The organism is Bacillus sp. CH_48 (genome assembly GCF_038008465.1).
In the GTDB taxonomy this organism is placed as follows: Bacteria; Bacillota; Bacilli; order Bacillales; family Bacillaceae_G; genus Bacillus_A; species Bacillus_A thuringiensis_S.
The window spans coordinates 2,339,815-2,397,485 of record NZ_JBBOZF010000001.1; the positions used below are offsets into that span (position 1 = coordinate 2,339,815).

The following is a 57,671-nucleotide window of genomic DNA, read 5'->3' on the forward strand; positions in this document are numbered from 1 at the left end:
AAGAAAAATTTGAAGAACTTTTCTAAAACCATAAATTACCATATCTAAAACGTGTATGAAGTCATGTTGTTTATCACACTCTATACTCACAAGGAGGTGATACAACATGTCACGTAGCACAAATAAATTAGCGGTTCCTGGTGCTGAATCAGCATTAGACCAAATGAAATACGAAATCGCTCAAGAGTTTGGTGTTCAACTTGGAGCTGATGCAACAGCTCGCGCTAACGGTTCTGTTGGTGGTGAAATCACTAAACGTCTAGTTTCACTAGCTGAGCAACAATTAGGCGGTTACCAAAAATAATCCCATATGATGGCTTAGAAAGAGCGGGTTCTCTCGCTCTTTCTTTTTGTTGTTCATATTAGTATAAATTCATTTCGACAAAAGCATAAAAAAATTGTCAAAAGAAGAGGGTTCAAAATTTACTGAAAATTCTTTATTATATAAGGGAGGCATAAAGAAAAAGGAGGATGTTTATGAAGAGAGAGGAATTGTTGGCACCACCATCTTATAATTTAGTTTCAGAAATAGAGAAATATACAGACGATAAAGAGAAGCTTGCTTTAATTTGGCAAGATGATAAAGGGAATAGACGAGAAGTTACATATTTTGAATTAATGCAAGGTGCAAATAAAATTGGAAACGCTTTTATAAAAAGTGGCTTACAAAAAGGGGACAAGCTCCTTATTATGATGCCGCGTTTAATTGAAGCGTACATGACGTATATCGCTGCGATTAAAGCAGGATTTGTCGTAATTCCAAGTTCGGAAATGTTGCGTAAAAAAGATATCGAATATCGAATTGGACATGGCGAAGTAAAAGCGATAGTAAGCTATGAGCCGTACATTGGACAGTTTGATGATATAGAAGCAATGGAATCTCTTCAAAAATTCGTCCTGAGCGAGCAGTCAGTAGACGGATGGATCAATTTAAAAACAGCATTAGAAACAGAAAGTGACATGTTAGAAATGGCGAAAACAGATAAAGAAGATATGGTCTTTTTATCTTACACGTCAGGGACGACAGGAAACCCGAAAGGTGTCGTTCATACTCACGCGTGGGCATACGCTCATTTACGTACAAGCGCCCCGAATTGGCTCGGAATTGAAGAGAATGATGTTGTATGGGCAACGGCTAGTCCAGGGTGGCAAAAGTGGATTTGGAGCCCGTTTTTAGCAACTCTCGGTTCAGGGGCAACAGGATTTGTGTACAACGGCAAGTTTGAACCGAAAACGTATTTAAATTTATTAGACGATAATAAGGTGAATGTGCTTTGTTGTACACCGACTGAGTATAGATTAATGGCAAAGGTAGAAGATTTAAGCCAGTACAATTTAGAGGCGTTACATAGCGCTGTATCCGCAGGTGAGCCGTTAAATAGAGAAGTTATTGGAACGTTCCAAAAGCACTTTGATATTACAGTAAGAGACGGCTATGGGCAAACGGAAAATACACTACTTGTTGGTGTAATGAAAGGGATGGATATTAGACCAGGATCAATGGGGAAACCAACGCCAGGTAACCACGTCGATATCGTAAATGAGGAAGGTATCCCAGTTAAAGTAGGCGAAGTTGGTGATATTGCAGTTCACATTGAAACGCCGGCACTCTTTAAACAATATTATAAAGACGATGAGCGTACAGCGATGCAATTCCGCGGTGATTATTATATTACAGGTGATAAAGCGAAGAAAGATGAAGATGGCTACTTCTGGTTTGAAGGGCGTGGTGATGATATCATTATTAGCTCTGGTTATACAATCGGGCCGTTTGAAGTAGAGGATGCGCTTGTAAAACATCCTTACGTAAGAGAATGTGCGGTTGTCGCAAGTCCTGATGAAATTCGCGGAAGTGTCGTGAAGGCATTTATCGTATTAAGAGAGAATATAGAAAAGAACGAAGAAACATTAATTCCAACACTCCAACAACACGTCAAAGAACTCACTGCACCATATAAATACCCTCGCAAAATTGAATTTGTAGATGAACTACCAAAAACGATTTCTGGAAAAATTCGCCGTATTGAACTTAGAAAACAAGAGATGGAGATTCCGTCAAAATAATTTTGAAAACAGTGAAGTAAATAGTTGAATGAAATGCAAAACAATGATAATATAAAAACGAACACAAGTTCGATTTTATAAACTTAAAAAAGAGGTGTCCGTATGATTTTAGGTATTAATCCGTACTTAGTTTTAGATGGTAGTGGGCAAGAAGCTGTACAGTTTTATAAAGAGGTTTTAGATGCAAAAGTAGAAGTCATGCAAACTTTTGGTGACATGCCTGAAAATCCAGAATACCCGATTCCAGCTGAAGCGAAAGAGCGCGTTTTACACGCTACTTTAAAAGTTGGTAATACGGATCTTATGATTTCTGATACATTCCCAGGTCAAGGGCATGCAATCGGATCTCAAGTAACAATCGCAATTCAAATTAGTAATGCAGAAAAAGCAAAAGAAGTATTCGATAAGTTACAAGAAGGTGGAGAGGTTATCATGCCACTTCAAGAAACATTCTGGAGCCCAGCATACGGACAAGTAAAAGATAAATTTAATATTGAATGGCAAGTTACAACGTCTACTACTGAACAAAAGTAATTTTTAGAAAAGCACCATGTTTTGAAATGGTGCTTTTTTTTATACAATAAAATAAAGGAGATGGGATATATGAGAGAAATTTGGTATGGCGGCACCATTTACACAATGCGAGAAAAGAATGAAAAAGTAGAAGCTATTTATGTTGAAAATGGCATAATCGTTGATGCTGGGAGTAAGGAAGAATTAGAAAGTAGATATTCAAACGTTAAGTTGCAGGACCTAAAAGGAAAAACAATGATTCCGGGTCTCGTTGATAGCCATATGCATCTTATTGGGCATGGGGAGAGATTACTCCGTCTAGATTTATCAAATTGTACATCTTATGGTGAAGTGCTTACTCTTGTTCAGAAGCGAGTGGAAGAAGCACCAAAGGGATCTTGGGTTATTGGAGAAGGATGGAATGAAAATAACTTTACAGATACGAAAGATGTTCATGCGCGTGATTTAGATGAAATTTCGAAAGAACATCCCATTTTATTAAAGCGAGTTTGTCGTCACGTTACATGGGTGAATTCATACATATTGCAAGAAGCGAACATAACAGAAGCGACGCAAAATCCAAAAGGCGGGAAAATTGGCAGGGATTCATCAAATAAGTTAACAGGACTTTTATATGAACAAGGGCAAGAATTAATTAAACACGTTCAGCCAGAAATTGATGAAGCTTATTTACAAAGAGCTCTGCAAACAGCGATTAAAGATTGTTGGCAATATGGACTTGTTGGCGGGCATACGGAAGATTTAAATTACTATGGTGGCTTTAGAAAAACGCATAATGCGTTTTCTCACGTTATAAAAGAAATGCCATTTAAAGCACATTTGCTCGTTCATCATGAAGTAGCACAAGAACGAAAAGAATATGAAAATGAACATTATATTGAATTTGGGGCAATGAAAATTTTTTCTGACGGTTCTTTTGGCGGAAGAACAGCATTATTAAGTGAACCGTATGAAGATGCGAAGGAAACGAATGGGGTTGCAATTTTCTCACGTGAAGAACTTGCAGAATTAGTGAAGAAAGCACGAGACTTACATATGCCAGTTGCGATTCATACTATCGGTGACTTATCGCTTGAATATGTCATTAATGCACTCGAATTATATCCACCAGCAAAAGGGTTACGTGACCGTATTATTCATTGTCAGCTTGCTCGTGAAGAGTTGATTGAAAGAATGAAAAACTTGTCGGCTATTATCGATATACAGCCGGTCTTTCTTTCCTCAGATTTCCCGTCAGTCATTGAAAAACTAGGCGAGCGTCGTCTTCGTTATGCATACGCTTGGAAGACGTTACTGGAAGCAGGATTACGCTGCAACGGTGGGTCTGACGCACCAATTGAACAAGTGAATCCATTTTTAGGCATATATAGCGCTGTTACACGTAGAAGTTTTATTGACGATGTATGCTATATGCCTGAGGAAAGATTAACGGTATATGAGGCTGTTTCTCTATTTACAACAGGAAGTGCCTATGCAATCGGAAAAGAAGCGAAGCGAGGGCAAATTATAAAAGGATATGAAGCAGACTTTACGATATTAGACCGTAATATTTTTGAAATTGAGGCAGAAGAAATGAAAGAAGTACAAGCAGAAATGACCGTAATAGATGGCCAAGTTGTCTATAGAAAAGGTATGTAAAAATATATGAGCGATTATTGAAATATATCGACTTACCGACAAAAATAGCAACTAATAGTTAGAGAAATAAACAACCGCAGAATTATGGAATTCCATAATTCTGCGGTTATTTTAATTCTATAAAAACGTTCTTTGTACTTTTTCCCAGAAAGAGTTGTTTTTTAATTTAACTGTTTTAATTTGTTTATCGCTTAAGCGTACAACAGCTTTTTCCACTTGTTTAATGCTAAGCGCTTCGTTATCCATGCCGATAACAGGATAATCGTTACCGTCTGGTCTTAGTTTTAAAGTTAATGTACGTTCGTGATTTAAAATGAACGGTGAACCGAGCGTACGGTAAGTGTTGTTGTTTAAAGATGCTAGTTCGCTTACTTGGAAACATGGAATAAGTGGGTCAACAACTGCACCATGCAATGATTTATTGTAAGCTGTACTTCCTGTTGGGGTAGAAACTACTAAACCGTCCCCTCTAAATGTTTCGAAGTATAAATCATCAACGTGAACATCTACAACGAATGTTTTAATAATGCTAGAACGTAATGAGAACTCATTTAAACAATAGAAAGATGTACCATGATCTACATCTACCTGAATTGTTGGATATTTGCGCACTTCAATTTCATTTTTTGTAATTTCTTGAAGGGCTGTATCAATGTGATCAATGTGAAAATCGCAGTAGAACGAAGTTTCATCTTTCGTAGAAATCCCTGCGTATAAGCAATCTTCTCTAAAACCAGTTTTACGAACGGCTTGTAAGAAGGTTGCATCATCTCCAACACTGACGATAGCGTTTGCATTTTTTGGATGATCTAATATGGTAAATCCATTCTCTTCTAAAATACGATAGATTGGTTTCATTTTTTCAACGAGCGTTGCTTTGTCATCACCATAAAAGAAAAATAAATTGCGACGATCTGCCATTATGTATCCCTCCACTGCAGTTAAATTTTCTGTTTTTCGTGCTGCATATCATTAGAGTCCGTTCCCTGATGATATGTTCAAATAATATATTTCGATATAAATTGTCAAAATACCTTTTTATTTTTAGAAAAATTTTTATATTCAATCTTATAAAATTCTGTTTAACGATGAATAAACTTGTCGATAATGGGTATGGAGTGAAAGGATGATACGTATGAAGTGGCTCGTAATTGGAATAATAATTCTTCTCCTTTTTATTTTGCTTATACTATTGTCGAAAATATCGCTTAAGGTGACATTTTTATATTCAGAAATGGAAAAGCAATGTTTATTTCAAGTGAAAATATGGATGATTCGATATACATTTGATGTGTTGGAAAGAATTGAAAAACAGCAGAAAAAGACAGGACAGAAAATCGAAAAAGCTGAAGAGGACGGCGGACTAGATAATAAAATTATGGCGCAACTTGACAGTATTGGGGAACTGATAAAAAGGCTTCAAAAAGTTCATACTATCGTTAAAGATTTTCTCAAACGAGTGAAAATCAATGGTTGGAAATGGCATACGCAAATTGGAGCAGGCGACGCAGCTAGTACTGGAATTGTCACTGGATATGCATGGGGGACAAAAGGTATGGCTGCTGGAGTTGTCGGACAATATATGCATATTGTCGATGTACCAGAATTTGAAATTACTCCTGTTTTTCAAGGGAAGGGATTTGCATCAAGATGCGAGTTAACAGCATCTTTTCGTATATTCCGCACTATAAAAACAGCGATGAAATTGCTCATATTTATGAGGCAGCAAAAATCTGGTATGACAGAAAAATCTGTTCAAGCATAGGGGGGATATAGAATGGACCATCCAATTCAAGGTTTAATGACAACAGCAATGCAGCATTTAAAACAAATGACTGATGTAAATACAATTGTTGGTGACCCAATTAAAGCGGCAGATGGAAGTGTAATTCTTACTGTTTCGAAAGTAAGTTTCGGATTTGCTGCTGGTGGAAGTGAATTTGGTAGAGTAGAACATTCAGGCCGTCATCCATTTGGCGGGGGAAGTGGTGGAGGAGTTTCTATTAATCCTGTTGCCTTTCTTGTTATAAACGGAGATGGTGTGAAAGTATTGCACTTAGATAAACAAACACACGTCATCGATAAAATAATTGAATTAGCGCCACAAGCTGTTGATAAAGTGAAAGAAATGATGGATAAACGAAAAGAAGATGATCCTGAATTTCAAATTTAACGAATAAAGAAGCTAATCAATAGGTTAGCTTCTTTTATTTTTTTGTAAATAAAGCGATTTTATTTGCATTATCGATAGGGACAAACTATCATTTACATTGTACATATTTTGTTTAAATAAGGGAGGATTTTCAAGTGGCAAACGTAACTTTTAAAGGTAATCCAATGACTTTAGTTGGAACAGAAGTTAAAGTTGGCGATCAAGCGCCAAACTTCCAAGTATTAGCAAACGACTTATCTCCAGTAAGTTTAGAAACATACAAAGGCGAAGTAAAATTAATTAGTGTTGTACCTTCAATCGACACAGGTGTGTGTGATGCACAAACACGTCGTTTTAACCAAGATGCAGCAGGTATTGAAAACGCGAGAGTATTAACAATTAGCGCTGATTTACCATTCGCTCAAAAACGCTGGTGTGCAGCAAACGGTTTAGAAAATGTTGTAACACTTTCTGACCACCGTGACCTTTCATTCGGTGAAGCTTACGGCTTAGTAATGAAAGAACTTCGTTTACTTGCTCGTGCAGTATTCGTAGTAGATAGCAATGACAAAGTAGTTTACGTAGAATACGTAGGCGAAGGTACAAGCCATCCAAACTATGAAGCAGCATTAGAAGCAGCTAAATCTGCAAAGTAATGTGAAGGAAATGACCTCTTATAAAGAGGTCGTTTTTTCTCATATATCGCTGCGTAATGTTGCCGATATATGAGAAAAAACGTTATATCATATATAACTTGAGAGGGAGCTCTTTACAGGAGGTCGCTTTTTCTTTTTGGAAAAAATCACTTTGTGGTATGATATAAGTTATGTGTAAAAGAGAGAAGGAGGAATGTACGTGAGTCAGACAGTGGAAACATTATTTTCTATTTTTGATTCTTCTGCGGTAGTTTTACGTAAAGAATTAGATGTGACATATTTAGAGGCGCTTGTAGAAACAGGTGATAACTTGTTTGAGGGAGCGATTTTACAAGAGGAATTATCCGAATCGGCAATTGAAAGGCTGAATCGTGAATATAGTACGTTTAATGAAGAAACATATAAAGGTGAAGAAATTCGTAAAGCATTTCAGTTAGCCATCTTAAAAGGAATGAAAGAAGGCGTACAAGCGAATCATGAAATGACGCCTGATGCAGTTGGGATGTTCATGAGTTACTTATTCCATAAATTTATGCAAGGTCAAAACGAAATTACAGTTTTAGATCCTGCAATTGGAACAGGAAATTTAATGACTACAGTGTTTAATAGCGCCAAAGAAGGACTAACAATGAGTGGATTTGGTGTAGAAGTGGATGAAGTGCTAATTAAACTTGCTTTAGTAAATGCAAATTTACAGAAGCATGCAATCGAATTCTTCCATCAAGATGGACTAGCACCACTTTATATCGATCCAGTTGATGCAGTCGTTTCAGACTTACCGATTGGTTACTATCCAAACGAAATCGGTGCCAGTGAATATAAATTAAAAGCAGATGAAGGAATGTCGTATGCTCATCACTTATTTATTGAACAAAGTGTGAAACATACGAAAGAGGGCGGGTACTTATTCTTCTTAGTACCAAACTTCATTTTTGAAAGTGACCAGGCACCAAAATTACATGCATTTATTAAAGAAACATGCTTTATTCAAGGGTTATTGCAGCTTCCTGTTTCCATGTTTAAAAACGAGAAAAATGCAAAAAGTATATTTGTTCTCCAAAAGAAAGGCTCTAATGTAACAATGCCAAAACAGGCGTTATTAGTGGAGTTGCCTAAATTCTCTAACATGAAGGCGATGGAGAACATTATGGATCAATTAAATACTTGGTTTGCAACACATAAATAAAGCTGGGTATATGTAACAGAGTTAGTGATTCATGTAGTACAGTTTTATATAATATGTCATATTTTTTAATATATACTAGATTTAACTGAATTTTTTTGAAATCTGTAATATATATTTTTTCTTGGTGTTACAATTTTTTCACTTGAAATATATGTCGGACGATGTTTAAATTAAAATCGTGAGTATAAAATTTGCTAATGATGAAACGTTTTCATATTTAGTAAATTTGATTAGATAAAATCGAGCGGTTTGTGGAAACATCCACACAACTACCAAGAGAAAAAGGGGCGAAAGACTAGATGTCAAAAATCATCGCGATTAACGCAGGAAGCTCTTCCTTAAAATTCCAATTATTTGAAATGCCAAGTGAAACAGTATTAACAAAAGGTTTAGTAGAACGTATCGGTTTAGAAGATAGTATCTTCACTATTACTGTAGATGGCGAAAAACAAAAAGAAATTACAAACATCCCAGATCACGCAGTAGCAGTTAATATGCTTCTTAAAAAATTAACTGAAAACGGAATCGTTAAATCTCTAGATGAGATTGGCGGTATCGGTCACCGTGTTGTTCACGGCGGCGAAAAATTTGCTGACTCTGTTTTAATTACTGATGAAGTATTAGCTGATATCGAAGAATTAAGCGATTTAGCACCACTTCATAACCCAGCAAACGTTGTTGGTATTAAAGCATTCCGAGAAGTATTACCAAACGTACCAGCAGTAGCAGTATTCGATACAGCATTCCACCAAACAATGCCGGAATCTGCATTCCTATACAGCTTACCATATGAGTACTATGAAAAATTCGGCATCCGTAAATACGGTTTCCACGGAACTTCTCATAAATATGTAACTGAGCGTGCGGCTGAATTATTAGGTCGTCCAATTGAAAGCTTAAGCTTACTTTCTTGTCACTTAGGTAACGGTGCAAGTATCGCAGCAGTAGAAGGCGGTAAATCTATCGATACTTCTATGGGCTTCACTCCACTTGCTGGTGTAACAATGGGTACACGTTCTGGTAACCTTGACCCTGCGTTAATTCCATACATCATGGAAAAAACAGGCCAAACAGTAGAAGAAGTAGTTAACGTATTAAACAAGAAGAGTGGTATGTTAGGTCTTACTGGTTACTCTAGTGACCTACGTGACATCATTGCGAAAGAAGAAGAAGGCGACCACCGTGCGAAAGTAGCACTTGATGTATTCGTAAGCCGTATCCACAAATACATCGGTTCTTACACAGCTCGTATGAAAGGTGTAGACGCAATCATCTTTACAGCTGGTGTAGGTGAAAACAGTGCGATTATTCGTGAGCGCGTATTAGAAGGCCTTGAGTACATGGGCGTATACTTCGATGTAAAACGTAATAACGTATTCGGTGAAGAAGCATTCATCAGCTTCCCACACTCTCCAGTAAAAATTATCGTAATTCCAACTGACGAAGAAGTTATGATTGCTCGTGACGTACTACGTCTTGGAGATATTGGTTAATATATAAAAAGAAAGACGAGATCCTATAGGATTTCGTCTTTTTTCTTTTGGATGTATTTTAAAATTCCATCCGGATATAATACTTTTTCTTTCTGAATGAATGCCTTAATAGGAATCCATTTCGCATACGTTACTGCTTGCTCATCTTGTATATTTAATATTTCCATTTCATATAGTGAGGTGTCTAATAAACGCAAAGAATATAGTTGAATGATTTCATGACCAATGCCCCCATCTAGATGAAAGACATTTTCTAAGCAACCTAAATAATTGGTGATTTCTATCTCTGTATGAAGCTCTTCTTTAAACTCCCGAATAACAGTATGTGCTGATTTTTCACCAAGTTCAATGGAACCGCCAAGAGGACGATAATATGTTTCGCCTTCTGTATAATATTCTTGTACGAGAAGGCGATCTTGATGTACAGCAAGACCGAAAGCTTTTGCACGTGGATACATAATAGAATCACTCCTTATTTGTTTTGTATAAGGAAGATTATAATGTATGGTGTGATAAAAGTATTCTGTATTTAAGTGTGCGGTCTAACTGTAATTCCATCAAATAAGTCTTTCCAAAATGCTTCATTGTATTGGTATACATCCATAATCGGGCATTTCATAACGCAAGTATGTTGTAATCCCCAATCTTCTTGAGTGATAGTTGGTATATCGGCAGGAATTAGTAACAGGACAGAGAATGTATGTGTAATTATTTGAGATGAAATTTGTTCTAGGGAACATGCTTCTTCGTATGTTCCTCCAGTTCGAATAAATAATATGGATTCTGCCGTTTCAATTGTAGTTAGAAAACGATTAGTTCGATGTTCGTAGTTTAACTTAATTTCTGTATAAGAAGGCCAAGTAGTTGGTGTGTTTACATCTGTTTTAAAGTCATGACAGGAGTCAATTTCATAAAGGTTGTCCCTTCATCTTAATTTTGCATCATCATCCCAAAATGAGATGAAGGATAAATTTTCTTAATTTAAAAAGCGGTCAAATCGATTTTGGAATAATAAATTTACTTTCGCTAATGAAGGACTTAGCATAAAATCAATAACACCAAAAAATGGTGATAATTCTAATTGATATAATGCCCAAGTAGGCCAGCAGTTTTTTCCTAAGCTGAATTCTGCGTTATAATTTTGTTTTAGATTGGATAGATTCATGTGAAGCATCTCATCCTTTTTGCTATTATTTTATGTCGCTTATAAAGGGTATGTGAAAAGAGATATACAAGCATATTTGTAAAGAATAAGCAGAAATATGTTACAATAGAAAAAAATCGAACGAGGTGGTTGTTACGATGCGATCGAAGCGAGAACAAGCCATTTTAGACAATATAAAAGAATGGGAAGCGCAATTAGTTGAGCAAGAAGCGACCGATTTTCAAAAAGTGTTTGATAAATGGTTACATACTACAGTTGCGAAATTACCTGAGAAAAAGCGAAAAGAATTCTTCACGAAAGCAGATGGATGGCTCTTTCATTTGCATGCATTTATTCAAAGTTCACAAGCACAGTTAGATGCACGTAATCGGATTTTAGGAACATCAAGATTATTTGATGAATCGATTGAACAGCTTGAAGATTTGAAAGCATTATCTATTGATCAATTAACATACATAGCAGAGCAGCAAACAGCACGTCATCGTCTATATTCATTTGTACAAGGCGGGGCAACAGGTGCTGGAGGTTTATTATTATTAACGGCGGATTTTCCGGTTATGATCGCGTTAAATGTGAAGGCAGTCCAACTTATTGCCACATCATTTGGACATGATGTGAACAAGCCGTATGAAATGATGCTTGCGTTAAAGGTGTTTCATGCGTCATTACTACCAGGAAGACTTCAGCAATACGCATGGTACAATTTATTGCAAGAGCTGGAACAAGAAGATTCGTTCTTCTACGAAGGAGACGAAGCAGTGTTGCAAACAGCTTCTACTGAGGTTGTGTTAAAACAAATTTTGAAGACATTTTCGATTTATGCTCTTCGTCGTAAATTATTCCAAGGTATACCGGTAATTGGAATGGCAATTGGATCTACAGTGAATTATCGTTTAACAAGAAACGTTACTGAATTTGCAAATAGATTTTATCAAGTGCGCCATATAGTGGAGAAAGAAAAAAGAGCATAAAAAAAGCGAGAGGCCGAAGCCTTTCGCTTTTTTAATTTGTTGCATGTTTTTTGGACATTGGAACAGATACTGGCTGCTTTTCTGCTGTTTTTTCTGTTTTTGGATAATAAATTAAATCCAATGTTTTTGCCTGTACGGCAATCGAAAGAATAGTAAAAGCAATTTCTGTCCAACTTAAATAATATAATGAAAGCGCAAGAACAATCGCGTCAAAGACGAAGAAAATTTGCCCAATTGTAAAACGAGTTCGTTTACTTAATACAATTGTTAAAATATCGTCTCCACCGGTTGCACCGCCAAATCGCAATATAAAACCGAGTCCAATACCAGCTAACGCACCGCCAACTATTGCAGCTATAAATAAATTATTTGATAAATCTACCGTAAATGGAGAATAATTTTCCATTAAGGAATAAAATAATCCGAATGAAATAGAACCTAAGAATGAATAGCCAACCATTTTTCTACCCAAAAATGAAGCACACAGTAAAATAATTGGGATATCCATTAATACAGTTGAAATAGATGGTGAAATATCATAAAAGTTTTGAATGAATAGTGCAATTCCGACAAAGCCACCTTCTGTTAAGTGGTTTTGGAAGTGAATGTGATATAGCGCTGCTGCTAAAATAAATGAACCGATTAAAACCATAAAAATTTCTTTAATAATTTGCCGACTTTGGATGTTCCTCATCGTTATTCCTTCTTTCCGTAGTTAGTAGTCCTTTTTGTGTTGTAAACTAACTACGAGCTCACATGTAGCTTTCAGTTAGTTTACGAAAAAACTAACTACGCTATATGTCGCTGAAGAAATAACGAATAATCCTCTCGTCCATCAATTCTCCCTACCTTCGTTTTAGTTTAAGTCTTAAAACGACTAAACAAAACGTGGAGTAGGATTCGTCATTTAGCAATCCTGCTCTTCTTTGTTTTGTTTAGTTAGTAACAATTAAGTCCTAAACAAAACGCTATGTGTAAGAAGAGTCTTTTTTTTGCCAAATTATCCTTCGGGCAATCATAATTTCCCCACTCTCGTATTTTTTTCGCTAGACTAAAGTATCTGAGCTGAAAAATACGCTACGTGTATGATTCGTCAATACGATGCCACATGCTCCTTCGAGCGATCATGATATCAAAATCCCTTCCTTCAAGATTTATACTATTATATCATACTTTTAAAAAATGTATGCGGATGGAAACCGACAATAAACGGAGGGAATCTACAAAAAATGTTATGTTTAAATATTTTTGTAGCAAAGCCTAAGTTATTTCAGAGGATTGGACAGTTTGTAACGGTTTGTCCAATAAGTAAGAAAAAAAGGGTTTTATTCCGTTGTGTTCTTTTCATCACTTTTATCTTTAAAAAATGCATCCCAACTAATTACACTTAAAAAAGTTAAAGCGATAATAACGAAAGCACGCATAAGCTTTAGACCTCCTTTTGTACATAGTATATGAATCATTCGATTCGAAATGTGTCATTTTTTTACAACTCTTAACTATTATGAGAGAATATTAATATAGATAGATGAAGGGGAGAGTGAAGATATGCTAAAAGACATGTTCAAAAGAAAAGAATTAATATGCGTTTCATGTCAGAAAAAAATTCAATATGAAGAAGAACTTGTTGCTTTTGTAAAGTTGCCGAAAGAAAGAAGTATATTAGTTGGTCCATTTGATGTGTGTTTGGCGAAAACAGCACAAGAGATATATTGTAAATCATGTTACGACAAAAAAGCATGACCCAAAGTAATTGAGGGGCATGCTTTTTTCATTGGTGTGCTTTCCCCTCAGATACATTTTGAGTGAGTCGATACCAAAGCCAAAGGTCATTAATGATGGAAGCAAGATCGGCAATTTCTGAATTTAGTTTACAAGAAACTTCGAAGTCTTCTTCGTTATTTAAATGATGTTGTTTTGTATTAATATAGTGCTCAAGTTCTTTTATACGATCAGGAATTTTCCCGCGAATTTGTTCCCATTTTAGTAAAATAGCATGCTGCATTTTTTCGGGGATATCTTCCCAATCTTCTTGTAAATGCGGAATTTCAATTCCTAGATGATTATCGTATAAGAAATACTTTTCCATAAGTTCACCCCCGTTTTCCTGCTTATATTGTACAGAAAAACAGAAAGAAGTTCGACGAAATTGTTTGAAAAAATTTGAAAATGACTCTTGATACATTTTGTAAAAGGTGTTAAAGTTTGAATTATTATAAAAGAAAATGAATATTTATTCTTTAGGGGGATGCAAAATGGAGAAGAAAAAAGTTGTATTAGCATATTCCGGAGGTCTTGATACTTCCGTTGCAATTAAATGGTTACAAGAGAAGAATTATGATGTTATCGCACTTTGTTTAGATTTAGGGGAAGGAAAAGACTTAGGGTTTGTGAAAGAAAAGGCACTTTCAGTTGGTGCAATTAAATCATATATGGTGGATGTCCAAGAAGAATTTGCGAATGAATATGCATTGATGGCGATGCAAGCACACACATTATACGAAGGGAAATACCCTCTTGTCTCTGCATTATCTCGTCCGCTTATTGCGAAGAAATTAGTAGAAATCGCAGAACAAGAAGGTGCAACTGCAGTTGCACATGGATGTACAGGAAAGGGAAATGACCAAGTTCGTTTTGAAGTTTCTATCCAAGCATTAAATCCTTACTTAGAAGTGATTGCGCCTGTACGTGAATGGAAGTGGTCACGTGAAGAAGAAATTGCATATGCAAAAGAAAACGATGTACCAATTCCGATTCATTTAGATAGCCCGTTTTCAATCGATCAAAACTTATGGGGACGCAGCAACGAATGTGGAATTTTAGAAGATCCATGGGCAGCACCACCAGAAGAGGCATATGAGATGACATTAGCATTAGAAGATACACCGAATAAACCAGAGTTTGTAGAAATCGGATTTGAAGCAGGTGTACCGACGACTTTGAATGGTACTGCATATTCACTTGCAGAATTAATTAAAACGTTAAATGCACTTGCTGGAAAACATGGCGTTGGACGTATCGATCACGTAGAAAATCGTCTTGTCGGTATTAAATCTCGTGAAGTATACGAATGCCCAGCAGCAATGACGTTAATCACTGCACATAAAGAGTTGGAAGATTTAACACACGTAAAAGAAGTAGCACATTTTAAACCAGTGATTGAACAGAAAATAACAGAACTTATTTATAACGGTTTATGGTTCTCTCCTTTAAAACAAGCGCTTCATGCATTTTTACAAGAAACGCAAAAGAATGTAACAGGTACAGTGCGTGTAAAATTATTTAAAGGTCATGCGATTGTAGAAGGACGTAAATCTGAATACTCTTTATACGATGAAAAATTAGCAACATATACTGCTCAAGATGAATTTAATCATGATGCAGCAGTTGGATTTATTTCATTATTTGGTTTACCGACGAAAGTATACAGCCAAGTGAATCAAAAGAAGGTGGAAGCGTGAGCAAACTTTGGGGCGGACGTTTTACGGAAGAAGCGGAAGCGTGGGTTGAAGAGTTTGGAGCATCCATCTCCTTCGATCAACAATTAGTAAATCAAGATATAAAGGGAAGTATTGCACACGTAACGATGCTAGCAAAGCAAGGCATCGTTACGAAAGAAGAAGCCGAGAAAATCGAGGTAGGTCTTCAATATTTATTAGAAGAAGCGAAGCAAAATAAATTGCATTTTTCGGTCGAAGCGGAAGATATTCATTTAAACATTGAAAAAATGTTAATTGAACAAATCGGTGAAGTAGGAGGGAAACTTCATACAGGACGAAGCCGTAATGATCAAGTAGCGACTGATATGCATTTATATTTGAAAGAAAAAGTAGAACATATTATAAAAGCTACAAAACAATTGCAAACTGTTCTTGTTCATCAAGCAGAAAATAATATTGAAACCATTATGCCTGGTTATACGCATTTGCAGCGTGCGCAGCCAATTTCATTTGCTCATCATATTCTCGCTTACTTTTGGATGTTAGAGCGTGATGTGAATCGTTATGAAGATTCATTAAAGCGCATTAACATTTCACCATTAGGAGCAGGAGCATTAGCTGGGACAACATTCCCGATTGACCGAGAATATAGTGCGGAGCTTCTTGGATTTAATGGAATCTATGAAAATAGTTTAGATGCAGTAAGCGATCGTGATTTCATACTGGAGTTCCTAAGTAACTCATCTATGCTCATGATGCACTTATCACGCTTTTGCGAAGAACTTATTTTATGGAGTAGCCAAGAGTTTCAATTTATTGAAATGAGCGATCAATACGCAACGGGAAGCAGCATTATGCCACAAAAGAAAAATCCGGATATGGCGGAATTAATTCGTGGTAAAACAGGCAGAGTGTACGGTAATTTATTTAGTTTACTTACAGTCATGAAAGGATTACCGCTCGCTTACAATAAAGACTTACAAGAAGATAAAGAAGGAATGTTTGATACAGTAAAAACAGTAGAAGGATGCCTTCATATTATGGCGGGCATGCTTGAAACGATGACTGTAAACAAAGAAAAAATGGGGCAAGCTGTGACGCAAGATTTCTCAAACGCAACAGAAATTGCCGACTACTTAGCAAACAAAGGACTACCATTCCGTCAAGCTCATGAAATTGTTGGGAAGTTAGTGCTACATTGCACACAAAAAGGAATTTATTTATTAGATGTCCCGCTTGAAACATATCAAGAAATGAGCTCTTTATTTGAAGAAGATTTGTATGAAGTTCTTTCACCATATGCGGCTGTAAAGCGTCGTAATAGTGCTGGTGGGACAGGGTTTGAACAAATCAAAAACGCTTTGGAAAAGGCGAAGGGGTTAACGAAAGAAGTTATTAAGAATTGAGTTGGGAAGTACGCCAGTCTAGTAAAGTCTGGCGTACTTTATTTTTTACTAGCATTTAAGTTACAATGTAGTAAAAAATAACAATTTAGGGGAAGTCTATGAAAAAAATAGTGTTTATCATTGTACTGGTAATTAGTTTAATTGCAAATGCTAAAGTGTTTCTTTTGGACAAATATATGTATGTTGGTGAAAAAGAAAAGCGAGAAGAAGCGATTATCGCAACGATGTGGCATTTGCAAGATAAAGGATATAAAGAAAGTGATATTGCATACATAAAACCGGCCTTTTATAGCAAAATGGATTCGTATGGAATGAATGTGCAGTTTAAAGATGAACCAAATGAATCATATACATATAGAGTTTTAAAAGATGCGAAAACAAATAAACTAACTGTACACCAAGATAGCAATGAGCAAGGTGGTATGGGCGAGAAGCATCAAGAGCTTAAATAAAGAAAGAAAACGACTGATGGCATTCGCCTGCAGTCGTTTTTCTTTTAATCATACTTATGTCGATCTTCTGTAATTCGAATATACTCAATATCCATCAAATCACGAAGTAATGCACCATTACTTAGTTCAACGCCATGTTTTTCTTTAAAATGAGTGCGAATCTTATCTAGCATTTCAATTTCTTTGCCGTTCACGTCTAAAATAATGCGTTCAGAATCATCCATATAGCATCCTCCTTTTTTACACATATATATTTTGTCCGTCTATTTCTAAAAAATGTATGTTAACGTAATGTTAGGAAATAAGAAAGGGATGGAAAATGAGACGTATTTATCCCGCATTAACGGGCAGTAAGACCCCCACCTCAAAATTTAGCGAGAGCAAAGAAGTTAGGTGGGGATCAACTGCCCGTAAAAGCCCGATTGGTTCAACTAATAATCAGTGGGGGATGAACAAAACCCCCCACTGATTAAAGTTTCACTTTATTTTATAGGGCTAATTTTGTACACGCTAATTGTATTGTATGTTGCATTCCAAAACGTATTTTCATTTGGAAATGTAGAAACAGTACACGTTGCGATATTTATTTTTTCTCTATTTGTAGTAGATTGCTGTATTTCAATATGGCTTTCGAAAAGAAAACATGTACAAGATAAAAAAGAAATGGAACGGAAAAAGAGAAAACGTTCATTTTGGATGATGACGTACTGTTTGTCTTTAGTGCTTACTGCTGCTTTTTTTAGTGAGCATATTCCATTAGAAAGATTAAATATTGGGTTTGGAGCGTTCGTATTCGCATACTATTTTTTTATGCACTTTCTTCCTTATATGAAAGAAAAGCGAGGAGAAGAGGAAGACCCGCTTGTAGAAGAGGAAGACCCGCTTGTAGAAGAGGCGAGAGAACAAGAGCATAAGAGAATAGAAGGGGATATAAAGAAACTTGGAGAACAAAAATGGTATTTAAAATCAAAAATCATATATGTTCTTTGCTTCATTACGCCGCCAATTGGCTATTTGTACGTCTTCTTACTTCGTAAAAAAATGACAGAAGATGCAAAGTAAGCATACTTAACGGTTGCGACGATTATGATGGCATTATGGTCTTTGAAGTTTCTTCCTCCCTATGTATTAGCAATTACTGTTGTTATTGTGGCTTGTCTTGTATTTATAGTGAAATATGTGAAATGAAAAACACCAAGCCCATGTGGACTTGGTGTTTTATCTATAAATTAAAGATCACCTTGCTCCTCATCACCACGAACAACAAGGACATCGCATTTCGCATAGCGAATAATATGTTCAGAGACGCTACCGATTAGGAAGCGTTCAACAGCATTTAAACCAGTCGCACCACACATAATTAAATCTACTTTATGGTTTGGAGCGATTTCTTTTGAAATTTTAGATTTAGGGTTACCAAATTCTAATACAGTTTCAATTTTTTCAAGACCAGCTTCAAGCGCAGTTTTTTTGTAGTCTTCTAATAAGTCTTCTGCAAATAGATTTGCACGTTCAGCAATTGCACGGCTATAAGCCTCTACTGCTGAGTACGCTTTTACATCAACGATATGAGCGATTGTTAATGTTGCATTGTTGCGCTTTGCGACTTGAATTGCTTTTTTAAAAGCTTTTTCTGCTTCTTTAGAACCATCCACCGCGATTAAAATATTTGTATATGTATTATTCATAGTAAATTCCTCCCAATCTGTTTTATAACTGTTTACAACTTAATTATAAAACAAATTTTGGTAACGTGCTTGCCAGAAACGTTACAGAATTTTGAAAACTCTGTTTCAATTCATTTTAGTTGTAATTGGAGCGAGAACTTGTTACATATGAAGTATAGCAATTTAAAAGGAGGCATGTTTGTGAGACACGCGCTCATTACAGCCGGTACGAAAGGTTTAGGAAAGCAAGTAACAGAAAAGTTATTGGCTAAAGGATATTCAGTAACAGTAACGTATCATAGCGATATCACGGCTATGGAAAAGTTGAAAGAAACATATAAAAATATGGAAGAGCGTCTACAATTCGTGCAAGCGGATGTCACGAAAAAGGAAGATTTACATAAAATGGTAGAAGAAGCGATAAGCCGTTTTGGCAAAATTGATTTCTTAATTAATAATGCTGGTCCATATGTATTTGAACGAAAAAAGTTAGTTGATTATGAAGAAGATGAATGGAATGAAATGATTCAGGGAAATTTAACAGCGGTATTTCATTTATTAAAACTTGTCGTTCCGGTCATGAGAAAACAGAGCTTTGGCCGTATTATTAATTACGGATTTCAAGGGGCGGATAGTGCACCGGGATGGATTTATCGTTCAGCTTTTGCAGCGGCCAAAGTAGGACTTGTTTCATTAACGAAAACAGTTGCTTATGAAGAAGCGGAGTATGGTATTACTGCGAACATGGTATGTCCTGGTGATATTATAGGCGATATGAAAGAGGCAACTATTCAAGAAGCACGTCAGCTGAAAGAGCATAACACACCGATTGGTAGATCTGGAACAGGTGAAGATATTGCAAGAACCATTTCGTTTTTATGTGAGGACGATTCCGATATGATTACCGGTACAATTATTGAAGTGACTGGTGCAGTGGATGTTATTCATAGACATCGATAGAATAAAATAAGATGAAGTTTCAAATAATTGGACAGTTTATCCAGTGTGCTGAGAGGTGCGGATAATACTGTCTTTTAATATAAAATTAAATCTATCGGAAAACTTGTATTATTTTTTGTCAAATATTGAGATATTATGTTAAAATATAAGAGCGTAGAAAGCGCTTTAAAAAATGATTCAGGGGTCATTTCATAACTCAAGGGGGAACTAATCATGCGTATCGGTATTCCAACAGAAATTAAAAACAATGAAAACCGTGTGGCAATGACGCCAGCGGGAGCAGTACATTTAGTACAAAATGGTCATGAAGTTTTTGTTCAAAAAGGAGCAGGTTTAGGATCTGGTTTTACGGATGAAGAATACGTACAAGCTGGTGCGAAACTTGTAGAAACTGCTGAAGAAGCATGGAATCAAGATATGGTTATGAAGGTAAAAGAGCCAGTAGCAAGTGAATACGGCTATTTCCGTGAAGGTTTAATTTTATTCACATACTTACACTTAGCTCCAGAACCAGAATTAACGAAAGCATTAATCGATAACAAAGTTGCATCAATCGCATACGAAACAGTACAATTAGACAATCGTTCTTTACCATTACTTGCACCTATGAGTGAAGTAGCTGGTCGTATGTCCGCACAAATCGGTGCACAATTCCTTGAGAAAAACAAAGGCGGTAAAGGTATTTTACTTGCAGGCGTTCCAGGGGTAAAACGCGGCAAAGTAACAATCATCGGCGGTGGTCAAGCTGGTACAAACGCAGCTAAGATTGCAGTAGGTTTAGGTGCGGATGTAACAATCATCGACTTAAGTGCAGAACGTCTTCGTCAACTAGATGACATTTTCGGTAACCAAGTAAAAACGTTAATGTCTAATCCATACAACATTGCAGAAGCTGTTAAAGAATCTGACCTTGTTATTGGAGCAGTATTAATTCCAGGTGCAAAAGCGCCAAAACTTGTAACTGAAGAAATGATTCAATCAATGGAACCAGGTTCTGTCGTTGTAGATATTGCGATTGACCAAGGTGGTATTTTCGAAACAACTGATCGTATTACAACTCATGACAACCCAACTTACGAAAAACATGGCGTTGTTCATTATGCAGTTGCTAATATGCCAGGTGCGGTTCCACGTACGTCAACTCTTGCATTAACAAACGTAACAGTACCATATGCAGTACAAATTGCTAACAAAGGCTATAAAGATGCTTGCCTAGGCAACTCTGCATTATTAAAAGGTATTAACACATTAGATGGATATGTAACATTCGAAGCAGTTGCAGAAGCTCACGGCTTACAATACGCTGATGCGAAAGAGCTACTTGAAAAAGCTCCTGCTTTATCATAATAGAAATACATTTGAGACCTTCCTTTTCATAAGGAGGGTCTTTTTTATATGGGGAAATAACATGTGAATAATTGTTATTTATCCCGCATTAACGGGCAGTAAGACCCCCACCCAAAAATTCAGCGGAAGCAAAGAAGTTAGGTGGGGGATGAATAAAACCCCCACTGATCAAAGTTTCACTTTATTGGTGTAAATCGATTTTTATTATGATAATTTAGAATTATATAATAAAAGAGGGGATTCAATGGGGAGTAAAAAAAGGAAGCAAAAGCAAGCTAAAAGACAAAAGTACATAAAGAAAAAACAGGAACAGAACATACCTTTTTCACAGAAAGTAGTCATTACGATAGAGAAATCATTTCGGTATATTTGTATGGCTCTGTATGTAATTTTGTGTATGTATTCATTTGGAGTGTTTTACAGTTTTGAGATAACTCCTAATATTATTGAGAGTATTTTAGTATTTATCCTTGTTGCAATAGAATTAGTCTTATTCGTTATATTTTTTGATACAGTATGGCCTAGTCATGAAAGTAAAAAAGATAGAAAAAGAAGCAAAAAATCTTCATACACTTCAAGCACATCAAGTGGATTCGGTCACTACAGTAGTAGTGATTGTAGTAGCTCAAGTGATGGTGGAGATTAAGTTAATTTTTCAGAAGAACGACTAACGAAAGGATGGGATGAAATATGGAAACTGTGAACTTAATAGAATTAACAAAAGACATTCAAGATCAACATAAAAACTTCGTCGTTTCAAATATAAACAGTCATTGTTTACGAATCGCTGTATTTACTGGTGAATATGATTGGCACTATCATTCTAATTCGGATGAATTATTTATTGTGCTAGAGGGAGAATTACTTATTGATTTTGAAGATGGAGAAACAGCGGTTTTAAAGCCAAATAATTCTATTTTAATTCCAGCATGTACGATTCATAGAACAAGAGCATTAAAGAGAACGGTAAATCTTTGTTTTGAACATATAGAGGCTGATACGATTAAAGTGGAGCAATTATGAAAAAATTATCTGTAGCCGATTATAGAAAAGTTCTTCCGGTTTTAGAAGGTAATACAAGAACGACGACGTTTGCTTATGCGGTATGTGATCAAATGATAGATGGTGAGGTTTTTATAAACGGGCAATTAACAGCAGGATTAATTATTACAGCTAATGGTATCTATTATTTATTTGGTGATACGGATGATCAAAATTATAACGAAGAGTTATTTTCATATTTAAAAACGGCTATTGAAAAAACAGAGAAGAGATTTACACTGTTCACTTCGAGTGAAGAGTGGGAAATGATGATAGAAGAGCGTTTTAGTAATGTACTTCGGAACATCCCGCGAATGAAATTTCAAAGCGTAACCTTTGAAGAGAGTCAACGAGATTTTAACAAAAATACATATGAAGTGAAGCGTATTGATAGAAGAGATATAGAGCGCAGCAGTGAATTTAAAGAGGAGTACTACAAAGAGTATTGGGGATCAAAAGAAACGTTTTTGAACAGTGGTTTTGGATTTTGTATAGAACAAGATGGGATAATTGTAGCTGAATGTGTCTCAATATTTAACGGGAATGGTTTTGCTGAAATAGATATTGCAACACATGAAGCGCATCAAGGGAAAGGATTAGCTCAAGCTGTTGCGACAAGGTTCATTGAACATTGCATGCAAAATGACATTATACCGAGCTGGGATTGTTATGTAGACAATATTCCTTCGCGAAAATTAGCTAGTAAATTAAGTTTTTATCATCCAATAGAATATAGTTTGTTTGTACGTAAGAAAACGGGGGAATAAAAATGAATGTAGAATTAACAAGATTTAAAGTTAAGCCTGGTAAGAGTCATCGAGTAGATGAATGGATGCAGCTTCTTAATGACAATTTGAAAGAAGTGCTTTTGACATTAAACGACGAAAAAATGTACGTTGAGACAATTTTCCGGGAAATAAGAGATGGAGAAGCACCGTCTATTGATATGAAAACAGAAGTTGTTATGATTCAAGATGTTGTGAAGGAAGCGATGAAATAATAGATTGTTATTTTATAACCGTAAAATGATCTTCTTTTTTGTTGGAATATATATTATTGGAGATGCTGTAGGATGAAAATTAGTAATAAATATATCACTCTCGGTGAAATAGAAATAATAAGAGAACCTTTAAATAAATTACATGAATATCATAATAATAAATCAAAACATTTTTCTGGTGATTATCCAAGAATGACATTTGAGGAACGTATTGAAAATTATAAACAGAATTCAAATTACGGAGAATATAGAATTGAATTATTAGTTGAGGCGGAAACAGATGATATATTAGGGTTTTGTATAGCGTATAGTAAAAGTGTAAGCGGAAAGATTGAAGTTTTATTCGTTGATGAAAAATACCGAAGAAACGGATTTGGCTTAAAATTAATGAATAGTGCAGTGGAATGGTTTAAAGCGAAGAAGATAGATGAAATTGAATTAACAGTAGTGTATGGAAATGAAGCTGTATCGTTTTATGAAAAGTTGGAGTTCTATCCTCGTTCAATTATTATGGCAACTAAGTCATAACGATAGTATGGGGAGAGAGGAGTGGGAGTTTTTGCTTCAAAAAAATGATTCATATTTTACTAAAATATATGTGAAAAGCGCATCAAAATGGATGTGCTTTTTATTATGAAAAAATTTATAAAAGCTGCATTTGAATATCTTTAAGTGAAAATAAAGAGGGATATCGAGAATATTTTAGGATAAACTATAAAGTGAAACTTTAATCAGTGGAGTGGTTCATCCCCCACTGATTATCAGCCCTCACCAATCGGGCTTTTACGGGCAGTCCGCCCCCCACCTAATTTCTTTGCTTCCGCTGAATTTTGATGTGAGGTCTTACTGCCCGTTAATGCGGGATAAAGAAATAAAAAACACCAAACCAAAAGACTTACCAATATACGGTATAGTCGTAACAGGAAAAACAGAGGATTTACAAAGTTTACAAGGGTCACCGTATATTAAGGCTGCTGTAAGAGGTGTAACAGTTGAGAAATATTGATTACAAGTAATTAATGTGAATAATCAGAAAATTTATGTTATAATATGGGAAAAGGAGGTTTATATGAGGCAAATACATGGAGCAATTTATATTTACATAACAATGTTTTTCGTGGCGATATCCTATGGATTGGGGCACGTGTATTCGCATCCTATACTAACTTTTTTAAGTGGAGCATGTATGGCGTTTGCGCTTCTTGTCCACCTTTTCTCAGTTTGGATCGTGAAATTTCAATTAAATATTAGTGAAATAGAAGAAGGCACTTTTTGAGTGGCCTTCTTTTTTAATAATATTTTGGAAGCTCTTGTAGCAATTTTTCAATTTCGTATTCAGTTTCTTTACATATAGACATTGTACGTAATCTGAAAAATAAGCTACGTAAGAAAGATTTTGTATTTCCATATAGAAACTCGTACGATTCAATAGGTAGTACTTGTTTTTGGACCGGTAATTGAGCTGCTAAGTCACGAAGGGCTAATATGAGTATTTCTTCTTTTAGGTCATTTTGCAGCATTGCGACAATCGGATAAACGAGACGCTCGTCTTCTTCATATTTGTAGTAGATAGAATGGACAAAAACTTTGTTTAACAAAGTTTTTAATATCTCTTCGTAATGTAAAGTTTCTAGTTTAGGATTATGAACAAGCGCCTCAAATGTATCGGAAGCATGAGCGATACTATGTGCCCAGCCGTGGTCTGGAACATATCCGCGGAAATCATGTTCATTGTTCATATATAGAATTAATTGATCTTTTACATTTGAAATATCAGTTTGTGATAAGAAATTATGATTTGTATCTGCATCTATAATGAGCGCAATTAATAAGGTGGTAAATGCGCGAGTAAATACAGCATCTTCGTCATCTGAATGAATTTTATACAATAAATATTTTTCACCGATGCTTTCTAATAATAGTTTCTGTAATTGTGTGTGTGAAAGGTAGTCCTTCTTGATGAGATGATAAAAAGTAGAGTAGATGAGTTTGTCCCTTAAATAGCTATCAGTATCGCCAATATGTTCAAGCATATTAGAACTTAAAGAATCAATGTTAAGTGTGTTATCCAGTATGTAATTATTATTACGAATTTCTTCTAATTGTTGTTGTAACATATAAACCCTCCTATTTTAGAAAATTCTGTATTTAAATAGTATAATAAAAGGAAGGAATAGGCAATGAAGTGAAACTTTAATCAGTGGGGGATTCCCCACCTAACTTCTTTGCTTTCACCGAATTTTGATGTGGGGATCTTACTGTCCGTTAATACGGGATAAATAAGTGTTTTTGAATGGAGGGGGCATTATGAAGAGAGCATTATTCTTTTTCATTAGTATTTTCTTTTTAGGGAGTTGTTCGATTTGGTATGTTACTTTTTCTAGCGAGGGCAAAAGTTGGACGGGACAATATAAGGGCCATATTAAGGACGACAGTGAAGATGGAGTGTTTACGTTTCAGTACAAAGGCGGAGATGGGAATACAGAATTTAAAAATTTAGAGATTGCTATTAATGGAGCCTTTAGCACAATGACACAAACGTCAGAAAATCATAAAGGAGCAAAGATTGAAATGAAATCATCTTGTGTAAGTTGTGCGCCTTTATCTAAAGATGAACCGATAGAGGTTTTGATTAAATGGGATGATAAGTATGAGGAGAAGATGGTGTTAAATTTGAAATAGCCTAGAGTAAGGAGTTAAAAATGAATAGGCATATGAAAAAATTAATGTTTATAAGTGTATTTCTAATCATATTATCAGCTTGCACTACAAAACAAGTAGAGGTAAAAAAAGTACCTAAAGAAGGGTATATCATATTAAGAAATGACACGGTGTTTTTTGCCGATGATAAAACGTTTGAAACAAAAGTAGAGTTGCAACATTATATAGAACAACAAATGAATAAAGAGCATCCATCACATATAGTCTTGAGCTTTAAGGACAAAGACGCATATAAACAGTTAAAAACAGGGGATAAAATAAAAGTATGGTTTTCTCAAATACTTGAAAGTTATCCAGCAAAAATGATTGTAGAGAAATTTGAAATAGTAGAGAAATAGAAAAAGGCAGCAACCAAGCTGCCTTTTTTGTTATTTTACAAATTGTAATTCTTTCGGGAACTTCGTTAAAATTTCTGATCCGTCTTTTGTGATGTAAATATCATCTTCAATACGAACGCCACCTACGTTTGGTACGTAAATACCTGGCTCGATTGTGAAGACCATACCTTCTTTTAATGGAGACTCGTTGCCAGCTTTTACATCTGGATATTCGTGTACGCTAATTCCAAGTCCGTGACCAAGGCGGTGCGGGAAGAAGTCACCGTAACCTGCATCTGCGATAACAGAACGAGCAGCGTTGTCGATTGCGCCAAGTGTAACACCTGGTTTACATGCTTCAACTGCTTGTAGTTGTCCAGCAAGTACAGTGTTGTAAATGCGAGTTTGTTCTTCAGAAATCTCGCCGAATGCTACTGTACGTGTAATATCAGAGCAATAACCTTCAATGATTACACCTAAATCAAATAGTACGAAATCACCGCGCTTCATTTTGTTTGCACCAGGAATACCGTGTGGAAGAGCAGAGTTTGCACCCGCTAATACCATCGTATCAAATGACATTTTATGTATGCCTTTTGTTTTTAATTCGTGTTCAATAATTGCTAATACTTCTAGCTCGCTACGGTTTTCTTTAATTGCATTTACACCAACTTCAACAGCGTAGTCCGCCATTTTAGCTGCTTCGCGTAAAATAGAAAGTTCTTTTTCATCTTTAATTAAACGAAGTTCGCGAACTTTTTCCTCAGCTGATTTGAAAGCTGCATTTGGGAATAATTTCGTTAATTCTTCGTAGCGCTCTACGTTTAAATGTTCTTTTTCAATTGCAACTGCATTTGCATTGATGCCGCGGTCTTTAATTGCTTTTGCAATCATATCCCATGGTCTGTCAGTATCAGTAAATCCGATAATTTCATGTGCCCAGCCAGCGTTACGTGCTTGACCTTCTTCCATTTTAGGACAAATTAAAATAGGTTCTTTTTCTTGGAATACAAACATACCAAGTAATCTTTCATGCGGTTCACAGTAGAAGTTCGTCATGTAGAAGACGTTCGGTGTAGAAGTTAAGAACGCAGCTTCTACGTTTTTTTCTTTTAGCCATTGCATTAAATTTTCTAATCTAGCATTCATCGATTGGCACCCCCGAGATATTTAATTACAAATATAACTTTAACTCGGAAGAAAGCGTTATGACAAGTAAATAGATGTTAGAAAAGACAGGGAATAGAGAAATCATGTAGAATAAAAAGTGAGAATGTGAATAGGGGAGGAATGTAATAATGAAAGTATCTTATCATGGACATTCAGTTGTGAAAATTGAGGCGAATGGAAAAGTTATTTTAATTGACCCGTTTTTAACAGGTAATCCGAAAACAGATTTAAAAGCTGAAGATGTAAAAGTGGATGCAATCCTTTTATCGCATGGACACGGTGATCATGTTGGAGATACAGTAGAACTTGCGAAGAAAAATAATGCAGTTGTTGTAGCGCCATTTGAACTAGCAACATTTTTAAGTTGGCAAGGTGTAAATACACATCCGATGCATATTGGTGGTTCACATGAATTTGACTTTGGAAAAGTGAAGTTTACACAAGCATTCCACGGCTCTAGTTATATTGATGAAGCAAATAAGACGATTACATATACAGGTATGCCAGCAGGTATTTTATTTACAGCAGAAGAGAAAACAGTGTACCACGCAGGAGATACTGCACTATTCTCTGATATGAAGTTAATTGGGGAATTAAATAAAGTTGATCTAGCATTTTTACCAATTGGTGATAATTTCACAATGGGACCAGAAGATGCTGTACTAGCGGCAAAATGGATTAATTCGAAAACTGTTGTACCGATGCATTACAATACGTTCCCAGTTATTGAACAAGATCCATATCAATTTGTAGAAAAGCTACAAAATTGTACAGGGAAAGTATTAGAAGCTGGAGAAAGTATTACACTATAGAAAAGAAACCCTTCATTTGAAAAGAAAAGTGAAGGGTTTTTTACGTGTGTAGGACAGCTTTTAATGCTTGTATTTGTTTTGGTGATTCTTTTCTTTTTGTACGTGGTTGTTCAGGTGTTTCATTCAATTCCATTGCAACTTTTTTCCCATCTACGAAAGCTAAAAATATAGCACCTACAACCTCTAAAAATTTTTTCATCATGTGTACGCTCCTTTGTTTTATTTCTTGTCTTCATTGTATAGGGAATCAAGTGGGCGAACTATCGAATGAGATGACAATAGCATTACATTGTTGTAATAGAATGACTGGTGGAATGTAAGGGTCATTTTGTTATAAAAAAAATAGTACAGGTATGCAAAGAGAGAGTGTAACAGTTTTGAAAATATAGTATACTGAAAGTACAACACATGAAGAATTTAGGGAAAAGAAAGTATGGTGAAACCATTTGGCTACCAAGCATAACCAAATTTTAGAACATATTAATAGCCTGCCAGTAGGCCATAAAATTTCTGTAAGACAAATTGCGAAAGATTTGAGTGTAAGTGAAGGGACAGCTTACCGTGCAATTAAAGATGCAGAAAATAAAGGATATGTTAGTACAATTGAACGTGTCGGAACAATTCGAATTGAACAAAAGAAGAAAGAAAATATCGAAAAACTGACATATGCAGAAGTCGTTAACATTGTCGACGGTCAAGTACTTGGAGGCAGAGAAGGACTACATAAAACATTAAATAAATTTGTAATCGGAGCTATGAAATTAGAAGCGATGATGCGCTATACAGAAGCTGGGAATTTACTCATTATTGGTAACCGTACGAATGCACATCAATTAGCGCTAGAAACTGGAGCCGCTGTATTAATTACGGGTGGATTTGATACGGAAGATCATGTGAAGAAATTAGCAGACGAATTAAAGCTGCCGATTATTTCAAGTAGCTACGATACATTTACGGTCGCAACGTTAATTAACCGTGCAATTTATGATCAACTGATTAAGAAAGAAATTGTACTTGTTGAGGATATTTTAACACCAATTGAAGAAACGTTATATTTAAAGCCACATGATACAGTACAGCAATGGCATGCATATAACGAAGAGACAATGCACGGAAGATATCCAATTGTCGATGAAAATAAAAAAGTGCTAGGAATCGTAACTTCAAAAGACATGATCGGTGTAGCGAAAGAAACACCAATTGATAAAGTAATGACAAAACACCCAATTACAGTGAATGGTAAAATGTCTGTCGCAGCTGCGGCACGTATGATGGTGTGGGAAGGAATTGAATTACTTCCTGTCGTTGAGGAAGGAAATAAACTGCAAGGTATCATTAGCCGTCAAGATGTACTTCAGGCACTGCAAATGATTCAACGTCAGCCACAAGTTGGAGAAACAATTGATGATATCGTAACGAATCAATTTATGACGCCAAAAGAAGCGAAAAATGAGCATCTATATCAATTTTCGGTGACGCCGCAAATGACGAATTCAATCGGAACGTTATCGTACGGTGTATTTGCAACAATTGTGACAGAAGCGACAAATCGCGTCATTCGTGCGCAAAAGAAAAGCGATTTAATTGTTGAAAACTTAACAATTTATTTCGTGAAGCCGGTTCAAATTGATAATGTTGTATCCGTTCATCCGAAAGTATTAGAAATCGGGCGTAAATTTGGTAAGGTCGATGTAGAGGTGCATCATGAAGGTAATGTCGTTGGAAAAGCATTACTTATGGTTCAGTTAATTGATAAATAAAAAGATGGAACAAATCGTTTTGATTTGTTCCATTTTTTTTGTTGTTTTAAATTTGAAAGGCATGATTTTAGATGAGAGTTTTAGTGAAATATGTATGGGATGGAGTGGAAAAGTAACACGATAAAAGACAGAATAGTAATTTAATTTTGGTATATATTGTGTTATGATTATATTGTAAGAAAATGGATTTCTGGAAGGTGGTATACATTATGTCGTCAGCCGTACTCTTTTTTGGTAGTATCGCACTATTTTACTTTCTTGTAATGATACCGATCCAATATTTATATTTACAAGGTTTACATGAAAAAAAGGAAAAGACAGGATTATCTCAGCGAGAGCTATATGAAAAAATGTCTTTTGGAGAAGAACAATTACATTTTCACGTACAAGGTAACCCATTTAATATACCATCTGCGTTTGTTGCATATATGATTTTGAAAGTTAAGGGTCGTAAAAAAGCATCACAATATTGATGCTTTTTTTATGTTGCTTCATAGACTTCGGCTTCTTTAACTGCTAATGGTAAGAAGTGTTTGTATTGGCGAAACCCATTAAATACACTTGCACTACCAAATAGAACGAATAAAATACCAACGATAATACGAGCGGTTGAAAGTTCTAAAAAGAATTGGTTTACCCCGAAAAATAAAACGAATGAACCGAGTGCCATTGCGGATTTTCCTGAGAGCCAACCTTTTTCCATTGGGCGGTTTGTACGAAAGTATTTTGTTTTGTAAAAGAGGTACAACATAAATGAGACGATAATACAGAAGACTAATACTGGCATAATGAACACTCCCATCGCTTTGTGAAAAATAATAGAAAAGAAAAAGAAATATCTAAACTTTCTAACTTCTATTATAAAGCAATTGTTCGCATGTATGAAATACTTTCCGTTATAATGGAGGATAAAGTGAAGAAGTTGATTAAAAAGGAGATTATACATATGCATGAGCAAATTTTAGGAGCAATTAAAGAGTTTGATACAATTATTATTCATCGCCACGTGCGTCCGGACCCAGATGCATTAGGTTCACAGGGTGGCCTTGGTACAATTCTACAAGGATCGTTTCCAGAGAAAAATATTTATACGGTTGGGTACAATGAACCGTCGTTAGCGTACTTAAGAGTAATGGATGATATTGAAGATAGTGTATACGAAAATGCGCTTGTGATCGTTTGTGATACTGCGAATCAAGAACGTGTTGATGATCAACGCTATACAAAAGGGAAAATGTTAATTAAAATTGATCATCATCCAAATGAAGATCCATATGGAGATATTACGTGGGTAGATACGGCAGCGAGTTCTACAAGTGAAATGATTTATGAGTTTTACACGTATGGAAAAGATAAAGGATTAAAAATAACAAAAGAAGCAGCTCGCCTTATTTTAGCTGGAATTGTTGGGGACACAGGTCGTTTCTTATTCCCGAATACAACAGCAAAAACACTTCGTTACGTAAGTGAGCTTGTTGATATGGGTGTGAAATTCACAGATTTATACAATGAAATGTATAAGACAAAAGAAAAAATTGCTCGTTTAAACGGTTATATTTTACAAAACTTTACGATGGTAGAAGAAGGAGCAGCTTACATTAAATTAACGAAAGAAGTATTAGAAGAGTTTGATGTACTTTCTTCTGAAGCATCTGGTGTTGTTGGAGCACTTGGCAATATTGATGGATTAAAGGCGTGGGTTCTATTTTTAGAGGAAGACGACTTAATTCGTGTTCGTCTTCGTTCAAAAGGACCAGTTATAAACAAATTAGCAATGCAATATAACGGTGGAGGACACCCGATGGCTTCTGGTGCGAAGGCATCTTCTTGGGAAGAAGCGGATCGTCTTTTTGCTGATTTACGTGAGATTTGTAAATAAGAGATTATATGTTAGAACGAAAAGAAGGAGCGGCGCTAAAGCCCTCCTTCTTTATTTTTCTTTCTCTATAGTAATGCTAATTTCAAGCACTGTATCAAAAGATATTGTATCGACTTTAAAACGGTATAGCCGATCGTAATGTTTGTACGTCTTGTTTTCGATTACCTTTTTGAGTAGGTCTTTATTTTTTGCGATACTTTGAATGTTTTTCGTTAAAAGATGCTGGAGATCATTATGGATAGATGTAGTCATATTTTCGAGTGTAAGATTGTCTAAATCGTATTTTTCTCGATTGATAAGTTTTATTTTAATCTCTTGAATGGTTAAGAGCCGTTTATTTTCAGTGTTCAATTTTTCTTGATCTTCGAGAAGGACGTGGAGTTTTGCTTCTTGTTTTTCTATAATTTCTCTTTGTTCTGCTATTTTACTAGCTTGTTCTTCTTGAAAAACACCGTATATGTACAAAAAAATAAACCAGCTCAACACGCCTCCAACAGCAGCACCAGCTAATACTAAGTACCATCTTTTTGCTGTATTGGCACTTGGTACTCTCATACATGTTCCTGCGTTAGCCATTTAATAATAATGAGACCTGTTTGCATACCACCAGTTGCGAAAAAAATAAGGAGAATTTGTTTTACGATATCTTTCATATCTCCGCCAAAGAAACTTCTTTCAAAGCTATAAAAGGTATCGAATGTTCCGCCGATTGCTGCAACGAGTGCCCAAATTCTTAAATTTTGGGCGAATTGATTAATGTAAGTTAGAGCTGGTTTTCCGATAAGAAACGCACCAAATCCACCAATTAATGAACCGCCAAGTATAACCCCAAAGGCAATAAAATAACTAATAATAAGCAGAGAGAAAAAAGTATGTTCTCTTACATCCATCGTCATTCCCCTTTCTTCTTCATATATATGGACAAAGTATAAGAAGTATGTTTTGATTTCCGCTTTCCTCATCACCTATAATAAAAGTAGTCAAATAGGTAAAGAGAGGGTACAACAGTGAAGTTTGTGCATTTACAATGTCAAACCGTTTTTAGTTTATTAAAAAGTGCTTGTAAAATTGATGAGCTTGTAGTCAGGGCGAAAGAACTTGGTTTCTCATCGCTGGCTATTACGGATGAAAATGTTATGTATGGCGTTATTCCGTTTTATAAAGCATGTAAGAAACATGGTATACAGCCTGTTATTGGATTAACCGCTTCTATTTTTAGTGAAGAAGAAGAAAGGTCTTATCCGCTTGTATTACTTGCTGAGAATGAAATAGGCTACCAAAATTTATTAAAGATTTCTAGCAGTATTATGACAAAGTCCAAAGAAGGTATTCCTAAGAAGTGGCTTGCGCATTATGCGAAAGGATTAATTGCTATTTCACCAGGTAAAGATGGCGAAATTGAGCAATTATTACTAGAAGACAATGAGAGTCAGGCTGAAGAAGTAGCTCGAACATATCAAAATATGTTCGGCCATTTTTATATGAGTTTGCAGCATCATGCAATTCAAGATGAGTTGCTTTTACAAGAGAAGCTACCTGAATTTATTAGTAGGGTTAATATTCCAGTCGTTGCAACAAACGATGTGCGTTATATCAATCAAAGTGACGCACTTGTTCACGAATGTTTACTATCTGTTGAAAGTGGAACGAAAATGACTGATCCAGATAGGCCGAGGCTGAAAACAGATCAATATTATTTAAAATCATCGGATGAAATGGAAGCACTATTTTCCCATGCGCCGGAAGCAATCCAAAATACAATAAAAATTGCAGAGCGTTGCCAAGTAGAAATACCGTTCCATGTAAATCAACTTCCGAAGTTTCCTGTTCCGTCTAACGAAACGAGTGATATATACTTGCGTCGTGTTTGTGAAGAAGGTTTGCGGAAACGATATGGTGCGCCGAAAGAAGTGCATATAAAGCGTTTGGATCATGAATTAAATGTTATTTCTCGTATGGGATTTAGTGATTATTTCCTCATCGTATGGGATTTTATGAAGTATGCACATGAAAATCATATTTTAACAGGACCAGGTCGTGGATCGGCAGCTGGTTCACTCGTCTCATACGTATTAGAAATTACAGATATTGATCCGATTGAATACAATCTATTATTTGAAAGGTTTTTAAATCCTGAACGTGTGACGCTTCCAGATATTGATATTGATTTTCCAGACGTAAGACGTGATGAGATGATTCGCTATGTGAAAGATAAATACGGTCAGCTTCGTGTTGCGCAAATTGTAACGTTTGGTACGCTTGCAGCAAAAGCAGCAATTAGAGACATTGCCCGCGTAATGGGGCTTCCGCCACGAGATATTGATATATTTTCAAAACTTATCCCATCAAAGCTCGGTATAACGTTAAAAGATGCATATGAAGAATCACAATCACTTCGTGAGTTTATACAAGGGAATCTTCTGCATGAGCGTGTGTTTGAAATCGCAAAACGTGTAGAAGGTTTACCACGTCATACGTCTATTCATGCGGCTGGCGTTATTATGAGTCAAGAACCGTTAACAGGCAGTGTAGCAATTCAAGAAGGACATAACGATGTTTATGTTACGCAATATCCAGCTGATGCGCTAGAAGAACTTGGGTTGCTTAAGATGGACTTTTTAGGGTTACGTAATTTAACGTTACTTGAAAATATTATAAAATTTATCGCGAACAAAACAGGGAAAGAAATCGATATAAGAAACTTACCTCTTCAAGATGAAAAGACGTTCCAATTATTAGGGAGAGGGGATACAACAGGTGTATTCCAGCTTGAGTCAGGTGGTATGCGAAATGTACTTCGCGGGTTAAAACCGAATGAGTTTGAAGATATCGTAGCTGTTAACTCGTTATACAGACCGGGGCCGATGGAACAGATACCGACCTTTATTGAATCGAAACATGGAAAAAGAAAAATTGAATATTTACATCCGGATTTAAAGCCAATTTTAGAAAGAACATACGGCGTCATTGTATACCAAGAACAAATTATGCAAATTGCATCGAAGTTAGCAGGGTTTTCGCTCGGAGAAGCAGATTTACTGCGCCGTGCAGTGAGTAAAAAAAATCGTGATATTTTAGATCAGGAACGTAAGCATTTTGTCCAAGGGTGTTTGCAAAATGGTTATGATGAGACGTCTGCTGAGAAAATTTATGATTTAATTGTAAGATTTGCGAATTACGGTTTTAACCGAAGTCACGCTGTAGCTTACAGTATGATCGGATATCAGCTTGCCTATTTGAAAGCGAACTATACGCTGGAATTTATGACGGCATTATTATCAAGCGCAATTGGAAATGAAGATAAAATTGTACAGTATATACGAGAAACGAAGCGGAAAGGCTTTCACGTTTTGCCGCCGTCTCTTCAGAGAAGTGGTTACAACTTCCAAATAGAAGGGAATGCGATACGTTACAGTTTACTTTCGATCCGAAATATTGGAATGGCTACAGTGACGGCATTATTAGAAGAACGAAAGAAAAAAATGTTCGAAGATTTGTTTGAATTTTGTCTCCGTATGCCGTCAAAGTTTGTGACGGAGCGCAATTTAGAAGCTTTCGTCTGGTCCGGATGTTTTGATGATTTTGGTGTTTCGAGAACGAATTTATGGAAAAGTATTAAAGGGGCATTAGAGTACGCGAATCTCGCACGTGATTTAGGAGATGCTGTTCCAAAATCAAAATACGTACAAGGAGAAGAGCTATCTTTTATTGAACAACTAAATAAAGAGAAGGAAGCACTTGGCTTTTATTTATCAAGTTATCCGACAGCGCAGTATGTAAAGTTAGCAAAAGAATTAGAAATTCCATCTCTCGCTCAGGCGATGCGACACAAGAAAAAAGTACAAAGAGCTATTGTGTATATAACAAGTGTGAGAGTGATTCGTACGAAAAAGTTTCAAAAGATGGCATTTATTACATTCTGTGATCAAAATGATGAAATGGAAGCAGTCCTCTTCCCGGAAACGTATATACATTTCTCGGACAAGTTACAAGAAGGAGCAATTGTTTTAGTTGACGGTACGATTGAGCTAAGAAATCATAAGCTGCAATGGATTGTAAATGGTCTATATCCGCTAGAGGAAATGGATGTTTATGAAGAAAAGAAAGACGCATCTGTTTACGTGAAATTGCCGTCTCAGTATGAGAAAAAGCTTTTAAATCAGGTTACGAAAATATTGTTCGACTATTCAGGTTTTGCGAAAGTACTAATTTATTATGAAAAGGAACATAAAATGGTACAATTATCTCGGAGTTTATCGATTCATCCAAGTGAAGAATGTTTAGGAGCACTTCGTGAAATTGTCGGGGAAGAAAATGTAGTTGTGAAAATATAATGGACAATTTCCCTACACTTCGATTATTATAGTAGTAGTGTTCGTGGTCAGACCACTTGGAGAAATTGATATCAGCAAGAATAATTTGAGGAGAGTGGATAGTTTGTCAACACTTCGTGAAGAAGCACTTCACATGCATAAAGTGCATCAAGGAAAATTAGAAACTGTATCAAAAGTAAAAGTAGAAAATGCAAAAGATTTAAGTCTTGCATATTCTCCAGGGGTTGCAGAACCTTGTAAAGAAATTTATGACGATAAAAGTAAGGTATATGAATATACGATGAAGGGAAATATGGTAGCAGTTGTGACAGACGGAACAGCTGTACTTGGTCTTGGTAACATTGGACCTGAAGCATCTCTTCCAGTAATGGAAGGTAAAGCTGTATTATTCAAGAGCTTTGCTGGTGTAGATGCATTCCCGATTGCCTTAAATACAAACGATGTAGATAAAATTGTTGAAACTGTAAAATTAATGGAGCCAACTTTTGGCGGCGTTAACTTAGAAGATATCGCAGCACCAAACTGCTTCATTATTGAAGAGCGTTTGAAAAAAGAAACAAATATTCCTATCTTCCATGATGATCAACACGGAACAGCTATCGTAACAGTAGCAGGTCTTGTAAATGCACTGAAATTAGTTGGAAAGAAAATGTCTGACATTAAAGTTGTCGCAAATGGCGCAGGTGCAGCAGGTATTGCAATTATTAAACTTTTATATCGCTATGGTGTACGCGACATTATTATGTGTGACCGTAAAGGGGCAATCTATGATGGTCGTCCTACAGGTATGAATCCGGTGAAGGATGAAGTTGCAAAATATACAAATAAGAATCGTATAGAAGGTTCTTTAGCTGATGTTGTACATGGTGCGGACGTATTCATTGGTGTATCTGCAGAAGGTGCATTAACAGAAGAGATGGTTCGTACAATGAATGACGATGCGATTATTTTTGCAATGGCGAATCCGGTTCCAGAAATTATGCCAGAATTGGCAAAAGCAGCGGGCGCAGCTGTTGTTGGAACAGGTCGTTCTGACTTCCCGAACCAAGTAAATAATGTACTGGCGTTCCCTGGTATTTTCCGCGGTGCACTTGACGTACATGCGACACAAATTAACGAAGAAATGAAGATGGCAGCTGTACAGGCTATTGCTGAGCTTGTAGCAGAAGATGAGTTGAATGCAGACTATATCATTCCGGCACCATTTGACGCGCGTGTAGCGCCTCAAGTAGCGGCTTACGTTGCAAAAGCAGCAATGGAGACAGGAGTAGCTCGCCGTCAAGTAGATCCAAATGAGATCGCTGAAAAAACAAAACAATTAGCGCTGATTGGTAAAGAATAAGCGAGGAATTTCCATTGACATCATCAAATACAAAAGTATATCTCGAAATTGTAAAAAAAATCCGTTCCATTATGGAAGAGGATGGATTGGTAGCGGGGGATCGTTTGCCGTCTGAGCGTGAGTTAAGTTCACGCTTAAACGTAGGACGTTCCTCTGTAAGAGAAGCATTGCGTGCTTTAGAACTGGTAGGATTGATTGAAACGAGACGTGGTGAAGGGACATTTATTCGAAACTTTTATGATAACGGCCTTGTACAATTAATTGCTCCGTTCTTACTGCAAGATGAGAAAACAATTCGTGATTTATTACAAACGAAACGATTGCTTGAGAAAGATATGATTCGAATTGTATGTAATTTACCGAAAGAAACGTTTTCTAAAGTACTAAGTAGATTACACCAAGTACTTGAAGGAAATGAAAACTCAATCCCAACGCTTCATCAAACGTTCTTTAAAACACTTATTGAACAAGTCGATAATTATTTACTATATCGCATTTGGATGATCGTAAATGATTACGTAGCAACTCTTTCTTGTAAAGTTTCAAGAGATTCTATCGATATGTATAGAAAGCTTTATGCTACTTTGGAAGAAAAACAAGAAAATGATGCACTAAAAATTTACGATGAATTAGTAGAGAATATACAGTTTCACTCGTAATGTATAAAATTTGTCGAAATGACCATGACACGTTATGACAAACATTCTACCGCTTAGCGGTTAAAGTTAAACGTAAAGAGTGAGGTTATTAGACAGATTGAGAAGATAAGGCTAACATCAAACTTTGGTGTTAGCCCCATTTTCTTCTTACGCTAACCTTAGCTCTCAACGAAGGGGGTCAAATTGTGCTAAGAGATTTATTCGTGAAAAAGAAAAAGTACGCTGCAATACCTTCAGAACAAGTACGAAAAGATGTACCAGATGGCGTTATGACAAAATGTCCGGAATGTAAAAAAATCATGTATACGAAAGAACTTCTAAAAAATTTAAAAGTATGTGTGAATTGTGGATATCATCATCCTATGAATGCATGGGAACGTCTTGATAGTATATTGGACGAAGGGTCATTCCGTGAGTATGACAAAGAAATGGTTTCATTAAATCCACTCGAGTTTCCAGGTTATGAAGAGAAACTAGAGAGCGATCGTAAGAAGACTGAATTAAACGAAGCGGTTGTAACTGGTGAAGGAACAATTGATGACATGCTTGTTGTTGTTGCAGTAATGGATTCTCGTTTTCGAATGGGGAGCATGGGCTCTGTGGTAGGAGAAAAAATCGCCCGTGCGGTTGAAAAGGCGTACGACTTACAAGTTCCATTTATTATCTTTACTGCTTCGGGTGGTGCCCGTATGCAAGAAGGGATATTAAGTTTAATGCAAATGGCAAAAACAAGCGTAGCTTTGAAAAAGCATAGTAATGCAGGAGGATTATTTATTTCTGTTATGACTCACCCAACGACGGGCGGGGTTTCAGCGAGTTTCGCTTCACTTGGTGATTATAATCTTGCAGAACCAGGTGCACTTATCGGATTTGCTGGTAGACGTGTAATTGAACAAACGGTGCGTGAGAAACTACCGGAAGATTTCCAAACGGCAGAATTCTTACTAGATCATGGTCAATTAGATGCGGTGGTGCATCGTGATGATATGAGAGAATCGCTTCGCAAGATTTTAGAAGTTCATCAAGGAGGGGGAATGGCTGTATGGCAGAGCTAGAATTTGAAAAACCAGTTGTTGAGCTAAGAAATAAGATTCGTGAACTGAAAGACTATACGAAAAACAGCCAGATGGACTTCAGTGAGGAGATTCGTATTTTGGAAGACAAGCTAGAAAATTTAGAGGAAGATATATACGGTAATCTGAAAGTATGGGACCGTGTTCAAATTGCTCGTCATGCAGAACGACCGACAACGCTCGATTATATTGAGCACTTATTTACTGATTTTTTCGAATGTCATGGAGATCGTCTATTTGGCGATGATGCAGCGATTGTCGGCGGCATTGCGAAATATAAAGGGATGCCTGTAACTGTAATTGGGCATCAGCGCGGAAAAGATACGAAAGAAAATATTCGCCGTAACTTTGGAATGCCTCATCCAGAAGGATATCGAAAAGCATTACGCTTAATGAAGCAGGCGGAAAAGTTCAATCGTCCTATTATTTGTTTCATTGATACGAAAGGGGCTTATCCTGGTAAAGCTGCTGAAGAACGTGGTCAAAGTGAAGCTATCGCCCGCAATTTATTTGAAATGGCAGGTTTAACTGTACCTGTTATTTGTATCGTTATCGGTGAAGGTGGTAGTGGCGGTGCGCTAGGCCTTGGAGTGGGAGATTACATTCATATGCTAGAAAATTCCACTTATTCTGTTATTACACCAGAGGGTGCAGCGGCAATTCTTTGGAAAGATGCAGGAAAAGCAAAGGAAGCTGCAGAGGCAATGAAAATTACAGCAGCAGATTTGAAAGAATTAGGTGTAATTGATGAAATTATTCCAGAGGCAAAAGGTGGAGCTCACCGTAATCTTTCGAAACAGTCAGAAAATATAGATTTAATGATTAGAAAAACTTTTGAACAATTAAACGGAATTTCGAAAGATGAATTAATCGAAAAACGTTATGAAAAATATATGAAAATTGGGCAAGTTTCGTTTTCAAACGCTTCCATTGGGATAAAATAAGAAAAGCGTGCGTTCCTCTTCGCGAATGCACGTTTTTATTATGAAAAGACACATCTTCTCCATTGTGTTTTTATATTTTTTCGTGTTATTTTATTATAAGGCAAATAATCTTTATGAGGTGAGTACAAATGAAACGTATTGGTGTATTAACAAGTGGTGGAGATTCACCTGGTATGAATGCTGCCATTCGTGCAGTTGTTCGTAAAGCGATTTTCCATGATATTGAAGTATATGGTATTTACCATGGATACGCTGGATTAATTTCTGGTCACATTGAAAAATTAGAACTTGGTTCTGTTGGCGATATTATCCACCGCGGTGGTACGAAATTATATACAGCAAGATGTCCTGAGTTTAAAGACCCAGAAGTACGACTAAAAGGTATCGAGCAATTAAAGAAACATGGTATCGAAGGACTTGTTGTTATTGGTGGAGATGGTTCTTACCAAGGCGCTAAAAAATTAACTGAACAAGGATTCCCGTGTGTTGGTGTACCAGGTACAATCGACAATGATATCCCTGGAACAGACTTCACAATTGGTTTCGATACAGCTTTAAACACTGTTATTGATGCAATTGATAAAATCCGTGACACAGCTACATCTCATGAACGTACATATGTTATCGAAGTAATGGGACGTCACGCTGGTGATATCGCATTATGGGCTGGTTTAGCTGATGGTGCAGAAACAATCTTAATTCCAGAAGAAGAGTATGACATGGATGATGTTATCGCTCGTCTGAAGCGTGGTAGTGAACGTGGTAAAAAACACAGTATTATCGTTGTAGCTGAAGGTGTTGGAAGTGCAATTGACATCGGTAAGCACATTGAAGAAGCAACAAACTTTGATACTCGTGTAACTGTATTAGGTCACGTACAACGTGGTGGATCACCAAGTGCACAAGACCGTGTATTAGCAAGTCGTCTTGGCGCAAGAGCAGTTGAATTATTAATTGCTGGTAAAGGTGGACGTTGTGTAGGTATTCAAGATAACAAACTTGTTGATCATGATATTATCGAAGCGTTAGCTCAAAAGCATACAATCGATAAAGATATGTATCAATTATCTAAAGAATTATCCATCTAATTGACGTAATGTCAGATATTTGGGAACGGTTTCATAATTTTCGGAGGTGCAATATGCGTAAAACTAAAATTGTATGTACTATAGGTCCTGCTAGTGAAAGTATTGAAAAATTAGAGCAATTAATCGAAGCAGGTATGAACGTTGCTCGTTTAAACTTCTCTCATGGTAGCCATGAAGAGCACGGAGCTCGTATTAAAAACATTCGTGAAGCTTCAAAGAAAACTGGTAAAACAGTTGGTATCTTACTTGATACAAAAGGTCCAGAAATCCGTACTCACGACTTCGTAGACGGACAAGCTGAGCTTGTAACAGGTGCAGAAGTAGTTCTTTCTACTGAGCAAGTATTAGGTACTGCAGAGAAGTTCTCTGTATCTTATGCTGGTCTTTATGACGATGTAGACCCAGGTTCTCGCATTCTAATCGATGACGGTCTTATCGAACTAGAAGTAATCGAAAAAGCTGATGGAAACATCCGTACAAAAGTTCTTAACAGCGGAACTGTAAAAAATAAAAAAGGTGTTAACGTACCAAACGTAAGCATTAAGCTTCCTGGTATCACTGAAAAAGACGTAAAAGATATCATCTTCGGTATCGAGCAAAAAGTTGATTTCATCGCAGCTTCATTCGTACGTAAAGCGTCTGACGTATTAGAAATCCGTGAATTATTAGAAGAGCATGGTGCTCAATACATCCAAATCGTACCGAAAATCGAAAACCAAGAAGGTATCGACAACATCGATTCAATCTTAGAAGTTTCTGACGGTTTAATGGTAGCTCGTGGTGATATGGGTGTAGAAATTCCACCAGAAGAAGTACCATTAGTACAAAAACGTCTAATCAAAAAATGTAACGTGTTAGGTAAACCAGTTATTACTGCGACACAAATGTTAGACTCTATGCAACGTAACCCACGTCCAACTCGTGCGGAAGCAAGTGACGTAGCTAACGCAATCTTCGATGGTACAGATGCAATCATGCTTTCAGGTGAAACAGCTGCTGGTCAATATCCGGTAGAAGCAGTAACAATGATGGCTAACATTGCAGTACGTGTTGAAAAATCATTACAATACGAAGATATGTTCAAAAAACGTATTAAAGAGTTCACTCCAACAATTACAGATGCAATTAGCCAATCTGTTGCGCATACAGCACTTGCTCTTGATGTAGCTGCAATCGTAGCTCCAACAGAAAGTGGACATACTGCGAAAATGATCTCTAAATACCGTCCAAAATCTCCAATTGTAGCTGTAACATCTGACGAGCAAGTAGGACGTCGTCTTGCGCTTGTTTGGGGTGTACAAGCGTTTATGGCTGAGAAGCGCGCAGCTTCAACTGACGAAATGTTAGATACAGCAATTCAAACAGGTATGGATGCAGGTCTAATCGGACTTGGAGATACTGTAGTAATTACTGCTGGTGTTCCAGTTGCTGAAACTGGAACAACAAACTTAATGAAAATCCACGTTGTTGGTGAAGAAGTTGCTAAAGGACAAGGAATCGGTCGTAAAGCTGCAAAAGGTAAAGTAGTTGTAGCAAAAACAGCTGCTGAAGCTGTAGCGAACGTAAACGAAGGTGATATCCTTGTTACAACAAGTACTGATAAAGATATGATTCCTGCAATCGAAAAAGCTGCTGCTTTAGTTGTAGAAGAAGGTGGCTTAACAAGCCATGCGGCTGTTGTAGGCGTATCAATCGGTATTCCTGTTATCGTTGGTGTAAACGGCGTAACAGCAACTTTAAAAAATGGCCAAGAAGTAACAGTTGATGCAGCACGCGGAATTGTTTATAATGGACATGCGGAAGTGCTATAAGTAATACGGAGAGAAGGATCGGAGTCCTTCTCTTTTTTTTACACAAAACGAGATAGAATTAGTTTAAAGTGCCTAGAATTGCTTTTAAAAGCGGTTTGTTATGAGTTTTAGTATGAAAGGGTATCTATATTTCGTATGATGTATATAGGCGTTGTGAGGGTGTTAAAAGTGAGTTGTGAGAGGGGTGTAGAACTATGAAGTGGTTACTATTCTTGTTTATTTTAATACCGGCGATTGAGATTACGGTCTTAATTGGATCAAGTCATGTAATAGGTTTATGGTCTACGTTCGCTATGATTGTATTTACAGGTGTTGTAGGTGTGTATTTGGCGAAAAGACAAGGATTTAAAGTACTTGGAGAGATTCAATCTAAGTTGAATAGAGGGGAAATGCCAGGTGAGGCAGTACTAGATGGTATTTTTGTATTTGTAGGAGGTATTCTCTTGGTGCTTCCTGGGTATGTGACAGATGTGCTAGGGTTTATCTGCGTGATCCCTATTACGAGAGCTTTATTGAAGCCGCTTGTTATGAAGTGGATGGAATGGAAATTTAGAAAGAACTCTACTATTATCATTCAGAAGTAGCACTTAGATTATAACGATCTAAGTGCTATTTTTTTGTCTTGTAAGAGGAGAGGGGGTTTCTGATTGAGGCTTCGCTTTACTGCGCTATTTGTGGGGGATTTCTATCTCAAAGTTGGGTTGCTCGTAAGTGTCTGATGTGGGGGCGAATGATGAGTGGGGATGAACAAAACGTCCGCTTATTATATTTGCTATATAATTTTCGTTTGAACTCTTGTTGTGCTTCGATTAAACGTGTAATTTTTAAATGCTATTAATTTGGATGAATAAGATGGAGAGAAATGCAGCTAAATTAAAGTTTTGCTTTCATATAAAAGGTGGGGATTGTTAGTTGAAGCCTTATTCTATGTGGTTTTGTATATTTATTCATTTACATAAAAAGTAATAAATGTAAGTAATAAATATATATAAAATAGAATAAAAATGTATTTTTGATTAGAAAATGTGTTTTTTATGCAAAAAAACAAGAGGATTATCCTTTTTCTGGGTAATGCTCTTGTTACATGTGAGTAGTGTGAAAAAATAAGTGAAAGGAATAATCAGTGGGAAATTCCCACTGATTACAGCTTGTTTTTTATATGAATTAGAAACTTTTATTTTGAAGGTGAACCTTTAATATATTTCCACAAGTCATGGAAGACATTAGCTTTGTGTAATGTATTAAGTAGTACTAAGGTGACTGGACCGATGATTAATCCTAAAAAGCCAAAAAGCTTAAAGCCGACAAATAGAGCGACGAGTGTTGCTAATGGATCGAGACCGATGTTAGATGAAAGTACTTTCGGTTCCATAATTTGTCTTTGGACAATCACGACGATGTATAAAATGAGAAGACCAATGGCGAATGCGGTATCGCCAGTGAAAAATACGTATATAACCCATGGAACGAAGACTGCGCCTGTTCCTAAATATGGTAGTAAATCTACAACTCCTGTAATAATCGCAATAGTAATGGCGTATGGTACGCGTAATATTAAAAGTCCGATCAGTACAATGACGGTTGTCATAGATACGAGTGTAAGTTGTGCTTTCACAAAACCAAATAAAGCTTTTTTTAAGTCGACAAAAATAGTTTTTCCGTAGCCATGTACACGATTTGGTAGTAATTTTCTTGTTTTTTGAGCAAGACGGTGCCAATCGTAACTAATGAAGAAAGTGGCTAATAAAATGAATACAAGGACAGTTAACGTTGTTGGCAGTGCACTAATGAAATTTGTTAATCCGCTTATAATGGCGGTTAAAAGTTCTTTCATTTGTGTTGTTGCTTCTGTTCCTAAGTTTTGAATGTTTTGTGTAATTGTATAGCGCTGTGGTTCTCCAAGATGATTAAATTTAGAGATTAAATCATCGTAGAGAGGCATAATATGATTAAGTGCAAATTGCTGAGCGAATGTAACGATATCCGGAAACTTTACTGTAACAAGTTGGAGTAAGTATGTTGTGGCAGATATTGCTTCAGTCACAAGATATGTAACAAGTCCAACGATAGCTCCAAATACGAGAATTAAGCTAACGAGTACTGCTAGTGCGCGAGGAAATTGTAGTTTTTGATTAAGGAAATTGACGACAGGATTAATCAAATAAGCAAATGCAAAAGCGATAATAAAAGGATAGATAAGCCCTGACATGTATAGTAATACATAGAACCCAGCTATCGTTGCTACAATGACAAATATGAGTCGCAATATCATATATAGTAAGTTTCGGTTCAAAGATGTATACCTCCCATTCCGATTTGGATTATCCTAATTCGTTCAACTTATAACTAGCGTGCTCTGCTGATTAAAGTCTTACTTTAGCGGCAGTAAATCTCCCGCCAAAGCCCAATTGATGACGGCCAATAATCAGTGGAAGATGCCCAACTGATTAAAGTGTTACTTTATGTTATAGTGGAATGATGGATTTAGCCTGCTTTTTTCGGTATATGAATGGCTGTGAAAGCCTATTCGTGATGCTACTACTATATGGTAAAAACTTCATTTTCTCTTCTTTTTATTTTACCTGTTTCTTATTAGAAAAGAAAGAAGAGACGACTGTTTTCAAAAATGTATACATGCTTAAATTTTTTGGTGAAAGTCTCTTTTTAGAATGTATAAAAAATTGAAGGTGTTATCGATAAATAGGCATCTGTATAGCATGTATAACGATAGGTTTAAAGGTATTTTTGTTTGGAAATGAGTTCATTATTTTCAGAAAGGAAGTGTAAACATGATTAGTCAGTCAACGTTATTTTTATTCATACTACTTATTATAGGACTTATTGCTAAAAACCAATCGCTTACTGTAGCTATTGGGGTGTTATTTCTATTAAAATTTACGTTTTTAGGAGATAAGGTCTTTCCTTATTTACAAACGAAAGGAATTAACCTAGGTGTAACGGTCATTACAATAGCGGTGCTAGTACCGATTGCGACGGGGGAAATGGGTTTTAAACAACTTGGAGAAGCGGCGAAATCGTATTATGCGTGGATTGCTTTAGCTTCAGGTGTAGCAGTCGCTTTGTTAGCGAAAGGCGGCGTGCAATTGTTGACAACGGATCCTCATATTACAACTGCGCTTGTTTTTGGGACAATTATAGCGGTTGCGTTATTTAATGGGGTTGCTGTTGGTCCGTTAATTGGGGCTGGAATTGCCTATGCGGTTATGAGTATTATACAAATGTTTAAATAAGGAATTTTATAGTAATATAAAATTTTTGAATTCTTTCTGTTCACAAAAGTCAGATAATTGTTTATAATAGGATTAGAAACTTTGAAAAGTTACATAACAGCAGAGACTTTACACCAGATAAAATAAAAACAACATAAAACAATTTTATAATGATATTGTTTTATGTTGTTTTTATCATAAAACTCTTCGGAATGTATTTTCCTCACTAACTTGTTGTTTTGAGCGTGAGGATTCGGGGAGACATTCACGCTCATGCTTTCCATGTAAACCATGGACAATAAGAGGGGAACATCGCAACAAATTTGCATGATCGTGCATTTTGCTTGCCTAAAGAGTGAACGGGCGTTCATAATTCATAAGGGGAGCAAATAGATATAAGGAGCAAGGTTGGGAGAATTTTCAGGAAAAGGAGAGAATGTCATGACTGTTATTCGAGGTTTAGAAGGGGTAGTAGCAACAACATCATCTGTGAGCTCTATTATTGATGATACATTAACTTATGTTGGGTATAATATTGATGATTTAGCTGAGAATGCTACGTTTGAAGAAGTAGTGTACTTATTATGGCACCGCAAGCTTCCTAATGAAAAAGAACTAGCGGAATTTAATGAAATTGTATCTGAATACTATAAAGTTCCAGGTGAGATTTTAACATATTTGAAACAAGTAGATTTAAAAATTGCACATCCGATGTCTGTTTTACGAACTGCAATTTCCATGCTATCATTATACGATGAGAGCGCTGAAATTATGGATGAAAAGTCTAATTATTTGAAAGCGGTTAAATTACAGGCTCAAGTGGGAACTTTAGTTGCTGCTTACGCGAGAATCCGTAAAGGTTTAGATATTGTTGAGCCAAGAAAGGATTTATCATTAGCTGCAAACTTCTTGTACATGTTAAATGATCGCGAGCCAAATGAAGTTGAAATTGAAGCTTTTGATAAGGCGCTTGTACTTCATGCAGATCATGAGTTAAACGCTTCTACATTTACTGCACGTGTTTGCGTAGCTACACTTTCAGATGTATATTCTGGTATTACAGCAGCAATTGGTGCATTAAAAGGTCCTCTTCACGGTGGGGCAAATGAAAATGTAATGAAGATGTTAACTGAAATTGGCGAAGAAGAAAATGTAGAATCATATATTCATAATGCTCTTCAAAATAAAGTGAAAATCATGGGCTTTGGCCACCGTGTGTATGAGCAGGGTGATCCACGTGCAAAACACTTACGTGAAATGTCTAAGAGATTATGCGTGCTTTTAGGAGAAGACAAATGGTATAATATGTCTATCAAAATTGAAGACATTGTAACAAAAGAAAAAGGTCTTCCACCAAATGTTGATTTCTATTCAGCTTCTGTATACCATTGTTTAGGAATTGACCATGACTTATTTACACCTATTTTTGCAATTAGCCGTATGTCAGGCTGGTTAGCTCATATTCTAGAACAATATGAAAATAACCGTTTAATCCGTCCACGTGCTGATTATAATGGACCAACGCATCAAGTGTATGTTCCAATCGCACAAAGATAAGCAAAAAACACTATTTTGATAGTGAAAATACGCTTTCAAAAGTCTGATTTTTTCGGAAAGATGTAATGATTAGAATATTTTAATTTGACTAACGGTTTGAACTGAGGGGTTATTCCCTCAGTTTCATACATATGAAATTTCAAACATGGGGGTTATCACATTGACGACAGGTGAAAAAATTACTGTAACTAATGGTGTTATGAATGTACCAAACAATCCGATTATTCCATTTATTGAAGGAGATGGAATTGGTCCTGATATTTGGGCAGCTGCATCTCGCGTAATAGAAGCAGCAGTTGAAAAAGCTTATGATGGTGAGAAGAAAATCGTTTGGAAAGAAGTGCTTGCAGGGGAAAAAGCATTCAACCAAACAGGCGAGTGGTTACCAGAAGAGACTTTAAATTTAATCCGCGAATATTTAATCGCAATTAAAGGTCCACTTACAACTCCAGTTGGCGGTGGTATTCGTTCTCTAAACGTAGCACTTCGTCAAGAATTAGATCTATATGTATGTCTACGTCCAGTTCGTTATTTTGAAGGTGTTCCTTCACCTGTAAAACGTCCGGAAGATACTGATATGGTTATTTTCCGTGAAAATACAGAAGACATTTATGCTGGAATTGAATATGCACAAGGATCTCCAGAAGCAGAAAAAGTTCTTGCTTTCTTAAAAGAAGCAATGGGTGTTAATAAAATCCGCTTCCCAGAAACATCTGGTATTGGTATTAAACCAATCTCAGAAGAAGGGACAAAGCGTCTTGTTCGTGCTGCAATTCAATATGCAATTAACGAAAAACGCTCTTCTGTTACATTAGTTCATAAAGGAAACATTATGAAATTTACAGAAGGTGCTTTCAAAAACTGGGGTTACGAAGTAGCGGAACAAGAATTCGGCGACAAAGTATTTACTTGGGCTGAATATGATCGCATTGTTGAAAAAGATGGTAAAGATGCAGCGAATAAAGCGATGGCAGACGCTGAAGTGGCTGGAAAAATCATCGTAAAAGATTCTATTGCAGACATCTTCTTACAACAAATTTTAACTCGTCCACGTGAGTTCGATGTTGTTGCAACAATGAACTTAAATGGTGACTATATCTCTGATGCACTTGCTGCACAAGTAGGTGGAATTGGTATTGCACCTGGTGCAAACATTAACTATGTGACTGGACATGCTATCTTTGAAGCTACACATGGTACAGCTCCAAAATATGCAGGTTTAGATAAAGTAAACCCATCTTCAGTTCTTCTTTCAGGTGTATTATTATTAGAACACTTAGGATGGAACGAAGCTGCGAAATTAGTAACAGATTCAGTTGAGAAAACAATTGCATCAAAAGTAGTAACATATGACTTCGCTCGCCTAATGGAAGGCGCAACAGAAGTGAAATGTTCTGAGTTTGCTAATGAGCTTATTAAAAACATGGATGTAGCGATAATCAAAAACGCATAATTAAAGCGGGGGGTAAATTATGACAATCAAACGCAAGAAGGTTTCAGTCATCGGTGCAGGATTTACAGGAGCAACAACGGCATTCTTATTAGCACAAAAAGAACTTGCAGATGTTGTATTAGTGGACATTCCACAACTGGAAAATCCAACAAAAGGGAAAGCGTTAGATATGTTAGAAGCGAGCCCAGTACAAGGTTTTGATGCTAACATTATTGGAACATCTGATTACGCAGATACTGCTGATTCTGACGTTGTCGTTATTACAGCAGGTATTGCACGTAAGCCTGGTATGAGCCGTGATGACTTAGTAGCAACGAACTCTAAAATTATGAAAAGTATTACGCGCGACATTGCAAAACATTCACCAAATGCAATTATTGTTGTGTTAACAAATCCAGTTGATGCAATGACATATTCTGTATTTAAAGAAGCAGGATTCCCGAAAGAGCGTGTAATCGGCCAATCGGGCGTATTAGATACAGCTCGTTTCCGTACATTCATCGCACAAGAATTAAATCTTTCTGTAAAAGACATTACAGGATTTGTTCTTGGTGGACATGGTGACGACATGGTACCTCTTGTGCGTTATTCTTATGCAGGCGGTATTCCGTTAGAAACGTTAATTCCGAAAGAGCGTTTAGAAGCAATCGTAGAACGTACACGTAAAGGTGGCGGTGAGATTGTAGGCTTATTAGGAAACGGTAGTGCATATTACGCACCAGCAGCTTCTTTAGTTGAAATGACAGAAGCAATCTTAAAAGATCAACGCCGTGTATTACCAGCTATTGCGTACCTTGAAGGTGAGTATGGTTATAGTGACCTTTACTTAGGGGTACCAGTAATTCTAGGTGGTAACGGAATTGAAAAAATTATTGAATTAGAACTTCTTGCAGATGAAAAAGAAGCGTTAGATCGCTCTGTAGAATCTGTACGTAACGTAATGAAAGTTCTTGTTTAATAATTGAATAGTAGTGAAAAAGATTCGGGATTCCGAATCTTTTTCTACTATTTACCGAATTGTTTTTTTAAAATAATATGAAAACGCTATCATTTGTAATATCCTATAATGAAACTGTAGATTTATACTATACATTGCCCTCATCATAGTAAATTTCGGATAAGGTATCGCTTTTAGTAGGATAATAAGGTGAAAAAATCGGAGGGGGTTGTAACATGTTAAAGAAAAAAGTTCAAATTGGTCGTAAAATGGATGAAATTACAGTAGGAGAGAAATTATCTATCACTGAAAAAATTGAGGATAAAGATTTGTTATTGTACTTAGGGTTAACGAATGATGCCAATCCATTATATATTCAGCATGATTACGCATCCCAAACTCCGTATGAAAAGCCGATTGTACCAAGCATTATGCTAACGGGAATGATTACAACGGCAGTTACGAAATATTTACCGGGTCCAGGAAGTCATATTACTAGGAAGGACCTTACGTTCGTGAAGCATGTTCACCATTATGAAACGTTACAAATCCACTTTGAAGTTGTGGCTGTTTCTGAGGAGGAACATACAATTGATATGCTTGTATCTGCTCATGATGAAAAAGGAGAAACTGTTGTAAAGGGTTCATTAACAGTAACGCCACCTTATAAATCTGTTTCCATTATGGAAAAAGCATTAGATAATTTTTAAAAGATGAAAATATGAATAGCGCTAGCATACCTTGAATAAGGATGCTAGCGCTATTTTTAGTTGAAGAATCCTTCTTTGAACCCTTCAGCAAATTCTGAGCAACCCGTTTTAATCGTATCCCAGCTCGGAGCGTTGAAAGTAAGGATACATGTGACTGCTAAAGATAGAATGGGTAGTATTAGTCGCATAATAGACCTCCTGATTGTGTTAATTTATATATTAAGATTAACGATATAACTATCGGTAATTGAAGTCAATGAAAGGAGTGATTCTTTTAGGTGAGGTGGAAAAAAGAAGAAGTTATCTTTGAAACGATACGAGAAGCTGAAGTGTGGGCCGATTCGATCGCGAATGAAATGTACGGGAGATTATTTGATGGATATGAAACGCTAGATTATAAAATAGCGTATGCTCTTTCGTTTTTCCTAGCACAAAATCAAGATTTTATCCCGCATTAACGGGCAGTAAGATCCCACCTCAAAATTCAGCGAAAGCAAAGAAGTTAGGTCGGGAATCAACTGCCCGTAAAAGCCCCACTGATTAAAGTTTCACTTTATAGTTCATACGGAAGTGAGCTTTAAAGAAGAGAGAGCAATCTATAAAGTTTGGCAAAATCCTGTGTAGTTGCAGGTGAAGCGTAATTACGTCTACTTTCTCAATTCTACACAAACGATCTCCATGAATAGACAATTATATTGAGAGGGACCTTGTTTTCTAGTATGATGAGAATAACGGGGGAAATACTAGGATGAAGAAGGTTTCAAGTCTATAACTTGGAGGAAAAGAATGAACAATCGTATTTTAGTAGTTGATGATGAGGAATTTATCTTAACTTTAATTGAATTTAATTTACAACAAGCTGGGTTTGAAGTTATAACAGCGATGGATGGAGAAATGGCGCTTCAAAAAGCGACAACAGAACGCCCAGATTTAATTATATTAGATTTAATGCTTCCGAAAATGGATGGTATGGAAGTGTGTAAAGAATTACGATTGCAGCGCGTTATGACGCCGATTTTAATGTTAACGGCAAAAGATGATGAGTTTGATAAGGTGCTAGGTCTTGAACTTGGGGCAGATGATTATATGACGAAGCCATTTAGTCCAAGAGAAGTTGTTGCTCGTGTGAAGGCAATTTTGCGCCGCACGAAATTACAACAAGAAGAACAAGTTGCAGAAGCGCCAGATGAAGATAGCATTACAATTGCAGAACTTAAAATTTTACCGGAGTTTTATGAGGCTTATTTCCAAGGAAGAAAGCTTGAATTAACACCAAAAGAATTTGAACTACTTGTGTATCTCGCGAAAAATAAAAGTCGCGTGTTGACGCGTGATCAATTATTAAGTGCTGTATGGAATTACGATTTTGCTGGTGATACACGAATTGTTGATGTTCATATTAGCCATTTGCGCGATAAAATTGAACAAAATACGAAAAAACCGACGTACATTAAAACGATACGTGGTTTAGGATATAAATTAGAGGAGCCAAAAGGGAATGAATAAATTTCGTTCCAGGCTTCTTTTTACATTTGTTTCTCTTATTGTATTTATTTTAGTTGGACTAGGCTTATTGCTAGAAACTGTGTTTGAAAACTACTATATAGATCATGCTAAAGAGAGAATGGTAAAAGAGACGGAGTATGTTGCGGCGTTAGCAGAAGAGCAAGGTTTTGATAAGGTCCTAAAAAATCCATACGTATTTGAAAAGTTAGAAGAAAAAATACCAGCTTCTATCGTATTTGTGAATGAAAAAAAGAAAGTTCAATATAGAAAAGGACAAGAATTGGCATTTAGTCCAGAGACGATTCAAGAACTTTCTTCGGAAGTGGCAAAACAACGAAGTAAAGTGATTACGAAAGAGACAGATCGAAAGAATCAATTTTATCATACGGTGTTCGTTCAAGATGTAGAAGGAAAACAAGGATACATTTTGGTGAAAAGTACAATCGATCCTTTAAGAGATGTACATCAAAAAACGTGGGGATTATTAATTATCGGATTTGTCATTGCTTGTCTCGTAGTTGTATTTTTAGGTATGAAAATTACAGGGCAATATATTAGGCCGATTGAATCAGTTACGAAAGTTGCAATTGAATTGGCGAAGGGTAATTATAAAGCACGTGCATACGAAAGTCATTCGGACGAAACAGGAATGCTGAGTAAAGCAATTAATATTTTAGCTCGTAACTTACAAGAGATGACACTGGAACAAGAAATGCAGCAAGATCGTCTGCATACGTTAATTGAAAATATGGGAAGCGGAATGATTTTAATTGATAGCCGCGGATATATAAACCTTGTAAACCGCTCTTATAAGGAAACTTTTCACGTAACAGATGAAGAATATTTAGATCGCTTATATTATGAATCGTTTCATCATACAGAAATTATTGAGCTTGTAGAAGAAATCTTTATGACAGAAGTGAAAGTGCGTAAACAAATGTTATTGCCACTTGGAATTGAGCGGAAGCACTTTGAAGTATATGGAGCACCGATTATCGGGACAAACCATGAATGGAAAGGGATTGTTCTCGTATTCCATGACATAACAGAGTTAAAGAAATTAGAACAAATGAGAAAAGACTTTTTAGCGAATGTTTCTCATGAATTAAAGACACCGATTACTTCTATTAAAGGTTTTTCAGAAACACTCTTAGACGGAGCGATGGATAATAAAAAATTCTGCGAACATTTCTTGCACATTATTTTAAAAGAAAGTGAGCGCATGCAAGGGTTAATTGAAGATTTATTAGATTTGTCGAAGATCGAACAACAAGGATTTAAATTAAATATGGGAACCGTTGATATGAAGGGGCTGCTTGAAGATATTCATATGGTGCTTGATAATAAAGCAGGAGAAAAAGAAATCTCTTTACAAGTGAATGTATTAAAACGTGCCTCTGTTATTGGAGATCCAAGTCGTCTGAAACAAATCTTTATTAATTTAATTAATAACGCGATCGTATATACACCGGCTGGAGGCGTTGTTTCAGTAGAGTTAGCGGAAGATAAATATAATGCTTATATAAAAGTATCGGATACTGGAATTGGTATTAGTAAAGAGGAAATTCCGCGTATTTTTGAACGCTTTTACCGAGTGGATAAAGCGAGAAGTAGAAATACTGGTGGTACAGGCCTTGGATTATCAATTGTAAAGCATTTAGTAGAGGCGCATCAAGGTACGATTACAGTAGATAGTGAAGTTGGAGAAGGGACAACGTTTACAGTTGTTTTACCGAAATCAGCAACTGAAAAATAGGATGAAGGATGTTTACAATATATTAACAATGTCTTAATTAAATATTAATAAAGCTCTGTTAATATAATACATGAAAACCCCTTCATCCAAGGAGTAATTTTGGACGAGAATAGTTAAACTGTTCTCGTCACTTCCCTTTATGCCAATATAAGTCTGTTTTATATATGAAAGAAAAGAACCGTTATTTTTCTTCTCTCTATTAGTCATGTTAATATAGAGAGAGGAAAGGAACGGTTTTTTTCTGTGAAAAAAATCATTTCAAATTTGCATGGGGAGGTTTCTGATTTGGAAAAAAAGGTCGTATTAGTAGATGGTAATAATATCGCGTATCGTGCTTTCTTTGCACTACCGCTTTTAAATAACGACAAAGGTATACATACGAACGCAATTTACGGTTTTACAATGATGTTAATGAGAATATTAGAGGAAGAAAAACCGACGCATATGTTAGTAGCATTTGATGCGGGTAAAACGACATTCCGTCATAAAACATATAGTGAGTATAAAGGCGGACGTCAAAAGACCCCACCTGAATTATCAGAACAATTCCCGTTTATTCGTGAGATGCTTGATGCATTCAACGTACCGCGTTATGAATTGGAAAATTATGAAGCGGATGATATTATGGGAACGCTAGCAAAAGAAGCAAGCGAACAAGGAGCAAGTGTAAAAGTTATTTCAGGAGATAAAGATTTACTTCAACTTGTTTCTGATAACACGCTTGTATGTATTCCGCGAAAAGGGATTACGGAAGTAGATGAATATACGAAAGAAGCTTTATTTGAGAAATATAGCTTATCACCAAAGCAAATTATCGATATGAAAGGTTTAATGGGAGACCAATCAGATAATATTCCGGGTGTACCAGGAGTTGGTGAAAAAACTGCGATTAAATTGTTAACACAGTTTGGAACGGTTGAAGAAGTGTATGACAATCTAGATCAAGTAAGCGGGAAGAAATTAAAAGAAAAACTGGAAGCAAATAAAGACCAAGCTCTTATGAGTAAAGATCTTGCAACTATCATTACAGATGCGCCGATTACAGTGCATGTGGATGATATGGAATATAAAGGATATGAAGCAAGTGATGTCGTTCCAATGTTCGAGAGTTTAGGATTTACATCTCTTTTAAATAAATTAGGTGTTACGCCAGAAGAAACGGCTCCAGCTGAATTAGATGATATTACATTTGATATTGTGGAAGAAGTTACCGAAGAAATGCTTCAGCAAGATAGTGCGCTTATTGTTGAAGTACAAGAAGATAACTATCATAAAGCAGATATTCAAGGTTTTGGTATTCAAAATGAAAATGGTTGCTACTTTATTCAAAAGGACATTGCTCTTAAGTCAGATGCATTTAAAGACTGGCTTGCAGATGGAGAGATGAGAAAGCATACATTTGATGCGAAGCGTGCAATCGTTGCACTGAAATGGAACGGTATAGATATACAAGGGGTTGACTTTGATCTATTAATCGCTGCTTATTTACTTGATCCGGCTGATACAGATAAAGATTTCCGTACTGTAGCGAAAATGAAAGAAACGCATGCTGTGAAATCTGACGAAGAAGTTTATGGAAAAGGCGCGAAGCGTGCTGTTCCAGAGTTAAAAGTAGTAGCGGAGCATGTAGCTCGTAAAGTGCATGTATTATATGATGTAAAGCAAACATTCGTTGAAGAGTTAGAGAAGAATGAGCAATATGAACTGTTTACAGAGTTAGAATTACCACTTGCGCGTGTATTAGCTGATATGGAAGTAAAAGGTGTAAAAGTTGATACAGAGCGTCTTCGTAATATGGGAGAAGAACTTGCAGGCAGATTAAAGGAAATGGAACAGGAAATTTATAAGCTTGCGGGAACAGAATTTAATATTAATTCACCGAAGCAGCTTGGTGTTATTCTGTTTGAGAATTTAAACTTACCGGTTATTAAAAAGACGAAAACAGGTTATTCTACGTCAGCTGATGTACTAGATAAGCTTATGGATCACCATGAAATTATTCCAAACATTTTACATTATCGTCAATTAGGGAAACTAAATTCAACTTACATTGAAGGTTTACTGAAAGTTGTACATGAAGATTCATCTAAAATTCATACTCGTTTTAATCAAGTGTTAACACAAACAGGTCGATTAAGTTCGACGGATCCGAACTTGCAAAATATCCCGATTCGATTAGAAGAAGGAAGAAAGATTCGTCAGGCATTTGTTCCATCAGAAGAAGGTTGGATTATGTATGCGGCTGATTATTCACAAATCGAGCTGCGTGTATTAGCTCATATTGCAAATGATAAAGGGCTAGTTGAAGCATTCCAACATGACATGGATATTCATACGAAAACAGCTATGGATGTATTTGGCGTTGAAAAAGATGAAGTAACTTCAAATATGAGACGACAAGCGAAAGCTGTTAACTTCGGAATTGTGTATGGTATTAGTGATTATGGTCTTTCGCAAAACTTAGGGATTACAAGAAAAGCAGCAGCGGAATTTATTGAAAAGTATTTAGAAAGTTTCCCTGGTGTACAAGAATACATGGAGGACATCGTAAAAGATGCGAAACGAAAAGGATATGTGGCCACATTATTAAATCGTCGCCGTTATATTCCAGAAATTACGAGTCGTAATTTCAATTTACGTAGCTTTGCTGAGCGTACAGCGATGAATACACCAATTCAAGGTACTGCAGCAGATATTATTAAAAAAGCGATGATTATTATGGCAGATCGTTTAGAAGAAGAAGGCTTACAAGCGCGTCTTCTTCTACAAGTACACGATGAATTAATATTTGAAGCACCAAAAGAAGAAATTGAAAAATTAGAGCAGCTTGTACCTGAAGTAATGGAGCATGCAATTGAACTCGCAGTTCCGCTGAAAGTTGATTATTCTTACGGTCCAACTTGGTACGACGCAAAATAAGGAAGTGATGAAATGCCTGAATTACCAGAGGTTGAAAACGTCAGACGGACACTTGAAAATCTTGTAACAGGAAAAAAGATTGAAGATGTTATTGTTACTTATCCAAAAATAGTGAAACGACCGGATGATGCAGAAATCTTTAAAGAAATGCTAAAAGGCGAGAAGATTGAAAATATAAAGCGAAGAGGAAAGTTTTTGCTTCTATATGTAACAAATTATGTTATTGTTTCACATTTGCGTATGGAAGGTAAGTTTTTACTACATCAAGAGGATGAGCCGATTGATAAACATACGCACGTCCGTTTCTTATTTACAGATGGAACTGAATTACATTATAAAGATGTGAGAAAGTTTGGTACGATGCATCTCTTTAAGAAAGGTGAAGAGATGAATCAAATGCCTCTTGCTGACTTAGGTCCGGAGCCGTTTGATGCTGAATTGACACCGCAGTATTTACAAGAAAGATTGCAAAAGACAAATCGTAAAATAAAAGTTGTGCTATTGGACCAGCGTCTTTTAGT

61 protein-coding genes and 3 pseudogenes (2 of these 64 only partly in view) are annotated in these 57,671 nt (G+C 36.3%); 49 read left to right on the forward strand and 15 right to left on the reverse strand.

Annotated elements, in window-relative coordinates:
• The 5 genes from thiI to N2V92_RS11730 form a co-directional block, all read left to right on the forward strand.
• Positions 1-26: the 3' end of a tRNA uracil 4-sulfurtransferase ThiI gene (gene thiI, locus N2V92_RS11710; protein ID WP_000989272.1), read on the forward strand. 1,189 nt of this gene lie to the left of the window's left edge; only the last 26 of its 1,215 coding nucleotides appear in the window; the start codon falls outside the window, past its left edge; its stop codon occupies positions 24-26.
• A gap of 80 nt (positions 27-106) precedes the next feature.
• The gene (locus tag N2V92_RS11715) at positions 107-304 is read left to right on the forward strand and encodes an alpha/beta-type small acid-soluble spore protein (RefSeq protein WP_000091640.1); all 198 of its coding nucleotides are present in this window, start codon (positions 107-109) and stop codon (positions 302-304) included.
• 173 nt (positions 305-477) lie between these two features.
• Complete coding sequence (gene mbcS, locus N2V92_RS11720; protein ID WP_000817728.1) at positions 478-2,064, forward strand: acyl-CoA synthetase MbcS; 1,587 nt, start codon at positions 478-480, stop codon at positions 2,062-2,064.
• A 102-nt stretch (positions 2,065-2,166) separates the two neighbouring features.
• Positions 2,167-2,598, forward strand: a complete 432-nt coding sequence (locus N2V92_RS11725; protein ID WP_000600368.1) for a VOC family protein — start codon at positions 2,167-2,169, stop codon at positions 2,596-2,598.
• Positions 2,599-2,667: 69 nt separating this feature from the next.
• Positions 2,668-4,236, forward strand: coding sequence for an amidohydrolase (locus N2V92_RS11730; protein ID WP_001207088.1), 1,569 nt, complete (start codon positions 2,668-2,670; stop codon positions 4,234-4,236).
• Positions 4,237-4,353: 117 nt separating this feature from the next.
• Here the strand turns inward: N2V92_RS11730 and N2V92_RS11735 are convergent, their stop codons facing one another.
• The gene (locus N2V92_RS11735; RefSeq protein ID WP_000785183.1) at positions 4,354-5,157 is read right to left on the reverse strand and encodes an NAD kinase; all 804 of its coding nucleotides are present in this window, start codon (positions 5,155-5,157) and stop codon (positions 4,354-4,356) included.
• Positions 5,158-5,362: 205 nt separating this feature from the next.
• Between N2V92_RS11735 and N2V92_RS11740 the strand changes: the two genes are divergently transcribed.
• From N2V92_RS11740 to ackA, 5 genes are all read left to right on the forward strand, one after another.
• Complete coding sequence (locus N2V92_RS11740; RefSeq protein ID WP_000620652.1) at positions 5,363-6,001, forward strand: DUF2953 domain-containing protein; 639 nt, start codon at positions 5,363-5,365, stop codon at positions 5,999-6,001.
• Between the two features lie 12 nt (positions 6,002-6,013).
• The gene (ytfJ, locus tag N2V92_RS11745) at positions 6,014-6,409 is read left to right on the forward strand and encodes a GerW family sporulation protein (RefSeq protein ID WP_000350007.1); all 396 of its coding nucleotides are present in this window, start codon (positions 6,014-6,016) and stop codon (positions 6,407-6,409) included.
• Positions 6,410-6,543: 134 nt separating this feature from the next.
• Positions 6,544-7,044, forward strand: coding sequence for a thiol peroxidase (gene tpx / locus N2V92_RS11750; RefSeq protein ID WP_000024531.1), 501 nt, complete (start codon positions 6,544-6,546; stop codon positions 7,042-7,044).
• 199 nt (positions 7,045-7,243) lie between these two features.
• Complete coding sequence (locus N2V92_RS11755) at positions 7,244-8,230, forward strand: class I SAM-dependent methyltransferase (protein ID WP_000084365.1); 987 nt, start codon at positions 7,244-7,246, stop codon at positions 8,228-8,230.
• Between the two features lie 299 nt (positions 8,231-8,529).
• Positions 8,530-9,723, forward strand: a complete 1,194-nt coding sequence (gene ackA, locus N2V92_RS11760; RefSeq protein ID WP_000034583.1) for an acetate kinase — start codon at positions 8,530-8,532, stop codon at positions 9,721-9,723.
• A gap of 23 nt (positions 9,724-9,746) precedes the next feature.
• Here ackA and N2V92_RS11765 read toward each other — a convergent pair whose 3' ends face one another.
• Together N2V92_RS11765 and N2V92_RS11770 are read right to left on the reverse strand one after the other, a co-directional pair.
• A complete protein-coding gene (locus N2V92_RS11765) occupies positions 9,747-10,181 on the reverse strand; it encodes an NUDIX hydrolase (RefSeq protein ID WP_016077219.1) in 435 nt (144 codons plus the stop codon).
• A gap of 71 nt (positions 10,182-10,252) precedes the next feature.
• Positions 10,253-10,888: pseudogene (locus tag N2V92_RS11770) on the reverse strand (DUF1796 family putative cysteine peptidase).
• A gap of 137 nt (positions 10,889-11,025) precedes the next feature.
• Here N2V92_RS11770 and N2V92_RS11775 point away from each other — a divergent pair.
• Positions 11,026-11,859 (forward strand): EcsC family protein, encoded by an 834-nt coding sequence (locus N2V92_RS11775; RefSeq protein WP_001256853.1) that lies wholly within the window; start codon positions 11,026-11,028, stop codon positions 11,857-11,859.
• Positions 11,860-11,890: 31 nt separating this feature from the next.
• Here N2V92_RS11775 and N2V92_RS11780 read toward each other — a convergent pair whose 3' ends face one another.
• Complete coding sequence (locus N2V92_RS11780; RefSeq protein ID WP_016077220.1) at positions 11,891-12,553, reverse strand: YitT family protein; 663 nt, start codon at positions 12,551-12,553, stop codon at positions 11,891-11,893.
• Positions 12,554-13,407: 854 nt separating this feature from the next.
• Between N2V92_RS11780 and N2V92_RS11785 the strand changes: the two genes are divergently transcribed.
• A complete protein-coding gene (locus N2V92_RS11785; RefSeq protein WP_000910278.1) occupies positions 13,408-13,602 on the forward strand; it encodes a hypothetical protein in 195 nt (64 codons plus the stop codon).
• A 28-nt stretch (positions 13,603-13,630) separates the two neighbouring features.
• On the opposite strand, the gene N2V92_RS11790 is transcribed toward N2V92_RS11785, so the two are convergent.
• Positions 13,631-13,948, reverse strand: coding sequence for a hypothetical protein (locus tag N2V92_RS11790; protein WP_000417222.1), 318 nt, complete (start codon positions 13,946-13,948; stop codon positions 13,631-13,633).
• 166 nt (positions 13,949-14,114) lie between these two features.
• On the opposite strand from N2V92_RS11790, the gene N2V92_RS11795 reads away from it, so the two are divergent.
• The 3 genes from N2V92_RS11795 (at position 14,115) to N2V92_RS11805 (ending at position 17,157) form a co-directional block, all read left to right on the forward strand.
• Positions 14,115-15,320 carry an argininosuccinate synthase gene (locus tag N2V92_RS11795; protein WP_000412339.1) on the forward strand — a complete coding sequence of 402 codons (1,206 nt, stop codon included), beginning with the start codon at positions 14,115-14,117 and terminating at the stop codon, positions 15,318-15,320.
• A complete protein-coding gene (gene argH, locus N2V92_RS11800; RefSeq protein WP_016077221.1) occupies positions 15,317-16,705 on the forward strand; it encodes an argininosuccinate lyase in 1,389 nt (462 codons plus the stop codon). Before N2V92_RS11795 ends, argH begins: the two co-directional genes overlap by 4 nt.
• 98 nt (positions 16,706-16,803) lie before the next feature.
• Positions 16,804-17,157, forward strand: coding sequence for a DUF3139 domain-containing protein (locus tag N2V92_RS11805; protein ID WP_000724672.1), 354 nt, complete (start codon positions 16,804-16,806; stop codon positions 17,155-17,157).
• Between the two features lie 44 nt (positions 17,158-17,201).
• On the opposite strand, the gene N2V92_RS11810 is transcribed toward N2V92_RS11805, so the two are convergent.
• Complete coding sequence (locus tag N2V92_RS11810; RefSeq protein WP_000342753.1) at positions 17,202-17,381, reverse strand: hypothetical protein; 180 nt, start codon at positions 17,379-17,381, stop codon at positions 17,202-17,204.
• Positions 17,382-17,625: 244 nt separating this feature from the next.
• On the opposite strand from N2V92_RS11810, the pseudogene N2V92_RS11815 reads away from it, so the two are divergent.
• Positions 17,626-18,345, forward strand: a pseudogene (locus N2V92_RS11815) (hypothetical protein).
• A gap of 41 nt (positions 18,346-18,386) precedes the next feature.
• On the opposite strand, the gene N2V92_RS11820 reads toward N2V92_RS11815, so the two are convergent.
• Positions 18,387-18,845 carry a universal stress protein gene (locus N2V92_RS11820; protein WP_001066672.1) on the reverse strand — a complete coding sequence of 153 codons (459 nt, stop codon included), beginning with the start codon at positions 18,843-18,845 and terminating at the stop codon, positions 18,387-18,389.
• A 147-nt stretch (positions 18,846-18,992) separates the two neighbouring features.
• Here N2V92_RS11820 and N2V92_RS11825 point away from each other — a divergent pair, with 147 nt between their 5' ends.
• From N2V92_RS11825 to N2V92_RS11865, 9 genes and pseudogenes are all read left to right on the forward strand, one after another.
• Positions 18,993-19,784: an SDR family oxidoreductase gene (locus tag N2V92_RS11825; protein ID WP_033668923.1), complete on the forward strand. Its 792-nt coding sequence runs from the start codon at positions 18,993-18,995 to the stop codon at positions 19,782-19,784.
• Positions 19,785-19,997: 213 nt separating this feature from the next.
• Positions 19,998-21,131: an alanine dehydrogenase gene (gene ald, locus N2V92_RS11830; protein WP_001219401.1), complete on the forward strand. Its 1,134-nt coding sequence runs from the start codon at positions 19,998-20,000 to the stop codon at positions 21,129-21,131.
• A gap of 244 nt (positions 21,132-21,375) precedes the next feature.
• Positions 21,376-21,777 (forward strand): hypothetical protein, encoded by a 402-nt coding sequence (locus tag N2V92_RS11835; protein WP_016077223.1) that lies wholly within the window; start codon positions 21,376-21,378, stop codon positions 21,775-21,777.
• Between the two features lie 44 nt (positions 21,778-21,821).
• Positions 21,822-22,154, forward strand: coding sequence for a cupin domain-containing protein (locus N2V92_RS11840; protein ID WP_000450934.1), 333 nt, complete (start codon positions 21,822-21,824; stop codon positions 22,152-22,154).
• Positions 22,151-22,939 carry a GNAT family N-acetyltransferase gene (locus N2V92_RS11845; protein ID WP_000736717.1) on the forward strand — a complete coding sequence of 263 codons (789 nt, stop codon included), beginning with the start codon at positions 22,151-22,153 and terminating at the stop codon, positions 22,937-22,939. The genes N2V92_RS11840 and N2V92_RS11845 overlap by 4 nt, the downstream gene beginning before the upstream one ends.
• A gap of 2 nt (positions 22,940-22,941) precedes the next feature.
• Complete coding sequence (locus tag N2V92_RS11850) at positions 22,942-23,172, forward strand: DUF6176 family protein (RefSeq protein ID WP_016077224.1); 231 nt, start codon at positions 22,942-22,944, stop codon at positions 23,170-23,172.
• A gap of 72 nt (positions 23,173-23,244) precedes the next feature.
• Positions 23,245-23,700 (forward strand): GNAT family N-acetyltransferase, encoded by a 456-nt coding sequence (locus N2V92_RS11855; protein WP_000703677.1) that lies wholly within the window; start codon positions 23,245-23,247, stop codon positions 23,698-23,700.
• 337 nt (positions 23,701-24,037) lie between these two features.
• Positions 24,038-24,178: pseudogene (locus N2V92_RS11860) on the forward strand (anti sigma factor C-terminal domain-containing protein); the annotation flags it as partial.
• 63 nt (positions 24,179-24,241) lie between these two features.
• Positions 24,242-24,448 carry a hypothetical protein gene (locus tag N2V92_RS11865; protein WP_001248905.1) on the forward strand — a complete coding sequence of 69 codons (207 nt, stop codon included), beginning with the start codon at positions 24,242-24,244 and terminating at the stop codon, positions 24,446-24,448.
• Between the two features lie 13 nt (positions 24,449-24,461).
• Here N2V92_RS11865 and N2V92_RS11870 read toward each other — a convergent pair whose 3' ends face one another.
• Positions 24,462-25,289: a DUF2785 domain-containing protein gene (locus tag N2V92_RS11870; RefSeq protein ID WP_000941471.1), complete on the reverse strand. Its 828-nt coding sequence runs from the start codon at positions 25,287-25,289 to the stop codon at positions 24,462-24,464.
• A gap of 190 nt (positions 25,290-25,479) precedes the next feature.
• Here N2V92_RS11870 and N2V92_RS11875 point away from each other — a divergent pair, with 190 nt between their 5' ends.
• Positions 25,480-25,854, forward strand: a complete 375-nt coding sequence (locus tag N2V92_RS11875) for a hypothetical protein (RefSeq protein ID WP_000816722.1) — start codon at positions 25,480-25,482, stop codon at positions 25,852-25,854.
• A gap of 20 nt (positions 25,855-25,874) precedes the next feature.
• The gene (locus N2V92_RS11880) at positions 25,875-26,231 is read left to right on the forward strand and encodes a DUF3221 domain-containing protein (protein WP_001079383.1); all 357 of its coding nucleotides are present in this window, start codon (positions 25,875-25,877) and stop codon (positions 26,229-26,231) included.
• Between the two features lie 30 nt (positions 26,232-26,261).
• Here N2V92_RS11880 and pepQ read toward each other — a convergent pair whose 3' ends face one another.
• A complete protein-coding gene (pepQ, locus tag N2V92_RS11885) occupies positions 26,262-27,359 on the reverse strand; it encodes a Xaa-Pro dipeptidase (protein ID WP_000994053.1) in 1,098 nt (365 codons plus the stop codon).
• A gap of 149 nt (positions 27,360-27,508) precedes the next feature.
• Between pepQ and N2V92_RS11890 the strand changes: the two genes are divergently transcribed.
• Positions 27,509-28,192 (forward strand): metal-dependent hydrolase, encoded by a 684-nt coding sequence (locus N2V92_RS11890; RefSeq protein WP_000868923.1) that lies wholly within the window; start codon positions 27,509-27,511, stop codon positions 28,190-28,192.
• Between the two features lie 40 nt (positions 28,193-28,232).
• Here the strand turns inward: N2V92_RS11890 and N2V92_RS11895 are convergent, their stop codons facing one another.
• Positions 28,233-28,394 carry a hypothetical protein gene (locus N2V92_RS11895; RefSeq protein ID WP_000976014.1) on the reverse strand — a complete coding sequence of 54 codons (162 nt, stop codon included), beginning with the start codon at positions 28,392-28,394 and terminating at the stop codon, positions 28,233-28,235.
• 244 nt (positions 28,395-28,638) lie between these two features.
• Here N2V92_RS11895 and N2V92_RS11900 point away from each other — a divergent pair, with 244 nt between their 5' ends.
• Both N2V92_RS11900 and N2V92_RS11905 read left to right on the forward strand, forming a co-directional pair.
• Entirely contained in the window at positions 28,639-29,952 is a 1,314-nt protein-coding gene (locus N2V92_RS11900; RefSeq protein WP_000201579.1) for a CBS domain-containing protein, read from the forward strand.
• A gap of 209 nt (positions 29,953-30,161) precedes the next feature.
• The gene (locus N2V92_RS11905; RefSeq protein WP_000093045.1) at positions 30,162-30,425 is read left to right on the forward strand and encodes a DUF3949 domain-containing protein; all 264 of its coding nucleotides are present in this window, start codon (positions 30,162-30,164) and stop codon (positions 30,423-30,425) included.
• An 8-nt stretch (positions 30,426-30,433) separates the two neighbouring features.
• Here the strand turns inward: N2V92_RS11905 and N2V92_RS11910 are convergent, their stop codons facing one another.
• Positions 30,434-30,739, reverse strand: a complete 306-nt coding sequence (locus tag N2V92_RS11910) for a YtpI family protein (RefSeq protein WP_001144782.1) — start codon at positions 30,737-30,739, stop codon at positions 30,434-30,436.
• Between the two features lie 159 nt (positions 30,740-30,898).
• Here N2V92_RS11910 and N2V92_RS11915 point away from each other — a divergent pair, with 159 nt between their 5' ends.
• Positions 30,899-31,831 (forward strand): DHH family phosphoesterase, encoded by a 933-nt coding sequence (locus N2V92_RS11915; protein ID WP_016077225.1) that lies wholly within the window; start codon positions 30,899-30,901, stop codon positions 31,829-31,831.
• Positions 31,832-31,882: 51 nt separating this feature from the next.
• Here the strand turns inward: N2V92_RS11915 and ytrI are convergent, their stop codons facing one another.
• Both ytrI and N2V92_RS11925 read right to left on the reverse strand, forming a co-directional pair.
• Positions 31,883-32,386 (reverse strand): sporulation membrane protein YtrI, encoded by a 504-nt coding sequence (gene ytrI / locus N2V92_RS11920; protein WP_001265736.1) that lies wholly within the window; start codon positions 32,384-32,386, stop codon positions 31,883-31,885.
• The gene (locus tag N2V92_RS11925) at positions 32,383-32,796 is read right to left on the reverse strand and encodes a YtrH family sporulation protein (protein ID WP_002005839.1); all 414 of its coding nucleotides are present in this window, start codon (positions 32,794-32,796) and stop codon (positions 32,383-32,385) included. Before N2V92_RS11925 ends, ytrI begins: the two co-directional genes overlap by 4 nt.
• A gap of 42 nt (positions 32,797-32,838) precedes the next feature.
• On the opposite strand from N2V92_RS11925, the gene dnaE reads away from it, so the two are divergent.
• From dnaE to N2V92_RS11965, 8 genes are all read left to right on the forward strand, one after another.
• Positions 32,839-36,165, forward strand: a complete 3,327-nt coding sequence (gene dnaE / locus N2V92_RS11930; RefSeq protein WP_000673721.1) for a DNA polymerase III subunit alpha — start codon at positions 32,839-32,841, stop codon at positions 36,163-36,165.
• 133 nt (positions 36,166-36,298) lie between these two features.
• On the forward strand, positions 36,299-37,507 hold the full coding sequence (locus tag N2V92_RS11935) for an NAD(P)-dependent malic enzyme (protein WP_161635086.1): 1,209 nt from the start codon (positions 36,299-36,301) through the stop codon (positions 37,505-37,507).
• 14 nt (positions 37,508-37,521) lie between these two features.
• Positions 37,522-38,166 carry a FadR/GntR family transcriptional regulator gene (locus N2V92_RS11940; RefSeq protein ID WP_000204445.1) on the forward strand — a complete coding sequence of 215 codons (645 nt, stop codon included), beginning with the start codon at positions 37,522-37,524 and terminating at the stop codon, positions 38,164-38,166.
• A gap of 185 nt (positions 38,167-38,351) precedes the next feature.
• Entirely contained in the window at positions 38,352-39,221 is an 870-nt protein-coding gene (gene accD / locus N2V92_RS11945; RefSeq protein WP_000942858.1) for an acetyl-CoA carboxylase, carboxyltransferase subunit beta, read from the forward strand.
• Positions 39,209-40,183: an acetyl-CoA carboxylase carboxyl transferase subunit alpha gene (gene accA, locus N2V92_RS11950; RefSeq protein WP_000818789.1), complete on the forward strand. Its 975-nt coding sequence runs from the start codon at positions 39,209-39,211 to the stop codon at positions 40,181-40,183. The genes accD and accA overlap by 13 nt, the downstream gene beginning before the upstream one ends.
• Before the next feature lie 128 nt (positions 40,184-40,311).
• On the forward strand, positions 40,312-41,271 hold the full coding sequence (gene pfkA / locus N2V92_RS11955; RefSeq protein WP_000821157.1) for a 6-phosphofructokinase: 960 nt from the start codon (positions 40,312-40,314) through the stop codon (positions 41,269-41,271).
• A gap of 53 nt (positions 41,272-41,324) precedes the next feature.
• Positions 41,325-43,082 carry a pyruvate kinase gene (pyk, locus tag N2V92_RS11960; protein ID WP_001232667.1) on the forward strand — a complete coding sequence of 586 codons (1,758 nt, stop codon included), beginning with the start codon at positions 41,325-41,327 and terminating at the stop codon, positions 43,080-43,082.
• 194 nt (positions 43,083-43,276) lie between these two features.
• Entirely contained in the window at positions 43,277-43,666 is a 390-nt protein-coding gene (locus N2V92_RS11965) for an FxsA family protein (RefSeq protein ID WP_000871631.1), read from the forward strand.
• 590 nt (positions 43,667-44,256) lie between these two features.
• Here N2V92_RS11965 and ytvI read toward each other — a convergent pair.
• The gene (gene ytvI, locus N2V92_RS11970; RefSeq protein WP_001081375.1) at positions 44,257-45,375 is read right to left on the reverse strand and encodes a sporulation integral membrane protein YtvI; all 1,119 of its coding nucleotides are present in this window, start codon (positions 45,373-45,375) and stop codon (positions 44,257-44,259) included.
• Between the two features lie 496 nt (positions 45,376-45,871).
• Between ytvI and N2V92_RS11975 the strand changes: the two genes are divergently transcribed.
• The 5 genes from N2V92_RS11975 (at position 45,872) to N2V92_RS11995 (ending at position 50,969) form a co-directional block, all read left to right on the forward strand.
• Complete coding sequence (locus tag N2V92_RS11975; RefSeq protein ID WP_042595939.1) at positions 45,872-46,333, forward strand: DUF441 domain-containing protein; 462 nt, start codon at positions 45,872-45,874, stop codon at positions 46,331-46,333.
• A 387-nt stretch (positions 46,334-46,720) separates the two neighbouring features.
• Positions 46,721-47,869, forward strand: coding sequence for a citrate synthase (citZ, locus tag N2V92_RS11980; protein ID WP_000503651.1), 1,149 nt, complete (start codon positions 46,721-46,723; stop codon positions 47,867-47,869).
• A gap of 160 nt (positions 47,870-48,029) precedes the next feature.
• The gene (gene icd / locus N2V92_RS11985; RefSeq protein WP_000206893.1) at positions 48,030-49,322 is read left to right on the forward strand and encodes an NADP-dependent isocitrate dehydrogenase; all 1,293 of its coding nucleotides are present in this window, start codon (positions 48,030-48,032) and stop codon (positions 49,320-49,322) included.
• Positions 49,323-49,341: 19 nt separating this feature from the next.
• Positions 49,342-50,280, forward strand: coding sequence for a malate dehydrogenase (gene mdh / locus N2V92_RS11990; RefSeq protein ID WP_000153232.1), 939 nt, complete (start codon positions 49,342-49,344; stop codon positions 50,278-50,280).
• A 215-nt stretch (positions 50,281-50,495) separates the two neighbouring features.
• A complete protein-coding gene (locus N2V92_RS11995) occupies positions 50,496-50,969 on the forward strand; it encodes a MaoC family dehydratase (protein ID WP_000914181.1) in 474 nt (157 codons plus the stop codon).
• 56 nt (positions 50,970-51,025) lie between these two features.
• Here the strand turns inward: N2V92_RS11995 and N2V92_RS12000 are convergent, their stop codons facing one another.
• On the reverse strand, positions 51,026-51,157 hold the full coding sequence (locus N2V92_RS12000; RefSeq protein WP_001237013.1) for a hypothetical protein: 132 nt from the start codon (positions 51,155-51,157) through the stop codon (positions 51,026-51,028).
• A 90-nt stretch (positions 51,158-51,247) separates the two neighbouring features.
• Here N2V92_RS12000 and N2V92_RS12005 point away from each other — a divergent pair, with 90 nt between their 5' ends.
• The 5 genes from N2V92_RS12005 to mutM form a co-directional block, all read left to right on the forward strand.
• Positions 51,248-51,427: a hypothetical protein gene (locus N2V92_RS12005; RefSeq protein WP_001267360.1), complete on the forward strand. Its 180-nt coding sequence runs from the start codon at positions 51,248-51,250 to the stop codon at positions 51,425-51,427.
• 328 nt (positions 51,428-51,755) lie between these two features.
• Positions 51,756-52,475, forward strand: coding sequence for a two-component system response regulator PhoP (gene phoP, locus N2V92_RS12010; RefSeq protein WP_001065220.1), 720 nt, complete (start codon positions 51,756-51,758; stop codon positions 52,473-52,475).
• Positions 52,468-54,231 (forward strand): sensory box histidine kinase PhoR, encoded by a 1,764-nt coding sequence (gene phoR, locus N2V92_RS12015; protein WP_001032097.1) that lies wholly within the window; start codon positions 52,468-52,470, stop codon positions 54,229-54,231. Before phoP ends, phoR begins: the two co-directional genes overlap by 8 nt.
• Positions 54,232-54,516: 285 nt before the next feature.
• A complete protein-coding gene (gene polA / locus N2V92_RS12020; protein WP_000412809.1) occupies positions 54,517-57,150 on the forward strand; it encodes a DNA polymerase I in 2,634 nt (877 codons plus the stop codon).
• Positions 57,151-57,162: 12 nt separating this feature from the next.
• On the forward strand, positions 57,163-57,671 hold the 5' portion of the coding sequence (gene mutM / locus N2V92_RS12025) for a DNA-formamidopyrimidine glycosylase (RefSeq protein WP_001114470.1). Its footprint extends 322 nt past the window's final position; the window shows 509 of its 831 coding nt (coding positions 1-509); the start codon lies at positions 57,163-57,165; its stop codon lies off the right edge, out of view.

Bases quoted from the DNA above. Each gene is read 5' to 3' on its own strand.
- N2V92_RS11965 (WP_000871631.1), top strand. From the start codon at position 43,277: ATGAAGTGGTTACTATTCTTGTTTATTTTAATACCGGCGATTGAGATT.
- pfkA (WP_000821157.1), top strand. From the start codon at position 40,312: ATGAAACGTATTGGTGTATTAACAAGTGGTGGAGATTCACCTGGTATG.
- N2V92_RS11855 (WP_000703677.1), top strand. From the start codon at position 23,245: ATGAAAATTAGTAATAAATATATCACTCTCGGTGAAATAGAAATAATA.
- N2V92_RS11780 (WP_016077220.1), bottom strand. From the start codon at position 12,553: ATGAGGAACATCCAAAGTCGGCAAATTATTAAAGAAATTTTTATGGTT.
- N2V92_RS11905 (WP_000093045.1), top strand. From the start codon at position 30,162: ATGTCGTCAGCCGTACTCTTTTTTGGTAGTATCGCACTATTTTACTTT.
- accA (WP_000818789.1), top strand. From the start codon at position 39,209: ATGGCAGAGCTAGAATTTGAAAAACCAGTTGTTGAGCTAAGAAATAAG.
- pepQ (WP_000994053.1), bottom strand. From the start codon at position 27,359: ATGAATGCTAGATTAGAAAATTTAATGCAATGGCTAAAAGAAAAAAAC.
- phoP (WP_001065220.1), top strand. From the start codon at position 51,756: ATGAACAATCGTATTTTAGTAGTTGATGATGAGGAATTTATCTTAACT.
- N2V92_RS11805 (WP_000724672.1), top strand. From the start codon at position 16,804: ATGAAAAAAATAGTGTTTATCATTGTACTGGTAATTAGTTTAATTGCA.
- ytfJ (WP_000350007.1), top strand. From the start codon at position 6,014: ATGGACCATCCAATTCAAGGTTTAATGACAACAGCAATGCAGCATTTA.
- N2V92_RS11810 (WP_000342753.1), bottom strand. From the start codon at position 17,381: ATGGATGATTCTGAACGCATTATTTTAGACGTGAACGGCAAAGAAATT.
- N2V92_RS11740 (WP_000620652.1), top strand. From the start codon at position 5,363: ATGATACGTATGAAGTGGCTCGTAATTGGAATAATAATTCTTCTCCTT.
- N2V92_RS11890 (WP_000868923.1), top strand. From the start codon at position 27,509: ATGAAAGTATCTTATCATGGACATTCAGTTGTGAAAATTGAGGCGAAT.
- N2V92_RS11775 (WP_001256853.1), top strand. From the start codon at position 11,026: ATGCGATCGAAGCGAGAACAAGCCATTTTAGACAATATAAAAGAATGG.
- N2V92_RS11915 (WP_016077225.1), top strand. From the start codon at position 30,899: ATGCATGAGCAAATTTTAGGAGCAATTAAAGAGTTTGATACAATTATT.
- N2V92_RS11790 (WP_000417222.1), bottom strand. From the start codon at position 13,948: ATGGAAAAGTATTTCTTATACGATAATCATCTAGGAATTGAAATTCCG.
- mdh (WP_000153232.1), top strand. From the start codon at position 49,342: ATGACAATCAAACGCAAGAAGGTTTCAGTCATCGGTGCAGGATTTACA.
- N2V92_RS11875 (WP_000816722.1), top strand. From the start codon at position 25,480: ATGAAGAGAGCATTATTCTTTTTCATTAGTATTTTCTTTTTAGGGAGT.
- N2V92_RS11795 (WP_000412339.1), top strand. From the start codon at position 14,115: ATGGAGAAGAAAAAAGTTGTATTAGCATATTCCGGAGGTCTTGATACT.
- pyk (WP_001232667.1), top strand. From the start codon at position 41,325: ATGCGTAAAACTAAAATTGTATGTACTATAGGTCCTGCTAGTGAAAGT.
- N2V92_RS11735 (WP_000785183.1), bottom strand. From the start codon at position 5,157: ATGGCAGATCGTCGCAATTTATTTTTCTTTTATGGTGATGACAAAGCA.
- N2V92_RS11975 (WP_042595939.1), top strand. From the start codon at position 45,872: ATGATTAGTCAGTCAACGTTATTTTTATTCATACTACTTATTATAGGA.
- N2V92_RS11730 (WP_001207088.1), top strand. From the start codon at position 2,668: ATGAGAGAAATTTGGTATGGCGGCACCATTTACACAATGCGAGAAAAG.
- N2V92_RS11765 (WP_016077219.1), bottom strand. From the start codon at position 10,181: ATGTATCCACGTGCAAAAGCTTTCGGTCTTGCTGTACATCAAGATCGC.
- N2V92_RS11785 (WP_000910278.1), top strand. From the start codon at position 13,408: ATGCTAAAAGACATGTTCAAAAGAAAAGAATTAATATGCGTTTCATGT.
- N2V92_RS11880 (WP_001079383.1), top strand. From the start codon at position 25,875: ATGAATAGGCATATGAAAAAATTAATGTTTATAAGTGTATTTCTAATC.
- N2V92_RS11935 (WP_161635086.1), top strand. From the start codon at position 36,299: ATGCATAAAGTGCATCAAGGAAAATTAGAAACTGTATCAAAAGTAAAA.
- N2V92_RS11840 (WP_000450934.1), top strand. From the start codon at position 21,822: ATGGAAACTGTGAACTTAATAGAATTAACAAAAGACATTCAAGATCAA.
- N2V92_RS11825 (WP_033668923.1), top strand. From the start codon at position 18,993: ATGAAGTATAGCAATTTAAAAGGAGGCATGTTTGTGAGACACGCGCTC.
- N2V92_RS11845 (WP_000736717.1), top strand. From the start codon at position 22,151: ATGAAAAAATTATCTGTAGCCGATTATAGAAAAGTTCTTCCGGTTTTA.
- N2V92_RS11910 (WP_001144782.1), bottom strand. From the start codon at position 30,739: ATGCCAGTATTAGTCTTCTGTATTATCGTCTCATTTATGTTGTACCTC.
- phoR (WP_001032097.1), top strand. From the start codon at position 52,468: ATGAATAAATTTCGTTCCAGGCTTCTTTTTACATTTGTTTCTCTTATT.
- ald (WP_001219401.1), top strand. From the start codon at position 19,998: ATGCGTATCGGTATTCCAACAGAAATTAAAAACAATGAAAACCGTGTG.
- N2V92_RS11835 (WP_016077223.1), top strand. From the start codon at position 21,376: ATGGGGAGTAAAAAAAGGAAGCAAAAGCAAGCTAAAAGACAAAAGTAC.
- mbcS (WP_000817728.1), top strand. From the start codon at position 478: ATGAAGAGAGAGGAATTGTTGGCACCACCATCTTATAATTTAGTTTCA.
- N2V92_RS11820 (WP_001066672.1), bottom strand. From the start codon at position 18,845: ATGAATAATACATATACAAATATTTTAATCGCGGTGGATGGTTCTAAA.
- ytrI (WP_001265736.1), bottom strand. From the start codon at position 32,386: ATGAGAGTACCAAGTGCCAATACAGCAAAAAGATGGTACTTAGTATTA.
- N2V92_RS11895 (WP_000976014.1), bottom strand. From the start codon at position 28,394: ATGATGAAAAAATTTTTAGAGGTTGTAGGTGCTATATTTTTAGCTTTC.
- ackA (WP_000034583.1), top strand. From the start codon at position 8,530: ATGTCAAAAATCATCGCGATTAACGCAGGAAGCTCTTCCTTAAAATTC.
- N2V92_RS11995 (WP_000914181.1), top strand. From the start codon at position 50,496: ATGTTAAAGAAAAAAGTTCAAATTGGTCGTAAAATGGATGAAATTACA.
- N2V92_RS12000 (WP_001237013.1), bottom strand. From the start codon at position 51,157: ATGCGACTAATACTACCCATTCTATCTTTAGCAGTCACATGTATCCTT.
- N2V92_RS11870 (WP_000941471.1), bottom strand. From the start codon at position 25,289: ATGTTACAACAACAATTAGAAGAAATTCGTAATAATAATTACATACTG.
- N2V92_RS11865 (WP_001248905.1), top strand. From the start codon at position 24,242: ATGAGGCAAATACATGGAGCAATTTATATTTACATAACAATGTTTTTC.
- N2V92_RS11715 (WP_000091640.1), top strand. From the start codon at position 107: ATGTCACGTAGCACAAATAAATTAGCGGTTCCTGGTGCTGAATCAGCA.
- N2V92_RS11725 (WP_000600368.1), top strand. From the start codon at position 2,167: ATGATTTTAGGTATTAATCCGTACTTAGTTTTAGATGGTAGTGGGCAA.
- N2V92_RS11850 (WP_016077224.1), top strand. From the start codon at position 22,942: ATGAATGTAGAATTAACAAGATTTAAAGTTAAGCCTGGTAAGAGTCAT.